This window comes from Ligilactobacillus cholophilus (genome assembly GCF_030389495.1).
GTDB classification, from domain to species: domain Bacteria; phylum Bacillota; class Bacilli; order Lactobacillales; family Lactobacillaceae; genus Ligilactobacillus; species Ligilactobacillus cholophilus.
The window spans coordinates 576,714-634,384 of the sequence record NZ_CP127832.1 but is presented as its reverse complement, the minus strand read 5'-3'; the positions used below and the strand labels follow the sequence as shown (position 1 = coordinate 634,384).

The 57,671-nt window shown below is 29.4% G+C and carries 61 protein-coding genes, 1 pseudogene and 1 riboswitch (2 of these 63 cut by a window edge); of the genes and pseudogenes, 27 read left to right on the top strand and 35 right to left on the bottom strand.

Going from position 1 to position 57,671, the window contains the following annotated elements; genetic code table 11:
* The 6 genes from dsdA to QPK35_RS03335 all read left to right on the top strand — a co-directional run.
* Positions 1-19: the 3' portion of a D-serine ammonia-lyase gene (dsdA, locus tag QPK35_RS03360; RefSeq protein ID WP_290034059.1), read on the top strand. The gene continues 1,310 nt to the left of window position 1, outside the view; only the last 19 of its 1,329 coding nucleotides appear in the window; its start codon lies off the left edge, out of view; the stop codon is at positions 17-19.
* A gap of 219 nt (positions 20-238) precedes the next feature.
* The gene (gene arcA / locus QPK35_RS03355) at positions 239-1,477 is read left to right on the top strand and encodes an arginine deiminase (RefSeq protein WP_290034058.1); all 1,239 of its coding nucleotides are present in this window, start codon (positions 239-241) and stop codon (positions 1,475-1,477) included.
* A gap of 27 nt (positions 1,478-1,504) precedes the next feature.
* On the top strand, positions 1,505-2,542 hold the full coding sequence (gene argF, locus QPK35_RS03350; protein ID WP_290034057.1) for an ornithine carbamoyltransferase: 1,038 nt from the start codon (positions 1,505-1,507) through the stop codon (positions 2,540-2,542).
* Between the two features lie 27 nt (positions 2,543-2,569).
* Complete coding sequence (arcC, locus tag QPK35_RS03345; RefSeq protein WP_290034056.1) at positions 2,570-3,514, top strand: carbamate kinase; 945 nt, start codon at positions 2,570-2,572, stop codon at positions 3,512-3,514.
* A 52-nt stretch (positions 3,515-3,566) separates the two neighbouring features.
* Positions 3,567-4,991 carry a basic amino acid/polyamine antiporter gene (locus QPK35_RS03340; RefSeq protein WP_290034054.1) on the top strand — a complete coding sequence of 475 codons (1,425 nt, stop codon included), beginning with the start codon at positions 3,567-3,569 and terminating at the stop codon, positions 4,989-4,991.
* A gap of 20 nt (positions 4,992-5,011) precedes the next feature.
* Positions 5,012-6,478 carry an amino acid permease gene (locus QPK35_RS03335; RefSeq protein ID WP_290034053.1) on the top strand — a complete coding sequence of 489 codons (1,467 nt, stop codon included), beginning with the start codon at positions 5,012-5,014 and terminating at the stop codon, positions 6,476-6,478.
* A 28-nt stretch (positions 6,479-6,506) separates the two neighbouring features.
* Here the strand turns inward: QPK35_RS03335 and QPK35_RS03330 are convergent, their stop codons facing one another.
* A complete protein-coding gene (locus QPK35_RS03330; protein ID WP_290034052.1) occupies positions 6,507-7,841 on the bottom strand; it encodes an MATE family efflux transporter in 1,335 nt (444 codons plus the stop codon).
* A gap of 88 nt (positions 7,842-7,929) precedes the next feature.
* Here QPK35_RS03330 and QPK35_RS03325 point away from each other — a divergent pair, with 88 nt between their 5' ends.
* Positions 7,930-8,352: an OsmC family protein gene (locus QPK35_RS03325; RefSeq protein ID WP_290034051.1), complete on the top strand. Its 423-nt coding sequence runs from the start codon at positions 7,930-7,932 to the stop codon at positions 8,350-8,352.
* Between the two features lie 27 nt (positions 8,353-8,379).
* Here QPK35_RS03325 and QPK35_RS03320 read toward each other — a convergent pair whose 3' ends face one another.
* A complete protein-coding gene (locus tag QPK35_RS03320) occupies positions 8,380-9,681 on the bottom strand; it encodes a threonine/serine exporter family protein (RefSeq protein WP_290034050.1) in 1,302 nt (433 codons plus the stop codon).
* A gap of 147 nt (positions 9,682-9,828) precedes the next feature.
* Here QPK35_RS03320 and QPK35_RS03315 point away from each other — a divergent pair, with 147 nt between their 5' ends.
* The 8 genes from QPK35_RS03315 to era all read left to right on the top strand — a co-directional run bounded on the left by QPK35_RS03315 (position 9,829) and on the right by era (position 16,263).
* A complete protein-coding gene (locus QPK35_RS03315; RefSeq protein WP_290034049.1) occupies positions 9,829-11,160 on the top strand; it encodes an APC family permease in 1,332 nt (443 codons plus the stop codon).
* Entirely contained in the window at positions 11,144-11,698 is a 555-nt protein-coding gene (locus tag QPK35_RS03310) for a 5-formyltetrahydrofolate cyclo-ligase (protein ID WP_290034048.1), read from the top strand. Before QPK35_RS03315 ends, QPK35_RS03310 begins: the two co-directional genes overlap by 17 nt.
* A gap of 19 nt (positions 11,699-11,717) precedes the next feature.
* Entirely contained in the window at positions 11,718-12,320 is a 603-nt protein-coding gene (locus tag QPK35_RS03305) for a hypothetical protein (RefSeq protein ID WP_290034047.1), read from the top strand.
* Between the two features lie 15 nt (positions 12,321-12,335).
* A complete protein-coding gene (locus QPK35_RS03300) occupies positions 12,336-13,382 on the top strand; it encodes a hypothetical protein (protein WP_290034046.1) in 1,047 nt (348 codons plus the stop codon).
* A gap of 84 nt (positions 13,383-13,466) precedes the next feature.
* A complete protein-coding gene (locus tag QPK35_RS03295) occupies positions 13,467-14,480 on the top strand; it encodes a PhoH family protein (RefSeq protein ID WP_290034045.1) in 1,014 nt (337 codons plus the stop codon).
* A 3-nt stretch (positions 14,481-14,483) separates the two neighbouring features.
* A complete protein-coding gene (ybeY, locus tag QPK35_RS03290; RefSeq protein ID WP_290034044.1) occupies positions 14,484-14,960 on the top strand; it encodes an rRNA maturation RNase YbeY in 477 nt (158 codons plus the stop codon).
* A complete protein-coding gene (locus QPK35_RS03285; RefSeq protein WP_290034043.1) occupies positions 14,938-15,351 on the top strand; it encodes a diacylglycerol kinase family protein in 414 nt (137 codons plus the stop codon). Before ybeY ends, QPK35_RS03285 begins: the two co-directional genes overlap by 23 nt.
* Before the next feature lie 3 nt (positions 15,352-15,354).
* A complete protein-coding gene (era, locus tag QPK35_RS03280; protein WP_290034042.1) occupies positions 15,355-16,263 on the top strand; it encodes a GTPase Era in 909 nt (302 codons plus the stop codon).
* Between the two features lie 27 nt (positions 16,264-16,290).
* Here the strand turns inward: era and QPK35_RS03275 are convergent, their stop codons facing one another.
* Positions 16,291-16,848: a YfbR-like 5'-deoxynucleotidase gene (locus tag QPK35_RS03275; RefSeq protein WP_290034041.1), complete on the bottom strand. Its 558-nt coding sequence runs from the start codon at positions 16,846-16,848 to the stop codon at positions 16,291-16,293.
* Between the two features lie 71 nt (positions 16,849-16,919).
* A complete protein-coding gene (locus tag QPK35_RS03270) occupies positions 16,920-17,291 on the bottom strand; it encodes a hypothetical protein (protein WP_290034040.1) in 372 nt (123 codons plus the stop codon).
* 109 nt (positions 17,292-17,400) lie between these two features.
* On the opposite strand from QPK35_RS03270, the gene QPK35_RS03265 reads away from it, so the two are divergent.
* The 3 genes from QPK35_RS03265 to QPK35_RS03255 all read left to right on the top strand — a co-directional run bounded on the left by QPK35_RS03265 (position 17,401) and on the right by QPK35_RS03255 (position 19,981).
* Complete coding sequence (locus QPK35_RS03265) at positions 17,401-18,261, top strand: metallophosphoesterase family protein (RefSeq protein ID WP_290034039.1); 861 nt, start codon at positions 17,401-17,403, stop codon at positions 18,259-18,261.
* 117 nt (positions 18,262-18,378) lie between these two features.
* On the top strand, positions 18,379-19,323 hold the full coding sequence (locus QPK35_RS03260) for a DMT family transporter (protein ID WP_290034038.1): 945 nt from the start codon (positions 18,379-18,381) through the stop codon (positions 19,321-19,323).
* A gap of 100 nt (positions 19,324-19,423) precedes the next feature.
* Positions 19,424-19,981: a hypothetical protein gene (locus tag QPK35_RS03255; protein WP_290034037.1), complete on the top strand. Its 558-nt coding sequence runs from the start codon at positions 19,424-19,426 to the stop codon at positions 19,979-19,981.
* Between the two features lie 42 nt (positions 19,982-20,023).
* Here the strand turns inward: QPK35_RS03255 and QPK35_RS03250 are convergent, their stop codons facing one another.
* The gene (locus QPK35_RS03250) at positions 20,024-21,730 is read right to left on the bottom strand and encodes an NFACT RNA binding domain-containing protein (RefSeq protein ID WP_290034036.1); all 1,707 of its coding nucleotides are present in this window, start codon (positions 21,728-21,730) and stop codon (positions 20,024-20,026) included.
* Positions 21,731-21,883: 153 nt separating this feature from the next.
* Here QPK35_RS03250 and QPK35_RS03245 point away from each other — a divergent pair, with 153 nt between their 5' ends.
* The 5 genes from QPK35_RS03245 (at position 21,884) to lepB (ending at position 25,183) form a co-directional block, all read left to right on the top strand.
* Positions 21,884-22,318 (top strand): MarR family winged helix-turn-helix transcriptional regulator, encoded by a 435-nt coding sequence (locus QPK35_RS03245; RefSeq protein ID WP_290034035.1) that lies wholly within the window; start codon positions 21,884-21,886, stop codon positions 22,316-22,318.
* A gap of 19 nt (positions 22,319-22,337) precedes the next feature.
* Positions 22,338-23,204 carry a DegV family protein gene (locus QPK35_RS03240; RefSeq protein WP_290034034.1) on the top strand — a complete coding sequence of 289 codons (867 nt, stop codon included), beginning with the start codon at positions 22,338-22,340 and terminating at the stop codon, positions 23,202-23,204.
* A 90-nt stretch (positions 23,205-23,294) separates the two neighbouring features.
* Positions 23,295-24,128 carry a TIM barrel protein gene (locus tag QPK35_RS03235; RefSeq protein ID WP_290034033.1) on the top strand — a complete coding sequence of 278 codons (834 nt, stop codon included), beginning with the start codon at positions 23,295-23,297 and terminating at the stop codon, positions 24,126-24,128.
* A 53-nt stretch (positions 24,129-24,181) separates the two neighbouring features.
* Positions 24,182-24,580 carry a hypothetical protein gene (locus tag QPK35_RS03230; RefSeq protein ID WP_290034032.1) on the top strand — a complete coding sequence of 133 codons (399 nt, stop codon included), beginning with the start codon at positions 24,182-24,184 and terminating at the stop codon, positions 24,578-24,580.
* 9 nt (positions 24,581-24,589) lie between these two features.
* On the top strand, positions 24,590-25,183 hold the full coding sequence (gene lepB, locus QPK35_RS03225; protein WP_435302720.1) for a signal peptidase I: 594 nt from the start codon (positions 24,590-24,592) through the stop codon (positions 25,181-25,183).
* A gap of 77 nt (positions 25,184-25,260) precedes the next feature.
* Here the strand turns inward: lepB and xerS are convergent, their stop codons facing one another.
* The 5 genes from xerS to metK all read right to left on the bottom strand — a co-directional run bounded on the left by xerS (position 25,261) and on the right by metK (position 32,407).
* Positions 25,261-26,313 carry a tyrosine recombinase XerS gene (gene xerS / locus QPK35_RS03220; protein WP_290034030.1) on the bottom strand — a complete coding sequence of 351 codons (1,053 nt, stop codon included), beginning with the start codon at positions 26,311-26,313 and terminating at the stop codon, positions 25,261-25,263.
* 436 nt (positions 26,314-26,749) lie between these two features.
* Positions 26,750-28,129, bottom strand: a complete 1,380-nt coding sequence (locus tag QPK35_RS03215; RefSeq protein ID WP_290034029.1) for a DHA2 family efflux MFS transporter permease subunit — start codon at positions 28,127-28,129, stop codon at positions 26,750-26,752.
* Positions 28,130-28,259: 130 nt separating this feature from the next.
* Positions 28,260-29,486 (bottom strand): NupC/NupG family nucleoside CNT transporter, encoded by a 1,227-nt coding sequence (locus QPK35_RS03210; RefSeq protein ID WP_290034233.1) that lies wholly within the window; start codon positions 29,484-29,486, stop codon positions 28,260-28,262.
* Positions 29,487-29,733: 247 nt separating this feature from the next.
* Positions 29,734-31,029: a uracil-xanthine permease family protein gene (locus tag QPK35_RS03205; protein WP_290034028.1), complete on the bottom strand. Its 1,296-nt coding sequence runs from the start codon at positions 31,027-31,029 to the stop codon at positions 29,734-29,736.
* Positions 31,030-31,216: 187 nt separating this feature from the next.
* Entirely contained in the window at positions 31,217-32,407 is a 1,191-nt protein-coding gene (gene metK, locus QPK35_RS03200) for a methionine adenosyltransferase (RefSeq protein ID WP_290034027.1), read from the bottom strand.
* Positions 32,405-32,493: riboswitch (SMK box riboswitch) on the bottom strand. Its footprint overlaps the gene before it by 3 nt.
* A 132-nt stretch (positions 32,494-32,625) precedes the next feature.
* On the opposite strand from metK, the gene QPK35_RS03195 reads away from it, so the two are divergent.
* Positions 32,626-33,798, top strand: a complete 1,173-nt coding sequence (locus QPK35_RS03195) for an SAM-dependent methyltransferase (RefSeq protein ID WP_290034026.1) — start codon at positions 32,626-32,628, stop codon at positions 33,796-33,798.
* 35 nt (positions 33,799-33,833) lie between these two features.
* Here the strand turns inward: QPK35_RS03195 and QPK35_RS03190 are convergent, their stop codons facing one another.
* Genes QPK35_RS03190 through QPK35_RS03180 form a run of 3 tightly spaced genes read right to left on the bottom strand, consistent with a single transcriptional unit; the run spans position 33,834 to position 36,992 of the window.
* Positions 33,834-35,216, bottom strand: coding sequence for a class II fumarate hydratase (locus tag QPK35_RS03190; RefSeq protein WP_290034025.1), 1,383 nt, complete (start codon positions 35,214-35,216; stop codon positions 33,834-33,836).
* A gap of 31 nt (positions 35,217-35,247) precedes the next feature.
* Positions 35,248-35,514, bottom strand: coding sequence for a hypothetical protein (locus tag QPK35_RS03185; protein ID WP_290034024.1), 267 nt, complete (start codon positions 35,512-35,514; stop codon positions 35,248-35,250).
* A gap of 2 nt (positions 35,515-35,516) precedes the next feature.
* The gene (locus QPK35_RS03180; RefSeq protein ID WP_290034023.1) at positions 35,517-36,992 is read right to left on the bottom strand and encodes a DUF5677 domain-containing protein; all 1,476 of its coding nucleotides are present in this window, start codon (positions 36,990-36,992) and stop codon (positions 35,517-35,519) included.
* 148 nt (positions 36,993-37,140) lie between these two features.
* Here QPK35_RS03180 and QPK35_RS03175 point away from each other — a divergent pair, with 148 nt between their 5' ends.
* Together QPK35_RS03175 and QPK35_RS03170 are read left to right on the top strand one after the other, a co-directional pair.
* Positions 37,141-37,467 (top strand): hypothetical protein, encoded by a 327-nt coding sequence (locus tag QPK35_RS03175; protein WP_290034022.1) that lies wholly within the window; start codon positions 37,141-37,143, stop codon positions 37,465-37,467.
* Between the two features lie 81 nt (positions 37,468-37,548).
* Positions 37,549-37,824 (top strand): hypothetical protein, encoded by a 276-nt coding sequence (locus tag QPK35_RS03170; protein ID WP_290034021.1) that lies wholly within the window; start codon positions 37,549-37,551, stop codon positions 37,822-37,824.
* A 198-nt stretch (positions 37,825-38,022) separates the two neighbouring features.
* On the opposite strand, the gene QPK35_RS03165 is transcribed toward QPK35_RS03170, so the two are convergent.
* From QPK35_RS03165 to QPK35_RS03100, 14 genes are all read right to left on the bottom strand, one after another.
* Positions 38,023-38,247 carry a hypothetical protein gene (locus QPK35_RS03165; RefSeq protein ID WP_290034020.1) on the bottom strand — a complete coding sequence of 75 codons (225 nt, stop codon included), beginning with the start codon at positions 38,245-38,247 and terminating at the stop codon, positions 38,023-38,025.
* A 70-nt stretch (positions 38,248-38,317) separates the two neighbouring features.
* Positions 38,318-38,524: a crAss001_48 related protein gene (locus tag QPK35_RS03160; protein WP_290034019.1), complete on the bottom strand. Its 207-nt coding sequence runs from the start codon at positions 38,522-38,524 to the stop codon at positions 38,318-38,320.
* 279 nt (positions 38,525-38,803) lie between these two features.
* The gene (locus tag QPK35_RS03155) at positions 38,804-39,067 is read right to left on the bottom strand and encodes a hypothetical protein (protein WP_290034018.1); all 264 of its coding nucleotides are present in this window, start codon (positions 39,065-39,067) and stop codon (positions 38,804-38,806) included.
* A gap of 231 nt (positions 39,068-39,298) precedes the next feature.
* Positions 39,299-40,060 (bottom strand): DUF1003 domain-containing protein, encoded by a 762-nt coding sequence (locus QPK35_RS03150; RefSeq protein WP_290034016.1) that lies wholly within the window; start codon positions 40,058-40,060, stop codon positions 39,299-39,301.
* Positions 40,061-40,134: 74 nt separating this feature from the next.
* Positions 40,135-40,911, bottom strand: a complete 777-nt coding sequence (gene yaaA, locus QPK35_RS03145; protein ID WP_290034015.1) for a peroxide stress protein YaaA — start codon at positions 40,909-40,911, stop codon at positions 40,135-40,137.
* Positions 40,912-40,916: 5 nt separating this feature from the next.
* The gene (locus tag QPK35_RS03140; protein WP_290034014.1) at positions 40,917-42,521 is read right to left on the bottom strand and encodes an APC family permease; all 1,605 of its coding nucleotides are present in this window, start codon (positions 42,519-42,521) and stop codon (positions 40,917-40,919) included.
* A gap of 53 nt (positions 42,522-42,574) precedes the next feature.
* Positions 42,575-43,339: a glutamate racemase gene (gene murI, locus QPK35_RS03135; RefSeq protein WP_290034013.1), complete on the bottom strand. Its 765-nt coding sequence runs from the start codon at positions 43,337-43,339 to the stop codon at positions 42,575-42,577.
* Positions 43,336-44,124 (bottom strand): DeoR/GlpR family DNA-binding transcription regulator, encoded by a 789-nt coding sequence (locus QPK35_RS03130; protein ID WP_290034012.1) that lies wholly within the window; start codon positions 44,122-44,124, stop codon positions 43,336-43,338. Before QPK35_RS03130 ends, murI begins: the two co-directional genes overlap by 4 nt.
* Positions 44,125-44,286: 162 nt before the next feature.
* Positions 44,287-45,534 (bottom strand): peptidase T, encoded by a 1,248-nt coding sequence (gene pepT / locus QPK35_RS03125; protein ID WP_290034011.1) that lies wholly within the window; start codon positions 45,532-45,534, stop codon positions 44,287-44,289.
* 137 nt (positions 45,535-45,671) lie between these two features.
* Positions 45,672-46,637, bottom strand: coding sequence for a Nif3-like dinuclear metal center hexameric protein (locus QPK35_RS03120; protein WP_290034010.1), 966 nt, complete (start codon positions 46,635-46,637; stop codon positions 45,672-45,674).
* Positions 46,630-47,331 (bottom strand): tRNA (adenine(22)-N(1))-methyltransferase, encoded by a 702-nt coding sequence (locus QPK35_RS03115; RefSeq protein WP_290034009.1) that lies wholly within the window; start codon positions 47,329-47,331, stop codon positions 46,630-46,632. Before QPK35_RS03115 ends, QPK35_RS03120 begins: the two co-directional genes overlap by 8 nt.
* A gap of 18 nt (positions 47,332-47,349) precedes the next feature.
* On the bottom strand, positions 47,350-48,453 hold the full coding sequence (rpoD, locus tag QPK35_RS03110) for an RNA polymerase sigma factor RpoD (protein ID WP_290034232.1): 1,104 nt from the start codon (positions 48,451-48,453) through the stop codon (positions 47,350-47,352).
* A 27-nt stretch (positions 48,454-48,480) separates the two neighbouring features.
* A complete protein-coding gene (gene dnaG, locus QPK35_RS03105; protein WP_290034008.1) occupies positions 48,481-50,376 on the bottom strand; it encodes a DNA primase in 1,896 nt (631 codons plus the stop codon).
* A 372-nt stretch (positions 50,377-50,748) separates the two neighbouring features.
* Complete coding sequence (locus QPK35_RS03100; RefSeq protein ID WP_290034007.1) at positions 50,749-51,102, bottom strand: hypothetical protein; 354 nt, start codon at positions 51,100-51,102, stop codon at positions 50,749-50,751.
* A 165-nt stretch (positions 51,103-51,267) separates the two neighbouring features.
* On the opposite strand from QPK35_RS03100, the gene QPK35_RS03095 reads away from it, so the two are divergent.
* The gene (locus QPK35_RS03095; protein WP_290034006.1) at positions 51,268-51,783 is read left to right on the top strand and encodes a hypothetical protein; all 516 of its coding nucleotides are present in this window, start codon (positions 51,268-51,270) and stop codon (positions 51,781-51,783) included.
* A 115-nt stretch (positions 51,784-51,898) separates the two neighbouring features.
* Here the strand turns inward: QPK35_RS03095 and QPK35_RS03090 are convergent.
* The 8 genes and pseudogenes from QPK35_RS03090 to QPK35_RS03055 all read right to left on the bottom strand — a co-directional run.
* Positions 51,899-52,087 (bottom strand): annotated as a pseudogene (locus QPK35_RS03090) (DUF961 family protein); the annotation flags it as partial.
* Positions 52,088-52,244: 157 nt separating this feature from the next.
* Positions 52,245-52,730 carry a cysteine hydrolase family protein gene (locus QPK35_RS03085; RefSeq protein ID WP_290034005.1) on the bottom strand — a complete coding sequence of 162 codons (486 nt, stop codon included), beginning with the start codon at positions 52,728-52,730 and terminating at the stop codon, positions 52,245-52,247.
* The gene (locus tag QPK35_RS03080; RefSeq protein ID WP_290034004.1) at positions 52,727-53,035 is read right to left on the bottom strand and encodes a hypothetical protein; all 309 of its coding nucleotides are present in this window, start codon (positions 53,033-53,035) and stop codon (positions 52,727-52,729) included. Before QPK35_RS03080 ends, QPK35_RS03085 begins: the two co-directional genes overlap by 4 nt.
* Before the next feature lie 87 nt (positions 53,036-53,122).
* A complete protein-coding gene (locus QPK35_RS03075; RefSeq protein WP_290034003.1) occupies positions 53,123-53,674 on the bottom strand; it encodes an NAD(P)H-dependent oxidoreductase in 552 nt (183 codons plus the stop codon).
* Positions 53,675-53,702: 28 nt separating this feature from the next.
* On the bottom strand, positions 53,703-54,260 hold the full coding sequence (locus QPK35_RS03070) for a TetR/AcrR family transcriptional regulator (RefSeq protein ID WP_290034002.1): 558 nt from the start codon (positions 54,258-54,260) through the stop codon (positions 53,703-53,705).
* A gap of 464 nt (positions 54,261-54,724) precedes the next feature.
* Positions 54,725-56,467: an AlwI family type II restriction endonuclease gene (locus tag QPK35_RS03065; protein WP_290034001.1), complete on the bottom strand. Its 1,743-nt coding sequence runs from the start codon at positions 56,465-56,467 to the stop codon at positions 54,725-54,727.
* Positions 56,460-57,392 (bottom strand): Dam family site-specific DNA-(adenine-N6)-methyltransferase, encoded by a 933-nt coding sequence (locus QPK35_RS03060; protein WP_290034000.1) that lies wholly within the window; start codon positions 57,390-57,392, stop codon positions 56,460-56,462. The genes QPK35_RS03065 and QPK35_RS03060 overlap by 8 nt, the downstream gene beginning before the upstream one ends.
* A 4-nt stretch (positions 57,393-57,396) precedes the next feature.
* Positions 57,397-57,671: the end of a DNA adenine methylase gene (locus QPK35_RS03055; protein ID WP_290033999.1), read on the bottom strand. Its footprint extends 751 nt past the window's final position; only the last 275 of its 1,026 coding nucleotides appear in the window; its start codon lies beyond the right edge, outside the window; it ends in the stop codon at positions 57,397-57,399.

Genomic DNA, 57,671 nt, shown 5'->3' with positions numbered 1-57,671 from the left:
TTTAAAAACATTCCTTTAATTTATAATAAAAAAGAGACCAATTGGTCTCTTTTTTTTATTTAAAAACAAGCAAAAAATCTTTGCATTTCTTAAAAATATTGGTGTATCAATATTTTTAAGAATAAAAAAGTACATTAATGCTATTTTATATTGAATTATTGATGTAATTTGTTGCAACCGATTACAACGAGTGTTATAAATATGGGTGTAAGGGATAATAAAAATAGGAGATGATTTTATGACAAGTCCAATTCATATTACATCTGAAATTGGGAAGCTTAAATCAGTGATTTTAAAACGACCTGGACATGAAGTTGAAAATATCACTCCAGATACAATGAAGAGATTGCTTTTCGATGATATTCCATATTTGCCAATCGCTCAAGAAGAGCATGATTATTTTGCAGATACTTTACGTGAAAATAATATTGAAGTTCTTTATCTTGAGAAACTGGCAGCTGAAGCAATTGAAAATCCTGAAGTTAAAGAAAAATTTCTTGAACAAATGATTTCTGAATCAGGATATCTCAGTGGGCCAATACATGATGCATTAAAAGAATATCTACTTTCATTTAATACATTAGAAATGGTTGAAAAGATTATGGCAGGGGTTCGTAAAAATGAAATTAACCTTACATATCGAAGTCTTCAAGAAATGGCAGAAGATTCGAATTATCCATTTTATATGGATCCAATGCCTAATTTGTATTTTACACGAGATCCAGCAGCTTCTATTGGGGATGGATTATCAATAAATAAGATGACATTTAAAGCACGTCAACGTGAATCAATGTTTATGCAATATATTATTAACTATCATCCTCGTTTTGCTAATAAAGGATTACATGTATGGCGTAGTCGTAACCATCAATCACATATTGAAGGTGGAGATGAATTAGTTCTTAGCAATCATGTATTTGCTATTGGAATTTCACAACGAACAACAGCAAACGCCATTGAAGATATTGCAAAACATTTATTTGAAGGAAATAAGTCTGATTTCGATACCGTGATTGCAATAAAAATTCCTCATAATCATGCAATGATGCATTTGGATACTGTTTTAACAATGATAGATTATGATAAGTTTACAGTTCATCCAGCAATTTTGACAAAAGGTGAAAAAGTTGATACATATACTATTCACCCTGGAAAAGAAAATGGTGAATTAGAAATTACTTATGATAATGACTTAAAGAAAGTATTAAAGAATGCATTAGGATTAAATGATTTAGATCTTATTCCAACTGGGAATGGAGATCCTGTCATTGCAGCAAGAGAACAATGGAATGATGGTTCTAATACACTAGCAATTGCTCCAGGTGAAGTAGTCACATACGATCGTAATTATGTATCAAATGAATTATTACGTAAGCATGGAATTTTAGTTCACGAGGTGCGTTCAAGTGAATTAGCACGCGGTCGTGGTGGTCCACGTTGTATGTCAATGCCAATTGTTCGTGAAGATTTAAAATAATAAGGATTTGAAAGGGAGAAATTTAAAATGAGTAAATTTACAAATGTATTTCAAGGACGTAGTTTTTTAGCATGTAAAGATTTTACACCAGATGAAATTAATTATTTGATTGATTTTTCATTACATTTGAAGGATTTAAAGGAAAGAAATATTCCTCATCACTATTTGGAAGGTAAAAATATTGCACTATTATTTGAAAAGACTTCAACAAGAACTCGTTCATCATTCGTTGTTGCAGCACACGATTTAGGAGCAAATGCTGAATTTATGGGCAAAAATGATTTACAACTTGGTAAAAAGGAATCTATTGAAGATACAGGAAAAGTTTTAGGTAGTATGTTTGATGGAATTGAATACCGTGGATTTGCTCAAAAGAATGTTGAAGAATTAGCAAAATATTCTGGTGTTCCTGTATGGAATGGTTTAACAGATGAATGGCATCCAACACAAATGATTGCTGATTTTATGACAATTAAAGAAAAATTTGGTCATATTAAAGGCTTAACATTAACATTTGTTGGTGATGGCCGTAATAATATGGCAAATAGTTTATTAGTTACTGGCTTAATGTTAGGTGTTAATGTAAGAATTTTAGCACCAAAAGAATTACATCCTGCACAAGAAATTCTTGATATTGCTGATAAGTTTGCTAAGGAATCAGGTGCTAAATATATTATTACAGATGACATTGATGAAGCTGTAAAAGGAACAAATGTAATTTATACAGATGTATGGGTATCAATGGGTGAAAACGATTGGGAAGAACGTGTTAAATTATTGAAACCATATCAAGTTAATATGGACATGTTTAAGAAGAGTGGTACACCTGATGACCAAATTATATTTATGCATTGTTTACCAGCATTTCATAATACAAATACAAAATATGGTAAAGAAATTCATGAAAAATATGGCTTGTCATGTATGGAAGTAACTGATGAAGTCTTTAATTCTAAATATGCTTGGCAATTTACAGAAGCAGAAAATCGGATGCACTCAATTAAGGCTATTATGGCCGCAACATTAGGAAACTTATATATTCCAACCGTAAAAATTAACAAATAAGGATTATAGTTTAAGGGGACGATTACAATGAGTAAAAGAATTGTAGTTGCTCTAGGAGGAAACGCTATTGTCACTAAAGATGGTACTGCAGAATCACAAATTCGTTCAATAAAGAAAACAATGGAAACCCTTATAAAATTTATTGAAAATAAGGATCAAATTGTAATTACACATGGTAATGGGCCTCAAGTAGGTGACTTACTATTACAAGAAACGAATGGTAGTACAGTTGATAATCCTGCAATGCCATTAGACACAACTGTTGCAATGACACAAGGAAGCATTGGATATTGGATGCAAAAGAGTATGGATGAAGTTATTAAAGAAAAGCATTTAAACTCAAAGATTGCAACATTAGTGACACAAGTCGAAGTTAATGCAAATGATACGGCTTTTGAAAATCCTAGCAAACCAATTGGACCTTTTTATTCAGAGAATGAAATTATTCAAAAGAAGAAAGAGCATCCAGAATATACTTTCAAAGAAGATGCTGGTCGAGGATATCGGAGAGTTGTTCCATCACCAAAACCAATGAATATTATTGAAGCACCAATTATAGATGATTTACTTTCAGAAAATGTAATTCCTATTGCAGTTGGTGGCGGCGGTGTGCCAGTTATTCGCGAAGATAATAATAACAATTTGAAAGGTGTAGAAGCTGTAATTGATAAGGACTTTAGTGCAGCAAAATTAGCTGAAAGCATTAATGCTGATGAACTAATTATTTTAACTGCTGTAGATAATGTATTTGTAAATTACAATACTCCAAAACAAAAAGCATTAACAAACGTTTCTGTTAAAGAATTAAAAGAGTATATTAAAGAAAATCAATTTGCAGCGGGTAGTATGCTACCAAAAGTTCAAGCCGTAATTAATTTTGTAGAGAAAACTGGTAAAAAAGCAGTAATTACATCACTTAATAATGTAGAAAAATTGATTACTGGCGGAGTAGGTACAGTTATTACTAAATAATTAAGAAAATCGTCAGTTTAAAAACTGGCGATTTTTTAATGAGGTGAAAGAAATGGAAAACGAAAATAAGAATGGAATTAATACATTTGGATTAGCAGCATTAATTGTTAGTTCTGCCATTGGAACTGGAATATTTGGATTACCATCACAATTAGCTCAGGTTACTGGTCCAGGACCTGCTTTGATTGCATGGTTAGTATGTGGAATTGGGGTATTAGCATTAGTTTTGTCGTTAAATAACTTAGCAAAAAAAAGGCCAGATATTGAATCTGGATTATTTGGATATGCAAATGCAGCATGTGGTCCTTTAGGTGAGTTTATGAGTGGATGGACATACTGGATTTCTGCATGGATTGGAAATTTAGCATTCGCAACTTTTTTGATGTCAGCAATTGGAAACTTTATTGGTGTTTTTAAAGGTGGACAGAATTTGCCATCTATAATTGCTGCAATTGTATTCTTATGGGTATTAACTTTCTTTGTAAATAATGGCGTTGAAAGTGCTAATTTTGTCAATACAATTGTTACGATCTGCAAAGTTATTCCATTATTCATGTTTATTATTTTGATTGCAATGTGTTTTAAATTTGGTGTATTTACACTTCATTTTTGGGAAAATTTTGCAAATAATATCCAAGCAACTGGCGTAGATGGAACTATTTTTGGTCAAGTTAAAAACAGTCTAATGTCAATTATGTGGGTATTTATTGGAATTGAGGGTGCATCAGTTTTATCTAGTCGTGCAAAATCTCAAACAGCAGCTAGTCAAGCTACTATTATTGGATTTATTTCATTAGTTGTAATTTATGTATTTTCAACAATTCTACCATATGGGGTTATGTCGCAACATGAATTAGCAACCGCTGCACAACCAGCAATGGGAAGTATTTTAAAGCTTGCCGTAGGTAAATGGGCAGCAACAGTAATCAATATTGGAGTTATTATTTCAACAGTTGGATCATGGTTATCTTGGACAATGCTTCCAGCAGAAACTACACGATTAATGGCAAAAGATAAAACATTACCTGCATCATGGGGAAAATTGAATCATAAAAATGCTCCTCAAATTTCATTGATTATTACTGCAATTTTACAAACTATTTTCTTATTTTCAATGCTCTTTACTCAATCGGCATATAATTTTGCCTCAACCTTAGCTGCAGCAGCAATTTTAGTTTCATATATGCTTGTTGGTATTTATCAAATGAAATATTCATACCAACATCAGGAATGGGGTCAATTTATTATTGGCATAATTTGTGCTGGTTTTGAATTATGTGCTGCTATTCTTTCAGGTTGGCAAGATTTACTTTTGCTAACAGTTTCATTTTTACCAGGATTTATTTTATATTATAAAGCTGCTAAAGAAGATAATAGGGAAGTTACAAAACGTGAAAAATTTGTTATTTTGATTACAAGTATTTTAGCAGTAATAGCAATTATATTTGTATTTACAGGTCAAATAAAGATTGGTTAATTAAGAAAGAAGTTAATTTTATGGGAGAAAAAGAAAAGATAAAACATAAAGTTAATTTAGGCGGTTTAGTTGGACTAATTGTTGGTGGAACAATTGGATCAGGTATATTTGCTTTACCATCTACAATGACTGAAGGAGCTAATCCTGCAGGAATTCTAATTGGATGGGCGATAGTTGCATTAGGAATGTTTTCTTTAGCAACAGTATATCGAAATTTGACTTTGCAACAACCAGAAATAGATGATGGGATATACGGTTGGAGTAAACATATTTTTGGTAATGTTGGTGGCTTTATTGCAGCATATGGTCATGGTGCTGGTGATGCAATTGGCAATGCTAGTTACTTAACGGTTTTATTTTCAGCATTTGGTAGTTTTACAATTTTTAGTTTTTTTGGGAATGGAACAAGTTGGCCTGCGATAATTGTAGCATCCATTTTGTTATGGACAATTGTTTTTTTAGTATTAAAGGGAGTTCATACGGAAACATGGTTAAATAATATTACTACAATTGCAAAAGTCATCCCAATTGCAATGTTTTTAATTTTAGCAGTATTAAATTTTAGACCTCATATTTTCATGTCACATTTTGCAAGTGAAGCAGTATTTAATATTAAAATTGGGCATTATCAAAATATTTCGATTTTTGATCAAAGTAAAAATGTTTTATTGGCTGCAATGTGGACGCTTATTGGAATTGAATCAGGAACAATCTTTGCAACACGAGCAAAAAAGTTATCTGATGTGGCAAAAGCAACTTCAATTGGTTCACTAATAGTTATAATCCTCTTAGTTGGAACAAGTATTTTATCTTTAGGATTAATGTCTCCGAAAGAGATTACAACTTTGCATGCCCCATCTATGGCGGGATTAATGGAGCATATGGTTGGCAATTGGGGAAGTTGGTTAATAAATATCTGTTTAATAATTTCAGTTTTAGGTGCTCTAATTGCATGGGTAAATTTAAGTGCTGAAGAGGTTCGTTTAGCGGGAAGAGGAGGTTCAAGTACAAAATGGCTGAATGGATTAAATAAAAATGAAGCTCCTGTTCATGCTATTTATATAACTGCAGGAATTACACAGGTTCTAATGATTGTCGCTGGTGTTTATTCTGCAGGATATGATGTTTTGTTGAAATTTTCTACATCTCTTTCTATTGTTCCATATTTAATGGTTTCGCTTTATGCATTAAAAAGCGTCATTTGTGGGATAGGTTTTAATAATAGTTCATTTAAAGAGCGTTTTAGCTCAGGAATTTGGGCACTTATCTCTACGTTATTTACTGCTTTTATGATTTATGGTGCAGGTTTAAAATACTTATTATTAGCCGCAGTGGTTTGGATCTCAGGTTTTCCTCTTTATTGGAAAGGAAAAATAGAAAAACACGAGAAGTGGAATAAGATAGAATTAATCGTTTGGATTTTAATTTTTATTATGGCTATAAGTGGTTTAATAGGATTATTTACAGGTTCTATTATTTTTGATTAAAAAGATGACCAAATATTGGTCATCTTTTTTAATTAAATTTAAAATTATCATATTTAAGTTTGATTTGAATTTTTTTCCACATTAATATTTCAATTATAAATGAAATTATTTCAATAATTAGTAAACTAGACCAAACACCTATAATTCCGCCAATATGTGCCATTGGTAATATTACTAATAATGGTAAAATATAACCTCGAATAATTACCATAAAAATAGAGATTCGTGAATTATTAATCGCTGAGAAAAAAATATTAAATACTACATTTAAGCTAGAAAATAATAAACTAATTAATAGAATTTTAATTCCTTGTGTAGCCATAGTAACTACCGTATTATTTGAAGCGGCATTAAAAAAATCAATAATTATATTTGTATTAAATATTACAAATAGTAAACAGATAATTCCTAAAAATTCTGCAATTATCAATCCAAAGCGTAATCCAAATCTTATATTTATAAAATTACGTTTGGCATATTGATGACTTACAATAGGTTGAATTCCTTGAGCAACTCCTGTAAATAAAGCTAGTGCTACTAAAAGTACATTTGCTGCAATTCCATATGCAGCTACAGCATCATTTCCACTCACTGTTAAAAATACCCAATTATAAATAAATATACCAACACCAGTACTTAATTCAGTTAAAAAAGAAGGTAATCCTATATTAAATACTTTAAATAACCTTTTTATGTTCAAATTTGTTTTAATGAATTTTAAATTATTATTTTTGGATTTAAAATGAGGTAATGTTATGAGTATACTAATTATAGGCGAAAAACTTGTAGCAAAACCTGCACCATACATACCGTAATTTAATTTGATAATTAAAAGCCAATCTAAAAAAATATTTGAAAGACTAGAAATAATCATTGCAAACATAGCTATTTTAGTTCCAAAGTCATTTCTTATGAAACTTAATATTAAATTGTTAAAAACAAAAAATGGACCAAATAATAAAATAATTTTAATATATTCTAATGTATATCTAAACGTTGATTGATCTGCGCCAAGTAAATAAGCAATTTTTTCAGGAAACAAAACACCACAAAGCATAAAAAATAAGCCTAAAATAATTCCAATAATAAAAATTTGTGTATAGATTTCCTGTGCCTTTTTTTTATTTTTTAAATAATAAAACGTAAAAAGTGTGCCACCGCCCATTCCGAGTAAAAGTCCTAAACCTTCCATTATATTAAAAAGTGGCATGCTAAGATTCATAACAGCAACACCTAATACGCCAATACTTTTAGCAACAAAATAACTATCAGCAAGTACATAAATTGATGCACCAACTGTACTTAAAATTCCTCTAAATACGTATTTAGATAGTTCATTAGATAAAGATTTTTCTATCCCCATTTTATTTTTACTCCTCCTATCAAAGAAATTGTTCTTTACTATTATTGTAACAAAAAGGACAATAGAAATATGAAAGAAGGTAATTTTTATGAGGCACATGAAAATGATTTCATCAAAAACGAATCAAAAGTTTGAAGTTAAAAATGATTCTGGAAAAATGATTTTTGATAGTAGTGAGCCAAAATCTGCTGGAGGGAATGGTAAATATCCTAGGCCAACTGAATTACTTTTAGGAGCATTAGGTTCATGTTTGAATGTAACTATTTGTTCAATAGCGGAAAGAGAAGGATATAAAATAGATTCTTTAAAGGTAATAATTTCAACTGATGTTGAGACAAAAGGAGTTATAAATGAACAAATAAAAGATGGATTTTATAATATGAAAATTAAATTTGATATGCAAAGTAATATTCCCGTTTCTAAACAAGAACAATTTTTACAAAAATGCTTAACTGCATGTCCTGTACATTCAGTTGTTGAAAATCCTACAAATATTGAATGGGATTACTAAAAAGGAGACCAAATGGTCTCCTTTAATTTATGATATAGTGTGACGCCATTTGTAATCAGAAATTGCACGTGCAACAACTAATCCTAATTGTAAAAAAATTATTATCATAATAGATTTAACTAACCAGCTGATTCCGGAAATAAGTGATAAATTTCCAATATCATAGATTGCTCGATACATATATAAACCTGGTACCATAATTACAATTGATGGTACTGTAATAGAAATTCTTGGATCACCATTCTTTAATTGAATAATTGATGCAAGAATTCCAGCACACAAAGCACCAACAAATGAAGCCGCAGCAGGAGGCATAGAAGTAAAGTCAATTAATTCTAACCGGAATGTATTTGCAAATGCTCCAACAATACTTGCTAAAAATGCCATTTTAGGAGTGCTATTAAACATTAATGAGAAGCCAAAAACGCCAATGAAACTTGCTGGAATACGTAGAATAAAAGTGATAAATGGTGTTAAATTTAATGGAGTAAAATTTGATGGTTTTAAATTAATATAAAAAGCAATAATCCATGCAACTAATGATGCTATTGATATAACCATTAATGCATATGCGGCTCTTTCTAGTCCAGAATGCATATCTAATTTGGCAATATCTAATCCACTAGTAATGAAAGGAAATCCTGGTACAACAAATAGCATTGCACCAATATATCCGGCTTCGTGTTGGATAGATAAGTGAAAAGAAATTTCTAACAAATAGAAAACGATTGCGTATGAAATGCATGCAGTAGCAACACTATAAATAATACCTAACAAACTAATCAAATTATGTTTACCAATTATTTGTCTAATGTAGTTTCCTAAAGTTGCAGCAATTAAACTGCAAAACATCTCAATAATTCCACCTCCAAGCAAAAAAACGAAGGCACTACAAGCTAGTCCTGCAGCTAAAGATAAAGTAAATTTTGAATAATTATTAGAAGAACGATTTATTTTTTTTAATAATGAACATACTTCTGCTACAGTTAAGTCAGTTCCATGTAATTGAAAAAAGTTAACAAAATCTTCCAAATCATGTAATTTAACCATGTTAATGCCTGTTTCAGATAGTGTAAGTGTTTGTGAGCAAGAATTACATTTTTCATAACAAGTGTAATTAATAGAAACTAATCCAATATCTGCAAAACAGCGAATATTTAATACTTTTGCAATAGAATTCATTGATTCTCGAACTCTCCATGCACCTGTTCCACAAGAGAGCATCATAATTCCAATTTTTCCGATAAAATTTGTTTTATATTTTAAACCAGCATTTGTAATCAATGTTTTATTTGATACATTTGGTTGTATTAAATAATCTTTAACCAATTAAAAAACTTCCTTAATTATTTTAATTAATTTATAAATTATAACATAAGATTACAAAATATATGGGAGAACTAATTTATTTAAAATTATGACCATGATGCTAAACTAAAAATGAGAGATATTTGATTTTTTAGGGGATGACAATATATGACAAAAGATCATAAGATTAGCCCATTCTCAGCATTTTTATTAGGTGTTGATGGAATGGTAGGTTCGGCAATTTTTTTGCTACCAGGAAGTTTATATTCTAAGGCTGGAAATGGTTTAATTTGGTTATTGGTTTTATCAGGTATTTCAGCACTATTTTTAGCATTATGTTATGCAGCGTTATCAAGTGAAACAAAACAAAATGGAGCTGCTTGGTTATATGCTTATAAAGAGTTTGGACGTTTTGCTGGCTTTGAAGTTGGATTTTTTACATGGTTACAAGGTGTAGCAACTATTTCTACTGAAACTGCAGCATTCTTAACCTCTATGCGATTATTGGTTCCTGCACTTTCAAATAAATTAGTATACAATTTAAGTGGATTATCGATAATTTTAATTATTGCAATTATTGGGCTATTAGGAGATAAAGCTTCAAGTATCGCAGATAACATAGCAACGTTTTTGAAAATTGGCGTATTATTAATTTTTATTTTTGTCGGAATTTGGTTTATCCATAAAGTAAACTTTGTTTCAGATACACACTACTCATTGAGCTCAATGAATAATGCTTTTAGTAATGCATTTTACATGTATATGGGATTTGCTTTTTTACCAGTTGCAGCTGCTCAAATGAAAAATCCTAAAAAAAATTTACCAAGAGAATTAGTAGCGGTTATTGTTTCAGTGAGTTTAATTTATATTGCTACAGTTTTTGTTGCAATTGGAATATTAGGGCCATCAATAGCACATAGTAGTGTTCCTTTAGCAATTGCTTTTGGTAAACATTTTGGTACATGGGGGAAAATTTTAATAACAATTGGGACTGTTGGCTCTGTTCTTGGTGTTGCAATATCATTATCATTTAGTACGCCATATGTTGCATCTTCATTAGCAAATGAGCATCATTTACTACCAAGATTTTTTGGTAAAAAATCAAAAGACGGGTCGCCATATGTTGCAATCATTATTACTACAACTTTGTGTATGTTGCTAGTCTTAAGTGGAAGTTATCTATTTTTAGTACCTGTTACAATTATTATTTCTCTTGTTCAATATTTTTCTACTTCAATTGTAATGTTTAAAAAGCAATGGGAAAAACACAAACATCCAGAAAAAGAGAATGCAGGATCATTTAATTTGCGTGGTGGTATTTTAGTTCCATCAATTTCAATTTTAATTTGCTTGTATATTCTGTTAAATTTAAAATTAAAAGCAATTCTTTTAGGAGGAATTGCATTACTTTGTGGAATTGTATTATACTTTGTTGATAAGAGTATTGAAAAACATATTTCAAAAAGGGATGCAGTTCAAAAAAATGGAACAAGTAAATAAATCTAAAAATGAGATTAGAAAAGAAATTCTATCTAAATTAAATAATTTAGATAGAAAAAAACGTAAACTAGAAACAGATTTACTAATTTCAAAAACGCTAAATTCAGAAGAAATAATAGACTCTGTTACAATTGGAATCACATTAAGCAAGTATCCTGAAGTCGATACGCATAATTTGATTAGTATGCTATGGAATTTAGGAAAAGAGCTTTATGCACCTGTAATGAGATTAGGTCATCGAATGGACTTTGTTAGATTAGATGAGCATACTCAGTTTAAAACAAATAAATTTGGTATTTGTGAACCAGTATGGCAAGAATCAAAAATTAATAATCAACCTGATGTGATTATTGTTCCTGGCGTAGGCTTTTCATTAGACAATAATCAGCGCATTGGTTTTGGAGGCGGTTATTATGACCGCTTTTTGCACTCATTTTACGGTAAAAAAATTTCATTAGCATTACATGAGCAAATTATTTATAATGATAAATGGCTAATTGAAAAGACTGATATTCCTTTAGATAAAATAATTTACTAATGTGAGGAGAGAAATTTAGGTGGCAGTTTGGATTGCAATTGTAGCAATGGCAATAATTATCTTTGTATTGGCAATTTTCTATTTAGTTAATTCTGTTCACAGATACGGAAAATGGATTACACCAGTTTTGATGATTATTATATGTTTACTTATTGGAATTATAGGTGGAATTAAAATTTATAAATTATCAATGCAAAATACTAATGATCAACTTAAGGAAAATACTGTTGTAAGAACAAGTTCTTCTAATGTGAAAATAAAAAATGGCTTACAAAGAATTGATGAGGGAAGTAAAGTTGAAAACAATCAACAATTAGCATTAAAAAATTTGCAAAAAAGTTTTGAAAATGTTGGTACTATTAGTTTTAATAAGGAAAATAAAACTTATTTCATAACACCTACTTCATCACAAAATATAGAAGCAATCAATTATGTATTAGAAAATCATAATAAAGCTGAAGAATGTGGATATACGGAGTTAACAAATAGTATTTTAGAAACATCAACTCAAATTCAAAACGAAATTGGCAAAGGATATACTTTATCGTTACTTAAACCTAATAGTGATGAAATAATTTATTCTGCACAAGATGGAAAGGTTTTAATTAACGTAGTCAAATAGGAGAGAAAATTAATTTTGTATTTTTATGCTAGAAATGATACGGATAAAATACCGGGAGTTAAATTAAATGAAAGTGTTTCTAAAAATACTTTCGATATTACAAGTTGGAGTTTTGAAGAATACACAGCTTCAAATGGACATAAAGCTTGGATTTTTATAAATCGTGCATCACTTTTACCTTTTATAATTTTTAATGTTGAAACATATACTAAAGATGAATTTATTGATGAATTTGCAACAATTATCAATCAAATTAATAATACTTTGTGTGTTGAAAAGTTTAAATCAAGTGAATATGTTAAATTTATTCGTAATTCAACTATTGAAGTATTTAGAGATGATACGGATTTTTCAGATGTATTTGCAATGTTAGAAGCTAATATTGAGCATATGCCTGATATTGATGAAATATTTAAAAATGATGAATTCACGGCTTTGAATGCATTATTTGCATGTTCGTCAATTCGTAGAAATGATACGAGATTTAAAGATTTTTTATGTAAAGATAATGCTGTAAGTTCATATTGTTACAAATTATCAAACTCGTTTGTAGTACATGCACATGAAGACTTTTCAAATGCTGAAATAAAAGCTCAATGGGAACCTTTTTCAAAATGGCATGAGTTAGATGGAAAAAAATCTATGAATAAATCAGAAGAAAAAGAATTTATGAGTGGTGTTTTAGAAAATAACTCAAAAATGTTTTTACAATTTTCTGATTATTTAACTAATGAATGTAAGAACAGCCCTAGTGAAATAAAGCAAAAGATGACATATGTAATTGATTATGTTTTTTATTACTTATTAGAATCATTACATCAAACAGTTGTATATGATTTAACTGCTATCCAATCATTTTTTATTAGTTTAGCAATAATTCGATATCAAAAAAATAAAGAAGAAGAATTTGTAGTAGATGCAATTAAGGAATTATATGAATTCTTAAATAAAACAGGTGAATTGTCAAAAGAAGATTTAACTATTATTATAAGTGAAACAAATGAATTAATTGAATTAATTAAATTATATAAGACGAATCAACATATGGATTTTAATGAATAAACCTGATTAGATGATTTTTAAATGTAATATTTATATAATATTAGGTATAAATGATTTATTATTAATAATTAGGAGGTTAGTTGGTTGACAGAATTAAAAAATGTTGAATTAGAGTATCGAATTACAGAATCTAATTTGGAGCCAGCTTTATTTGGCATTAATGATGGATATTTACACTTATTAGAAGAGAGTAAAAATGTTGAAATACGTCCATTCGGGGATAATTTGAAAATAATTGGACAAGAAGAATCTGTTAAGGCAACTATCAAAATTATTGAAGAGTTAATTGGTTTATTAAAATCTGGGGTTTCAATTAGCGAGGCAGATATTGTTTCTGCTGTAAAAATGGAAGAAAAGGGTACATTAAAATATTTACCTGATTTATATACAACAACACTTTTACGTGATCGTATGGGAAAACCAATTCGCCCTAAAAATTTTAGTCAGCGTCAATATGTTCAAAATATAAAATGTAATGATTTAACATTTGGCATAGGGCCTGCTGGAACAGGTAAAACATACTTAGCGGTTGTAATGGCAGTAGCAGCTCTTAAGAAAAAGGAAGTTGAGAAGTTAATTCTAACACGTCCAGCAGTTGAAGCAGGAGAATCTTTAGGCTTCCTTCCTGGAGATCTAAAAGAAAAAGTTGATCCATATTTACGACCAATATATGATGCATTGTATGCAATTCTAGGTACTGAACATACTGAGCGTTTAATCGAACGAGGTGTGATTGAAATTGCTCCATTGGCATATATGCGTGGTAGAACTTTGGAAAAAGCATTTGTAATTCTTGATGAAGCTCAAAATACCACACGTGCTCAAATGAAAATGTTCTTGACCCGATTAGGTTTCGGCTCTAAGATGATTGTCAATGGCGATAAATCTCAAATTGATTTACCTAAAGGACATCAGCAAAGTGGATTAGTTGATGCAGAACGTCTGTTACAGAATTTGCCACACATTGGCTTTGTTCATTTTGATGCAAAAGATGTTGTTCGTCATCCAGTAGTTTCAGAGATTATCAAAGCATATGAACGTGGTGCATCGAAAGCTGATGAAATATTAGATAATACTGCAGAAAATAAGGATGATTAATAAATGGATTTACAAATTATTGATGAGACAAATCAAGTTTCACAACATCAATTAGATCTTGTGAAAGGAATTTTACATTGTGCAAGTGAATATTTAAATCTTCCTGAAAATACAGAAATGTCAGTTACGCTTATGAATAATGAACATATTCACCAAATAAATAAAAAATATCGAGGTATTGATAAGCCAACTGATGTTATTAGTTTTGCAATGGAAGAAAATGGCGATGAATCCGATATTATTTTACCTGATGATTTTAATTTTGATGTCCCAAAAAATATTGGAGATTTAATGATTTCAATGGATAAAGTTAAAGAACAAGCTGAATATTTAGGCCATTCAGAAGATCGCGAATTGGGATTTTTAACTGTGCATGGTTTTCTTCATTTGAATGGATACGACCACATGAGAGCTGAAGATGAAAAAGAAATGTTTGGTTTGCAAGAAGAAATTTTAGATGATTATGGACTTCAAAGGTAATTTTTCTAATGAATGGAAAAATCGAAAGTTTTATCATTCTTTAAAACATGCTTGTGAAGGGATAATAACTGTATTTAAAGAAGAAAGAAATTTTCGATTTGAGTTAATCTGCTTATCATTGGTCGTTATTGTTGGATTAATTTTCCATTTATCAAGTTCAGAATGGTTATGGATTTTGGTTACATCTACAATTGTTTTGGCTGCAGAAGCAACAAATACATCAATTGAAAATTTAACAGATTTAGCAAGTGATTTAAAACCAAATCCATATGCTAAAAAAGCTAAGGATATTGCCGCTGGAGTTGTTTTGATTTCTGCTATATTTGCAATTTTAGTTGCAGTAATTATTTTTATTCCTAAAATTTTAAATTTTATAACAAATGTGAGGTAGAAAATGGAAAATAAAGATTTTCATTCTGGTTTTGTAGCAATTATTGGGCGTCCAAATGTAGGAAAATCAACTTTTTTAAATAGAGTTGTTGGTGAAAAAGTTGCAATTATGAGCGATAAGGCTCAAACTACAAGAAATAAAATTCAAGGTATTTATACGCGAAAAGATGCTCAAATTGTATTTATAGATACTCCAGGTATTCATAAGCCCCATAGTCAATTAGGTGATTTTATGGTGCAATCTTCTCTTTCAACGTTGAATGAAGTTGATGCAATTTTATTTATGGTAAATGCAACTCAAAAACGAGGAAGAGGCGACGATTTCATCATTGAACGTCTTAAAAAAACAAAGAAACCTATTTATTTGGTGATCAATAAGATAGACAAGATACATCCAGATAAATTATTTGAAATCATTGAAGATTATAAAGACTTATTAGATTTCAAAGAAATTTATCCAATATCTGCATTACAGGGAAATAATGTTCCAGAACTAATCGATAATTTAATTAAAGATTTACCTGAAGGCCCACAATATTATCCTGAAGATCAAGTAACTGATCACCCTGAACGCTTTATTGCCGGCGAGTTAATTCGTGAAAAGGTTTTGCAACTTACTCGTGAGGAAATTCCCCATTCTGTTGCAGTTGTTGTAGATAGAATCAAACGTGAGAATGATGAAAAGATTTTAGTTCAGGCAACAATTATAGTTGAACGTAATAGCCAAAAGGGTATCATAATCGGTAAAGGCGGTAAAATGTTAAAAGAAATTGGGACACGTGCTCGAAAAGATATCGAACTTATGCTTGGTGATAAAGTTTATTTAGAATTATGGGTTAAGGTTCAACCAAATTGGAAAGATAAAAAAGCCGATTTAGCTGCATTTGGATATAAGCAAAGTGATTATGAATAAAAAAAAGAGGTTATTAACCTCTTTTTTTTATTTGTTTTCAGCAACTAATTCTTTTAAACGTGATAAATGCTTATCTAAATTATCATATGTTTGGTCTATTACTTTAATTAAAGTTGAATCTTGATTACCTAGAGAACGTTCAGTACGTAAAAATTGGATTAATGCAATAATATCTGCAAGTTTAATAATAACTCCAATCAAATCACCTTGTTCTTCATGTTCACGTAAGCGAGTAAATTCTTCTTTTATTTCAGGAAAATATTTATTAATCGCAAAATCTTCAGCTTTATCAAGCATTTGTTTGAGTCCTGGAACTTGATATTTTACATTACTTGGAACATCAGATGATGAGGATTCTGCTATATCATGAATTAATGCTTCAATAGTAATTTCGCCACATAATTCACTGTTTAAATTTAAATTTTTAGCAATTTTAAAAGCATAAAAAGCAACAAAGAAACTATGTTGGGCAATATTTTCAGCTTTAATTGTAGTAATTGTTGATTGTCGGTGTACGCTATTCATTGATGCTAATTTTTCATTAATGATAGTATTTATAAATTCATCCATATTCTTTTTTTCCATTTTAAAGCCATCCCTTCATGATTATTCTTTTAGTTTTTGATAATACACTTTGTAACATTACATTGCAAATATTAATGACGAACAGAACGATGATTTGTATGATTTTTGATTTTGTGTGTTTGCAATTTATATCGTTGATTATTAGTTTTAAAATTAATTTTAAAGTGCTTCATTTTCCCACAAAAGATATGGTTAGTTGTGCGAATATTTAACCATGATTCCATTGAATCAATCATGGTGTTTAATTGAGCTAGAAGGTGATCATTTTTTTCATTTAATACTGCTAAATAAATATTGTTCCTTAATTGATTTAATAGCTTTTGATGATAATTTATTAATTCAATTGTTAAAGGTGCATTTCGATATTTATTAAATAATTTTTCTATAATAAGCATTGCATCCTTTGCATTTTTAGGTTGTACGTATCTATTGTTATTATTCATAATTACTTATTACCTCTCTATAATCAGTTTACTCCAAAAGTTTAATTTTAGTTATATAGTATTCAAAATGTGTTAATATAAAGGCAGTCAGAAAGAAAAGAGGACTACTATGTTTCATAAAATCGCAATTTTTTCAGATGTGCATGGAAATTATACTGCACTTAAAGCAGTATATGAAGATATGAAGGATCAAGATGTGACTGAATCATGGTTTATGGGTGATCTGTTTGCACCAGGTTCAGGAGCACAAGATCTATGGGATTTAATGCAAAAAATAAATCCGTCAATTTATTTGCGAGGAAATTGGGATGATTTACTTATTAAGGGAATTGAAGGACGATTAATTCCTGAAAAACCAAGTAAGGTATATATGGCAAAGTTGGCTCAAGATTTAGGAAGTAAATTAGAGTCAAATGTAATTCAAATAATGAAAAGTTGGCCAATTCGTTTAGTTACAAAAGTAAATAATATGTCAATTGCTTTAACTCATAATTTGCCTGACATTAATTTTGGACAGCAGTTATATCCAACTTTACCAACAGAAAGTTTTAATAAGTTATTTATCGAAGATGATCTAGATATTGCAATATACGCACATGTTCATCATCCAATAATGCGTTACAGTAGTGAAGAACAATTAGTTTTGAATCCGGGGTCAGTAGGTCAGCCATTTTTTAAACATCAAAAATTACAACAAGATCTTCGTGCAGAATATTTAATATTATCAATTGATGATGGTGTAAGAGATATAGATTTTCGAAAAGTAGCATATAGTCATCCAGATGAACTATTACGTGCTGCAAATGCCAAAGTACCTTATATTGAATTGTATCAAAAACAACTCCAAACAGGTGAAGTTCATACACATGACTATCCATTATTGTCTCGTTTAAATGAAAAATATGGATATTTACGTGAAGTGAAAGAATACAATAAAGAGCATCAAATTATAGAAAAAAAAGATTATTAAAAATAGATCTCATGTTATCTTTTATTACATAAATAACATGAGACCTATTTTTTATAAATGTGTTTTATGCTATAATATTTTGCGTTATGAAATTTTTTTATGGAGGATTAAAAACTTATGGCAAAAAATTCTAGTAAAATTGCTAAGGGAATTATCATCGCAGCAATTGCTTCAATGATGTGGGGAATTTCAGGAACTGTTTTGCAATTTATTTCACAAAATCAAAATATTCCTGAATCATGGTTCCTCTCAGCTAGAACATTAGGTGCAGGAATATTTTTAATGATAATTAGTTCAATTATGTACCGTGGTAAAATTTTCCATGTGTTTAAATCATGGAAAAATGTTTGTTGGCTATTTGCTTACGCTGTATTAGGTTTAATGGCAAATTTATTTACCTTTTATAAATCTATCCAATTTGGTGGAAATGCATCTGCAGCAACAATTTTACAATATTTAAGCCCTCTATTTATTGTATTAGGTACAATAATTTTTAAACGACAAATGCCTTATAAAACAGATGTTTTTGCATTTATAATTGCTTTAGTTGGTGTCTTTTTAGCACTCACAAAGGGTGATTTTTCAGAATTATCAATTACCACAAGTTCTTTAATGTGGGGATTAGGATCAGGTTTAACTGCTGCTTTCTATGTTGTTTTACCACGAAACATTGTTAAAGATCCTGAAAATCCTCCGTTGGTTGTTTTAGGATGGGGAACATTAATTGCTGGATTCTTCTTCAATTTACACCAACCAGTATGGGTAGGTACACCAACTATAACACCTACATTAATTGCTTCAATGTTAACAGTAATTTTTTTAGGAACAATTATCCCATTTGGATTACTTCTCTATGCGACACATTATGCGCCTTCTGATGTAATTAGTATTATGGATGCAGTCCAACCAATTACTACATCTATTTTGAGCGTCATTTGCTTTAAAATGATGGTATCAGGAATAGAAGTAATTGGTATAATCTTGGTAATAATTAGTGTTTATATATTACAAAAGGGACGGAAAAATATCGAATCTGCTGAAAATACGCATATAGATATTTAATTATTAAAATTTATAAAACATAATGCTATTGCTAATGTTTATCGCTTTTCTGTGATACAATTTAAAGTGAAATAACATTAGTAAGGGGTGAGCGATCAATATGAAATTATATGATATATTAACGTCATCATTTTCACATATCGCTCTTTCGGGACATGGAGCAAAAACATATTTGATTCCCGAAATTCCGCGAAAGACTTTAGTTAGAGCATGGCGTGCTTTTTGTCCGCGTGAAAAACAAGAAAATGTTTTAGCACTAATTGATACATCATTTTTTAAAAACGGTAAAGAGGGATTTCTTTTTACAAAAGATGCTCTATATATCAAGGAGCCAATGCGAAGAGTTCATAAGTTTAGATATGACGAAATTTGTGCAATCATTTATTTTCAAGCATTGTCAACATATACTGGGAAAAGCAGTGTGTCTATGGAAATAGATACACGTAAAGTTGATTTTAAGGTTAATGAGCAATTAATTAAAAATATCAATTCCAATGCTTTAAATGAAATGTTACAAGAGATCGTTGCAATATATCGCCCAGATGAACGTAAAGAAATTCAAAAAGAATTAAAAGATAGTGAAAATCAAATTGCACATCCAGAACATTTTAAACCACATAAATTTAAAAATGGTGATCCACAAATTTATAATAAATAATAAAGTCGGATATTGCATTTTTATGCAATATCCGACTTTTTATTATTTATTTAATTTGTCTACTATTTCTTTTTTAGGAGTAACATATAATGTTTTTTGTCCTTCATAAATCACATAACCAGGCTTAGTTCCATTTGGTTTCCTTATCTTTCGGACTTGAACATAATCGACCGGAACATTTGATGAATTTCTTGCTTTTGAATAGAAAGCTGCTAAATTAGCTGCTTCTAATAATGTTTCTTCGCTAGGATTATCAGTATGAATTATTACATGAGATCCAGGTACATTTTTTGCGTGCAACCAATAATCATTTCTATTTGCAGTGTGTAAGGTTAACTTTTCATTTTGTAAGTTATTTTTTCCAACAGAAATCTTTGTTCCATCAGTTGCCCAAAATGTTTCTGGTGAATTAATTTTAGGTCTTCGTTTATTCTTTTTAATGTGATTATTTTTGTTGATATAGCCTCCATTCATTAATTCAAGTTGTATATCTGCTAAATCTTCTACCTGAGCTAATTCAATTTGAGACTGAATTTCTTCAAAGTATGATATTTCATTTTTAGTGATTAGAATTTGTTTATTCAAATATGAAATTGAATTTTTAAGTTTTTGATATTTTTTAAAATACTTTTGAGCATTTTGTGAAGGACCTAATTGATTAGAAAGTGATATTTTAATTGGAATATCATTATTATAATAATTAGGTAAAGTAATCTCTTTCATTCCACGTTTAACTTGATATAAATATGTTATCAATAATTCACCCTTTATTTTATATTCATCAGCATATTTAGTATTATCTAATTCTTGAGTTAATTTTTTTAATTTGTTGCGATTCTTTTTTAATTCACGATTAACGATATGAATTAATTTAGCACCTTGTTGATGTACACGATCGATAGTTGCTTTTTCATAATAATAATGATCTAATAACATACTTAAAGTAGGATATATACTACTTACATCTTTAATATCGTTACCTAAATTAGAAAATGAAAAATCATTTTTTCCTTCAGTTTTAAAACTTGGAATAGGATTATCTGCATTTTCTAATAATTTATTAAAATGTTCAATTGGAGAAAAAGTATCATCTATATGTAAAGTATCAGCCAGTTGCAAGGCAGTTGTTTTACTAAATCCTTGAAATTTAGATTGAATAGCCTTACTTAAAACTTCTCGGTTAGGGTAATTTTTCACTAACTCATTAATAATTTCTATTTCTCCATTAAATGGGTTAATTTTATCTTGTTTAGGTGGTTTGCGGTATGTTGCACCAGGTAAAAGTGTACGATATCGATTTTGATCTAAACCAACATGCTTTATTGTATCAATAATTTTTTTACTTTGTTGATTGATTAAAATAACGTTACTGTATCGATTCATAATTTCTATTGAAAGCAATAACGGTAGTTTATCACCAATTTCATTACGTGTTTCAAAACTTAAATATACAACACGATCATTTTCAAGTTGTTTAATATCAACTAATTTTGCATTATCTAAATATTTGCGTAATGTCATTGTAAAATTTGTTGGAGTAGGAGGATTTTTATATGGTTGCTCTGTTATTTGAATTCGTGCATAATTTGGATGTGCAGAAAGTAATAACGGATAATTCTTACGGTTCATACGAATAGTTAAAATAACTTCATTTTGATATGGTTGTGAAATCTTAGTAATGCGACCACCCAATAAAGTATTTTTAAGTTCTTGAATCATTGCATGTGTGAACATTCCATCAAATGCCATTTTATTCTTCCTTTCCTCAGTCAATTATTCATACATATATTTTAATATCTGATTAAAAAAATGCAAAGAAATTAATAGAAAACATAATAGAATAATTGTTGATGTTTTGATATAATTGTAATATGCAAATAATAAAAGGGAGGGAGATTTTATTTGAAAGAACCTTTAGATAATTTACTTGATTTACAACGTGAATATCAACGCTTTATCAAAAAACTTGCCAAAAAAAATAAATTAACGTTTGCTGAGTGGCAGCTTTTGCAACAAATTTCAAATGGCAATAATTCACAAGAAAGTTTAGCCCAAAAAATGCAACTTGATATTTCTACGTTGAGTCGGCAATTAAGTCGATTAACACAAAAAAAATTTGTTTCAGTTACAAAGAATCAGCAAGTTAAAGTCAAAGCACGTAAAAGCTATTGTTATAAATTAAGTCAGTTAGGTAAAACGGTCCTTTCTCAAATGAATGCAGATTTTGATGAATTTGGACAAAAAGTTTTTGCTCAATGGAGTTTAGAAGAAAAAAATTTCTTAAAAATTCTAATTAATCGACTGATGCAGAGTATGAAGAGAGTCAAATTAAATTAATTAAAGTAGGTGTGATTTTATGAAAACTGCTGTTGTTACCGACAGTACAGCAAAATTGGATCAAAAGATCATTGAAAAATATGGAATTAAGGTAGTATCAATTCCTTTTATTATAGATGGACATGAGTATCATGATGGTGTTGATATTACTCCGTCAGAATTTTATCAAAAATTAAAAGAAGCAAAAGAATTTCCAACAACTTCTCAACCTCCTGTAGGTGAAATGTTAAATTTGTATAATCAACTTGCAGATGAAGGCTATGATGCAGTAATTAGTATTCATCTTGCTGGTACAATTTCTGGGTTAATGCAAACTTTAGATAATTTAAAAAACGAATTGGATAATATTAAGTTATATCCAGTAGATTCCTTTATTACAGAAGTCCCAATGAGTTGGATGGTAATTAAAGCAGCAAGAATGGCACAAGAAGGCAAAGATCCAGAAGAAATTATTGCTGCAATTGAAGAATTAAAACACCAATTTGATGCAGTTTTTGTAGTAGATGATTTAAAGAATCTTGCCCATGGTGGTCGGTTATCAAATGCTTCTGCTTTTATTGGAACTGTTTTGAAAATAAAGCCATTATTACATTTTGATAAAAAAACAGATAAAATCACTGCATTTGAAAAAGTACGTTCAATTAAAAAAGCAATGAAACGTGCTGAAGAAATAATTATGGATGAAGCATTAAATGCTGATTATCCAGTAAGATTATTAGTAATTCATGCAAATTCACCAAAACGTGGTGAAGAATGGGCAAATTCTATTAAGGAAAAATATCCTGAATTACCAATCTCTGTATCTGAATTTGATCCAGTTATTGCAGTTCATTTAGGCGAAGGTGCATTAGCACTAGGATTTATTAGAGATATTGATAAGGATTAAAAAATTAGTTAATGCAAAATAATCACTTTCTTATAACTTTTATGAGAAAATAATACTAGTATAGAAGTTGGCGAAAGTGGGTGAAATGATATGCAAGTTATGTTAGGTCTAAAGGGAAGTGCTGATAAAAGCCAATATATGGATCGTTTACAGTATCATCCGGATGTATTTGAATTTTTTACACAAGAGAGTGATTTTACAAAAGATGGTTTAAAAAATTTACGTAATGCGATTGGGTTTATTCAAGATAATGCTATTAAAAAAATTATTTTACATCATCCAATGCGCTTTCATCACGATATATTTACTGAATTAATTGCTCCAGAAAAAAATTGTCCAGAATTATATTCATTTATAGAGCAAAGTACAATTGATTTATTACAAATTGCATTTGACTTGAATGTTCAGGTATTAGTTCATGGTGCATATTTACGTCAAACACCAAAATATATTGCGATGTATCCATCTTTTGAAGATGCTAGAGAAGCAGCATTTACAAGAATGGATCATTTTAGTGAACTAGGTAAAAATCATATTATGTTTGAAAATACAATTTCTCCTATTTTTAGTTTTGGTAATCCTAAAGATGAAAATGAGATTTTGTCACATAATTATCGTTTAGCTTTTGATACATCTCATTGTTTTATTGCTGAACATGGTAGCAATGAGATGTTGATAGCATCAATGAAACATTTAATGGATGCAACTGTTCATTATCATTTAGTTGATTCAATGGGAATTAAGCACGATAGTCTAATTCTTGGGGAAGGTAAAATAGATTGGAAACGTGTACTTCCGTTGTTAGATCAAAATTCGAAAGCAACTTGTATTTATGAAATTAATTTAGCAGATCCAACAAACGCAAATGAACAAATAAAAAGTCATAATTATTTGGTTAATCTTGCAAATGAAATTAGTAATTAAAATCTGATATTTTGTCAAGCTAGAAATTTTATTAGCATAAAAGAGGTAAAATTGTGGCGAAAGTTTTAAATTATTTAATCGGCATTATTGGAATATTATACATATGCGGTCAAATGACTTATTACGGGTTAGTTCAGGTTTTAAAAGTAAAAGGGTATGCAAAAGCAGAAATGGTTGCAGATAGTCATAAATTCATTTTTGATTGGGTCATTTTGATGGCTCTATTATTAGTGATATTAGGATGTATTGCGCTTATTGCTAATTTAGTTGAATTTCGCATACCAAGATTTAAATTACGGGTGTTTTTTAGTACTGTAAGTATATTTATGCCTTTTATGCATATTAAAAATCATATCACTATTATTATTGAGATGGTTTTTTTAATATTGTTTGGAACATATATATATTACATAAATAAATCAGAAAAATCAGAACTTAAAAATAAGATTTGATAGGGGTTAATTAACGTGTCATCATTTTTTAAAAATATTATTGTGCCAATAGCAACAGGATTGGCAATTGCAGCTTTTCTTCTCGCCTTTGTATTTCAATTTGTAAAAGTAGATGGGACTTCAATGTATCCTAACTTACAAAATAATGAACGCGTACTAGTTTGGAAATTAGGTAAGGTAAGAGAAGATTCTGTTATAGTTTTTAATGCATACGGTGTTGATGATAATAATCCAAACGTTCAAAAAAACACTAAATATGTAAAACGTGTAATTGGAATGCCTGGAGATACTATTGAATATAAAAATAATGGGGATTTATATGTTAATGGTAAATATCAACCCCAAAATTATATTTCAAAAGAACAAAGAACAAGTGGGACATTAACACTTCTATTGCCTCCTGCAAAAGGAATTACATTAGGAACTGGAAAATCTTTTAAAGTTCCTAAAGATTCATATTTTGTATTAGGTGATAATAGAAGTAATTCAAACGATAGCCGTTATTATGGCTTTGTGCCAAAAGATAAAGTGATTGGAGTTGCCAAAGCTCCTTTCTGGAGTAAAAATTACAAATTGATAAATAGTTATGAACCCGCAAACTAGTTATTTCAAGCCAGCCGATAGCTTTTAAAATGTAAAAAGTCGTAATCATATATTGATTACGACTTTTTGTTATGCGATTATTTAAGCTTACGGAGAGCATCTTTTTGCGCTTCCTGATTTACGTGTGTATATAAATCAGTAGCAGATGTTCCTTTTTGACCTAGCTGTTGCGAAACTAATACTTGATCTTTTGTGATTTCATATAATTCTGAAGCCAACGTATGTCTTAATTTGTGAGGAGTAAGAGGGTGGCCAAATGCTTTTGAATATTTTTTAATTAATTTTTCAATTGAATTATATGTAATTCTTCGGATTGATCCATGATATTCAGTTACAAAAAATGCTTTTTGTTCTTTGGGTGGATTATATCTTTCTTTTCGTATTTCACTGTATTTAATAATATATGGCATTGTCCAAGGCGCAATTGGTACAGAATCTCGCTCTCCACCTTTACGAGTAACATCTAAAATGGCATCATCTAGATGAACATCTGATACATTTATATTAGCAGTTTCAGAAACACGTATTCCTGTGCCTAAAATGATTGCTGCTATGCATATATCTCGTTCTTTATTTCGTTTAAAAGCAGATAGTGCACGTGGATCGCAATTTTTTTCATATTCATGTTCTATAAATCCAATAAAGTCATATTTACGATCACCAGTATACATATGAGCCTCTAAATTATGAGCACGATAGTTTAATGTTTCAGTTGTGTTTAAAGAGTCAATCTTCAGCATTACATTGTTGGTAAAATAAGGTTTCCCGTCAATTGTATCTGCTGTAACAGTTAAAAATTTAAATAACGATCTTAAAGCATTGATTGATCGGTTAATAGATGTTGGCGAATTTACACGATTTTGCTTATTTTTTGTATGTTTTAAATAATCTATATATAGAATTATGTCTCTTCTACGTAATTCAGCAAGTACTTCAATTGGAATTTCAGAATTCTTTTCAACTTTAGCAATTCCAGAATCTCTTAGCCAACTAAAAAATCTTCGAAATTCAGTTAGATATTGATAAATCGTTGTAATTGAATGATTGGTTTGCAAGTAAAAATCTTGAATGTATGATGGCAGATTTTTTAATTCATTTTGAATTAGTGGTAAATAACGATCACTGTCCATAAAAATTCCTTTCTAGATATATAAATATATAAGAGGAGTGTTAAAATTATAAAATTTAACCTGTTATTAAAATTATAGTTTTAATGACCGACGTATAACGATAAAAAATATCATTACTATTTATTATATAATTTATTACATAATCATTTTTCTAATTTATTCATTATACATGCTTTATTATATTTTATCATGCAATAAAATTTTAATTAATAAAAAAGCAACTTTACATATTAATAAAGTTGCATAAATTATATAATAAAATTAATTAATCATCAGTTTTTACAGAAATTTTATCACCAGTTGTTGCATTTAATTTAACAACAATTTTTTTATCGTCTTTATCTTTTTTAGATGAAGATTTCTTATTTGAATTAGTTCTTTTTATTTAAAAAATAGGATTAAATAAAAAGTCATAACAAACGTTATGACTAAAAAATTATGCTTTATTATTTTTATTTCTAAAAATAATGATGTTTAGAATAATTGCAATAATCTGTAAAATAAATAAAAGCCCAAAAGCGGATCTAGCTCCATTTAATGTTCCCATTTGCATACTTACGTTTTTTGCGTTTTGTGCATTAGCAACAATTGTAGCAACGATAGATGTTCCTAATGCACCTGCTAATTGTTGTACTGTATTTAATACAGCATTACCATCAGTATTTAAATCATTAGGTAATTGTTGCAAACCATTAGTCAATGTATTTCCAGAACTGAAAGCTTGACCGATAACAGCAATTGCAAAGAAAATGATAATTAGTCCAGTATTAATATTTGGTAAAAATACTGTAAGTAAAAGCATTGCAATTGCGTATGCTCCAAATCCAAATAAAATAGGTTTTTTAGCACCATAATAATCTAATGCTTTACCACCAAGTAAAGACATAACGATTCCAAGTGTTGTTCCCGGTAACAATAAGAAACCAGCTACAAATGCATTTTTATGCAAAACTAATTGAGCAAAGTTAGGAATTAAAAGACTAACTCCTAAAATACTAAATTGAGAAATCATTAAAGCAATTGTACTTAAATCAAAACGTAAATTTGAAAAAACATTTACACGAATTAATGGCTGTAAATCTTTTTTTGAATGAAAATAAAAGAATACAATGCTAATTATACTAATACAAATTAATGCTAAAACGTGTATACTTAGCCAGCCGTAATCAGATGCATCATTAGTAGCAAAAATAATACAACTAAATGTGATAGCTAATGCTATCCAATTAATCCAATTAAATTTCAAATGTTCAATTTTAGAAATTTGTTCAATTGATTTAATCCCGATAAGAAATGAAATAACTAATAATGGTAATAGTACAAGAAAGATATCTCGCCAACCAAATGTTTTTACAATGTATCCTCCCATTGTTGGTCCAATTGCAGGTGCAAATGCAATAATTAAATTAGCAAATCCCATAACTGTTCCAATTTTCGATGGATGTACCCGTTCTACAATGATATTAAACATCAATGGTAAGGCAATTCCAGTTCCTACACCTTGAATTAAACGACCAATTAAAATCATCCAAAAATTACATGCTAACATTGCTAATAGAGTTCCTGAAATAAAAAATACATTTGAAATAATAAATAGATTTTTAGTAGGAAAGCTTCGTTTTAAAAATGACGATGTTGGTATGATAAGAGAAAGTACAAGTAAGTATCCTGTTGTAAGCCATTGAACTAAGGCAACAGATACATGAAATTCACTCATCAAAGTTGGAAATGCAACGTTCATTGCTGTTTCAACCACAATTCCAGCAAATGATAAAATTCCAGTTGCAATAATTGATCCCATAGTTTTTTTATTCAATGAAAATTCTCCTCTCTTTAAATTCTCACACGAACTAATATTATATCAAAAATAAGGATCAAAATTAAGTTATAAAATAAAAAAGACTGAACATAATTTGTTCAGTCTTTTTATATAAGTAATTATTGATTTACCAAACGAATAAACCAACCATTGCAGCTGAAAGCAATGAAACTAAGATACCAGATAATAACATGTATCCAACATTCTTAGAAATTACATCGTTCTTTTCTTTGCTTACGATACCCTTGAAACATCCAATGATCATACCAACTGTTGAAAGGTTAGCAAATGATGTTAAGAATACAGTTAATACAGCCTTAAAGTGAGGTGCAAATGAATGGATGATAGGTGAAACATTACCCATAACAACAAATTCATTTGTAATTAATTTTGTACCCATGTATTGACCTAACTTAAGTGCACTGCTTGGATCCATACCCATTAACCATGCAAATGGATACATGATGTAACCTAGAATCTTTTCCATTGACCATAAGTGAACTGATGCTAAGAGTTTATCAATTAAAGCAGCTAGAGCAACGAATGTAATAACGTTAGCAGCAATAATTAAGATCAAACGACCAGCACCTAAAATTGAATCACCTAAGAATGAGAAGAAAGGTTCTTTCTTTCCATCTGATTCAATATCGCCAGATTCTTTGGCAGCAGTACCATTCATTGTAGCAATTGTATCTTCTTCTTTTGTTACATCAACAGGGTTAAGCATTGAACTTACAATCAAAGCATTGATAACGTTAATAGGAACAGCAGTTAAAATGTATTGTGCAGGCATCATTTGCATGTATGAGCCTAAAATTGATGCAGTAACACAACTCATTGACATCATAGCTAATGTAACGTTACGAGCTGCTTTCATTTGTTTCAATTGTAATGTTGAAACAGCTAATGCTTCAGTGTTACCTAAGAACATCATTTCAACAGCGAAGAATGATTCAAACTTAGGTTGACGTGTAATAAATGATAAGATTTTACCAGTCCATTTGATAACCCATGGAAGGAATCCAATATAAGTTAAAATATCAAATAATGGAACGATAAGTAAAATTGGAAGCAATGCACTTACGAAAAAGTCCATGCTCTTAACATTTACCATACTTGGAATACAGAATGCAATTCCTTTGTATGCAACTTCAACAAGGCCATTAAATCCATCTGCAAGGATTTTAATGATTTCCCGACCAACAGGAACCTTTGTTAAAAATACAGCCATTAATAAGTTGAATACAACCATAATAATAATGGCTTTCCAGTCGATGTGCTTGCGGTCTTTTGAGAATAACCAACCGATTAGTAAGAATACTAAAAGACCAATAATATTAATTGCGAGATACAGAATGTCTCCTCCTCTACTTTTTGCTGCAAATAATCTTTGCAACTTAATTATCTACATTTTACTCAATAAACAATCACTTTGCAACACAAAAATTAACATTGATTAAAAAAAAATATACATTGTTTGTTTATCCTGATTAATAAATTAAAATAACCTATAATTTTTAATAATTGGATACTACCAATTATTAAAAAACGATAATTCGTTTATATAATAGCAAATTTAATTTTTGTTGCATAAAATGTATTTATTTATTAACTTTTTCGTGAACTTCTTTTTCACTGTTGGCATCTTGAGGTAATACTAAATTTAAAATAATACCAATTACAGCAGCAACAGCAAGTCCAGAGAATTCATATTGACCTAATTTTAAGTATGCGTCTCCAATACCAATAACTAATATTGTAGAAGCAATCATTAAATTACGTTTTTTCTCTAAGTTTACTTTATTGTCAATGAGTACTTTTAATCCATTTGATGCAATTACACCAAATAATAAGAATGAAATTCCACCAATAACTGGATTAGGAATTGATTCAATTAATGCACTAAGTTTACCTACAAAACTAAATAAAATAGCAAAAAGTGCTGCACCACCTAATACATAAACACTATGTACTTTTGTAATAGCTAAAACACCAATATTTTCTCCATAACTCGTTACAGGTGGTCCACCAACTAAACCGGCAATAATTGATGCTGTTCCATCACCAGCTAATGTATGATTTAATCCAGGATCTTTAAAAAAGTTACGATCTGTTAATTCATTTAATACCATAATATGACCCATATGTTCTGTCATTGTTACAAAAGCAATTGGTGCCATACTCAATATTGCGCCCCAGTATAAGTGTGGTTTGTAATTAAGGAACGGAATTTGAAAATCTGGCAAACTAAACCATGGTGCTTTGATGATTGGAGCAAAATCTATTAATCCAAACATGCATGCAATTCCATATCCGAAAACAATACCTAACAAAATTGGAATAAGACCCATGAAGCCTTTAAGGTACATGTTAAAGAAAATTGTAACCATTAAAGTTAATAATGCTACAAGGAAAAAACGTAAATCATAATTTCCATTAGCATTAATAGTTGCATCTTTTGCTGCAGTACCTGCAAGTGATAATCCAATAACCATGATAATTGGTCCAACAACAATTGGTGGTAATACCTTATCGATCCAATCAGATCCTATTTTACTTACGATTAATGAAACAATTAAGTAAACGCACCCAACAGCAATAGTTCCTTGTGCAATTCCAGGATACCCTACTGTTTTCATTAATGCTAACATTGGAACAATAAATGAAAAACTTGATCCCATATATGCTGGAATTTTACCTTTTGTAATTAAGATGTACATTAAAGTACCTACACCTGAACTGAATAAAGCAATTCCAGGATTTAATCCTACTAAAATAGGAACTAAAACAGTTGACCCAAACATCGAAAACATATGTTGGATTGACAATCCAATCCATTGTCCAGGTTTAGGACATTCATCAACGTCAAGAACAACGTCGTGTTTCTTTTTCGACATATATTTACCTCCTTCTAAAAAAATAGCCTTTTAGGCGCTCGGAGACACCCAAAAGGCTATTACTTAGTTATACTAAAACTATTATAGTATTTCCGTACATGTCTTTTGTGGTCTCACGGGACCAAATTAAAGGACTTTTAAATTCTACGGACTATTCTACTATTGCAAAAATTCTTTGTCAATTGAATTAGTCATTTAATGATTTTTTTAATTCATCAACTTTGTCTGTTTTTTCCCATGGTAAATCTAAATCATCGCGTCCAAAAGCACCATATGCGGCAGTTTGCTTATAAATTGGCCGACGTAAATCAAGCATTTTAATTATGCCTGCTGGACGTAAATCAAATACTTTACGAATAGCTTCAGCAAGTTTGTTTTCACTTACTTTTCCTGTGCCAAATGTATTTACAGAAATTGAAACTGGTTCAGCAACACCAATAGCATAAGCAATTTGAACTTCAACTTCGTCAGCTAATTTAGCTGCAACAATATTTTTAGCAATATATCGTGCTGCATAACTTGCTGAACGATCTACTTTAGTAGCATCTTTTCCAGAAAATGCACCACCACCATGATGGGCTGCACCACCATATGTATCTACGATGATTTTACGACCTGTCAATCCAGAATCCCCATGTGGTCCTCCAATTACAAAACGACCAGTTGGGTTAACAAAGATTTTAGTTTTATCATCTAGTAATTCATTAGGAATTACCTTCTTTATTACCTTTTCAATCACATCTTTGCGAATTTGGTCTAGTGAAACTTCAGGTAAATGTTGAGTTGATAGTACTACAGTATCAACACGATCTACTTTATGATTTTCGTCGTATTCGACAGTTACTTGAGCTTTTGCATCTGGGCCTAAGTAGTCTAATGTCTTATCTTTACGTAATTGTGCCAATTTTCGCATTAATTTATGACTAAGCATAATAGGCATAGGCATTAACTCTGGAGTTTCATTAATTGCATATCCAAACATCATACCTTGATCTCCTGCTCCAATTTGATCAAGTGAATCTGAATTACCTTCGCGCATTTCAATTGATTCATCAACCCCTTGAGCAATATCTGGAGATTGTTCATCAATTGCAGTTAGAACAGCGCATGAATCTCCGTCAAATCCAAATTTACCGTTAACATAACCAATTTCGTTGATTGTGTTTCGAACGATTTTTTGGATATCAACATATGCTGATGTTGACATTTCACCTACAACAATTACTAGACCTGTTGTAACGGTTGTTTCACAGGCAACACGTGCTTGTGGATCTTGTTTTAAAACTGCATCTAAAATTGCGTCACTAATTTGATCAGCAATTTTATCTGGATGACCTTCAGAAACAGATTCTGAAGTAAATAAATATTTTTCTGACATATAAACGTCCCCCATTTTGTTGATTTAAATGGTTACAAGGCATCTTCACGAGGCGTGAATCCTATCGGGAATGAATTGTAACTATTTAGTTTACTTTGATATTTTAACTTGAATGATATTAAAATGCAAAGTAAATTTATTTGTATCTATATGTCAGGCGTGTTAGAATCTATCATCAATAAGGCAAAGATAGCTTTTATTTATGGGGAGGCATTTTCATGTTAGATAGCATGGTTTTTAAAAGCATTTTAAGTCATTCATTTGATTTTCCGGTAAAAGTTAATTATGCAGATGGAACCACAAAACAATATGGGGGAAATGGTATTCCAGAAGCAATAATTACCTTTCATGATAATATTCCAATAAAAAAATTAATTAAAAGCCCTTCTATTTGTTTAGGCGAAGCATATATGAATGGAATTATTGATATAAAGGGTTCAATTCAAAAAATTATTGCATCAGCGTATCGTTCTGAGGGTAGTTTTTTAAGAAATGCACATATTAAAAAGTACCATCCACATCAAAACCATTCTGAAAAGAAAAATCAAGCTGATATACATAGTCACTATGATATTGGAGATGATTTTTATAAATTATGGTTGGATAAAACAATGACATATTCATGTGCATATTTTGAAAACGCAAATGATTCACTATATCAAGCTCAAATGAATAAAATTCATCATATTTTGAAAAAATTAAATCCTAAACCTAATAAAACTTTATTAGATATTGGATGTGGCTGGGGAACTCTAATGTTGACTGCCGCACAGGAATATAATCTAAATGTTACAGGAATTACATTAAGCGAAAAACAATTTAATTACGTAAATAATCAAATTCAAAAATTGGGATTACAAGATAAAGCTAAAGTCATATTGGAGGATTATCGTGAATTAAAACATGCCCCATTTGACTATATTACAAGTGTTGGTATGTTTGAACATGTTGGACATAAAGAATTACCAAATTATTTTAAAATTATTGATAAATATCTAAAAAATAATGGTGTCGCTGTTATACATGGAATTACACGCCAACAAGGTGGCGCTTCAAATGCATGGTTAGATAAGTATATTTTCCCTGGCGGATATATTCCAGGTTTAGTTGAAAATGTGACTGATATCGTGAAATCACGATTACAACTTTCTGATTTAGAAAGTCTAAGACGCCATTATCAACATACATTAGAAATTTGGGATAAGAATTTTAATGAACATCGTACGGAAATCATTAAATTGATGGGTGAACGTTTTACTCGAATGTGGGATTTATATTTACAAGCATGTGCAGCTTCATTTGAAGCAGGTAATATCGATGTAATGCAATTTCAATTAACTAAAGGACCAAGTGGAATTAATCTTCCGATGACTCGAGAATATATGAATTAATAAAAAAAGAGATACTAATTAGTATCTCTTTTTTACTACTTCATATAATTTGTCATTTTTAATGGATCAATCCATTTATCGAATTGTTCTTCTGAAACTTTTCCAGATTTTAATGCAGCCTCTTTTAACGTTAGATTTTCTTTTTCAGCAAGTTGTGCAATTTCTGCACTTGCATGATATCCAATATGAGGCGTTAATGCAGTAACTGTCATTAATGAATGATCTACTAATTCTTTCATTCTTTTTTGATTAATTGTTAATCCTTTAATCATTTTATCTGAAAATCCACGAATTGTTCCAGATAGTAATTCAATAGATTCCAAAAATGTGGCAATTATAACTGGTTTATAGACATTCATTTCAAAGTTTCCTTGTGAACTAGCAATTGTAATTGTTGTGTCATTCCCCATTACTTTTACAGCAGCCATTGTTAAAGCTTCTGCTTGTGTAGGATTAACTTTTCCAGGCATAATAGATGATCCTGGTTCATTTGCTGGAATATTCAACTCATTATATCCTGCCCGTGGCCCGCTCGCTAAAAATCTAACATCATTAGCAATTTTTAACAGATCACTTGCTAAAGTTTTGATTGCACCATGAACAACATCTAACCCAGAGTGAGCAGCAAGACTGTAGAATTTATTGACATGCGAGGTAAAGTGTCCATTATAAATTTGATTTAAATGATTAGTGAACTTTTCAGCAAATCCAGTGGGAGCATTTAATCCAGTTCCAACTGCTGTGCCTCCAATTGCTAATTCATTAAGTGTACCAGAAAGTTCTTCTAAATATTGTAAATCATGTTCAAGCATACTGATCCACCCGCTTATTTCTTGACCAAATGTAAGTGGAGTTGCATCTTGTAAATGAGTTCGGCCAATTTTAACTATTTTCCAATACTTATCTTGTTTTTCAGTTAATAAATCAATTAAATGTTGTACTGACTCAAATAATTCTTTTAGTTCAACACTAGCAACAACATTCATTGCGGTAGGAAAAGTATCATTTGAACTTTGTGATCGATTGACATCATCATTTGGCAAAATAGTAATATTGGAATTCAATTTTGCTGTTTGATGAGCAACTACTTCATTAACATTCATATTTGTTTGCGTTCCTGATCCTGTTTGATATATGTGTAATGGAAAATGTTGTTGTAATTTTGAATCAGGTAATGCTAAAAGTAAATCAACAGCTTCTACAATTAGATTTGCTTTCTCTTTTTCTAAATTATCTTGTTCAGAGTTTGCTAATGCAGCAGCTTTTTTTATATTAAGCATTGCTTTAATAATAGCTAATGGCATCAATGGTCCTGTTGGGAAATTTTGACGACTTCTTTCTGTTTGTGGACCCCATAATGCATTCGCTGGAATTTTAACTTCCCCAATGGTATCTGATTCAATACGATAGTTTTCCATAAAATTACCTTCTTCTTTGTTTTATTACTTTTTACTTCACTAAATAGTATATCTTTTTACTATTCGGAAATTCTACATCTATTTGTTTTTGAACTAAATTCATTACTTTTGCTTTGTTTAAATTCTTTTTTCGAATATTTTCAAAGCCTCTTTCATGATAAGAATATGAATCTTGATTTTTGATTATATCAATTTTACGATCTTGTTTAAAATTTGTAATTGTTGAATGACAATTAGAATATGCTTTAAAACTTTTTTCTAACTGATTTTTTAATGATGTTCTACTAACAACTTTCATTATTATTCCTCTGATTTAAAAAGATTCCAAAGTTTTTCTGTTACATGGTGGCATGCATTTTTATCAGTTACACCTGCTAATAAGAATACTGTTTTATTTTCAATTGAGTATGGTAATTCAAGATTAATTCCATGAACGTGTACAGATAAAAAGCCATTTGCATATAAATAGCTGAATTCCCCATCTTCAGGTAATAATACATGTTCTAATTGATGCATTGAATGTACTGTTTGCGCGTTACTTTCTAAAACAAACCACCGACGTTTTTGTTTATCTTTTTTAATTGTACGTTCACGCATTAAATCATTTGCTAATTCATCATAAATATCTTTTTTATCTCTTCTTAAATGAGATAATTTTTGTTGTTCTTTTGAATTAGGAACACATAAACGATATATATCTGAAATTGTTTGAATTTGACTTGTTAATGCAAATAGTTTAATACGCTTATCTGAATTATTTGATAACATCCACTTCCAGCTCATCACTTGCTCGTTAATTGTTCGTAATAAAATGTGGAGTGCATAATTGTAATGTTTATTTTCTAACCATTGATATGCTTTAAAGTTCTGTTCTATTTGTACTTTAAATTTATCTTTTAATTTTTTATCATCTAATTTTTCTTCAAATTCTGTTAAACGTAATGGTTGTTTATTTAAGTGTAGTTGTTTCACTTTTCGAGTAAGTAAATTTAATTGTTTTTCCTGATTTACAGAAAGATCCATAAACTTACACATTGCTTTTAGATTACCAAGACATAAATTTAGTAATGCAATCTTAAATTCATTAGCTTCCTCAGGGAAAATATCAGATATTAGATATCCATGAGTAAAAAGTGAATCAATTCCATAAAATAAATTATAATAATAATTTTGTGGATCATTAAGTACATATTTAGATACATCTGATAAAGTTGAAATTTTCAGATTGCCTCCAAACACTTCAGGATCTAACCGATACCAAGTCTTTCGCCGTTCATCTTTGTCAAAATGAGAAACTTCACAATAATTCACCATATTTTCAATACGATTAAAGGCTTGCTTTTCATTTTCTATTTGTTGAGAAACCCAATTTTTTAAAGTGCCCTTTTTATTCTTTTTTAAAAATTGACTTTGCTTTTTAAACCATTTTTGTTCCATTTCGAAATTCTTGAAGCATGTTGGATCTTTCAAAATATAATTAAGCCATAAATATTGGCGAAGTCGACTTGAATGATAAAAGAGTAATGCTCTAGAACTTATTTCACGGCGATCATGTAAAATGAATTGCAAAAATACACTACGTTCATATACGGGTCGAGCAATAATTCTAGCAGCGATTGGCATTTTATTTTTAACTAATTCTAAAAAATTATCTGTTAATTCTAAGTTAAGTTTTGCCATTTGAGTTACAGTTTTACTTACAATACTGTCAGTTTTATTCCATTCTTTACTAATTTCTTCTGTTAATTGTTTTACTTGTTCAAATAAATTATTCATAAATTTCACCCTATTCCTCTCTCTATTTTAAATGAAACTTATTTAAATTGTTATCGAAAAGCTTTATGACTTCACAAATTAAATCAATAGTGAAATTGTTGGATACATGATAAAATTATAATATTAAATGTTTTAAGGAAGGATGCACATGGCAAATTATATAATTAGCTATGATAATAAAGGATGTCGAAAAGTATTTAAAACATATCGACACCAAGAAAAAGTTATTAAAAAGACAATAGAAAAACAAATTACACGTCAAATGGAAACTGATTTTTCAAAAGTTAAGTTAGCAACACGAATTGAAGTAAATGGGCTTAAGTGTTATGAATGCCGCGTAAACCCTCCACAATTACCTCCAGTTCGAGTTGCATTTACACGTGATGGTAACAAAATCACAATTTGTTACATTACTACTAATATTGTAAAGGCAGATTTTACACATGAATTAGAACATTTTTTAGGTGGTAAATAATTTCATATTTTATTAATAGACAATTTAAGTGTAACATTATATTTGAGTTATATATAAATAATTGAGGAGAAATACCGAGATATGAAATTAGTAGAATTAAAACAAGCCCAAAAAACTGCAATTTCTAATTTAAAAAAACGCAGATTTGATGAATTACAATTCTATACTTTTAAAAAAGATCGCTCAGTTATTGTAAAATTGACAGAAAATGCTGCCAAATTAATTGAGAGTGGATATCAAAATGAGACTGTTGATTTAGACGATAGTAATGCAAAGAGACTGTTAAAAACTGCTTTTGGTCGTGAATTTCCAAGAAGTCATAAAGTTTATTTTTCAAGTGTAAAAGCTAAAAAATAGGCTTAACAAAGTATTCTTGCATCTAGTTGTAATTAATTGAATTTTGTTTACTTGTATCATAATATTTTAATGTAAAGTTGACTTGCTGCAAACTTTACATCTATCATCTTTATACTATTAATAGCAATTATTAAGAAACTTTCATATATTTGATCATCCCAAATACATGAAAGTACTTAATTTTTGCTATTTTTATTTTTAATTCTTTTTATGATGTTCTTCGAATTTATCTTCTTCTACTTTAGTAGTAAAGACTGTTAATTTAAAAAATACATATAGTAAATAAATGCCAACAATAATTGTAGGTAGCATAATCCACCACCAACTAAGAGCAATAGCTCCCCCTGCCTTTAATCCCATTATAAAGCATTGAACACATGCGATAACAATCATTACCCAAGTTTTACCATCGATTTTTGTCATAATAATCAACTCCTTTGTTTATAAAAAAAGACTGGACAAGAGTCACAGCCTTTATATCAAATAGAAATTATTAGTTGCGTGCTTCGTAATATTCGATACGTTCCATCATTACGTCAGCATAGTCTTTCATAACTTTTTCTTGACGATCGATTAATTCCATTTCATCTTCTGGTAAATCTACTTTGTCTGTAACTGTATCCAATTCTTTAATTTTTGCATTAATAACTTCAACATCTTTTGTTAAGTCGTTAATCATTTCTTTGTAATCTTTATTCATAATAGAATCCCTCCTTGATTATATTTTAAGTATATACCAGTTATGTTTGAACATACTAATATAAAGCCTCATTAATATGAAAACTTTATTTATTCTTATAAATTAAGTTTTGTGCTACATATAATAATGTTATCTAAATTCATGATCTTTCATTATGTTATTGGATAATAAAAAAATGTATCATATAATGATACATTTTTTAAGTTATTTAGCTTATTTATAATTTAATAGTAATATCTATTATTAATACAACGCATAAAAGTAATAGTTGACGATAAATTAATTGTCCATATTAAAAATCTTTAAATTAAGTACATTAAAACATATTGGTAAAAATGTATATTCAATAATTTTTACAAGTTGTTTTTTCAAAATAGCGTATTTTAAGCATGGTATAACAGCAATTCCTATAATAAATCCCGCTACAATTAATAATGATGCTAGATTATTATTATGATTTTTTTTAAAAGCAATAATACTAGCAATAAACACAATAATGTTTATAGTAAAATAAAGCAAAAATATAATATTGTTCCACAACATAAACTAATCAATCCATTCTTTCATATAAATATCTAAGCTTCTTTATGATACCTTATAAAGAAAGAAATTTCTTTAATTGTTTATTAATTTTGATAATTTTTTAGATTTTATTAGTATAAATATTTATTTATAACTTTTTTATTATTAAAAAAAGCTCCCCTTAGTAAAGGAAGAGCTTAAAAATACCCAGATTATCTAAAAATATACTCTGTTGCAATATTTCATAAAATTTTATTGTCGACTTCGATGTCGTGTTTGATGTTGCTTTGCTTTAATCAATTCATTTTGTTTGATTTGCATTTGTTGTAACTCATATTCAATTTCAGTCAAAACTTCAATCTCAGTTTTCTGAATATCTAATAAGTGTGGCCACTGAACCTCATTTAATTGATCCACTTTTTTATGCAAATTGCGTAATTCCATTTCTGTTTTTTGATTTGTTTTATAATCATTTTCTGCATCAAATCGATCACGTTCTGCTTGACGATTTTGACTCATCATAATAACAGGCGCTTGTAATGCAGCTAAACAACTTAAAAATAAATTTAATAAGATAAATGGATATGGATCAAAATCTAGGCCAAAAATATGTAATGTATTAATTGACATCCAAATAAAAAGAAATATACAAAAAGCGATGATAAATCCCCAACTACCAGCATATTTAGCTAATGCATCAGCAATTTTTTGTCCTTTTGTTAATCTCATATTATTTGTATTTTTAACAACATAATGATTACTATTTAAATTTTTTTCTAAACTTGCATTTATTTTACGATTAGATTCTAAATCTTCATTAATTGTTTTTTCTAGGTTATTTAATCTAATATGTTGCAAGTCACTCAAACAAATAAAAGATGATGGTTTTATATCTTTATAATGTTCTTTTATCTGTTCAACTAAATCTCCACCTAAATTTCTTAAATAGAATCCTTCCATTACTGAATAATGTTTCCCACAAATGACGCAAGTTGCTGTCTTTTTAGCGGCCATTTTATCACTCTTTTCAATTTATTAATTGATATGATTTAAATCCAAATCAATATCTCCTCTTTGTTTTAATTATATTAACGATGAATTTCTTGATTACGATCACGTAAAAATATTAAATTATTTTCATCAGAAAAATCAGGACTATATTCATATCCTAAATCATTGAAGTTAATTAATTTATGAAAATCTTGAATTTGATTTTCAGCCATATATCTAACCATTTCACCGCGAGCCATTTTAGCATATGTATTATCTTGAATAACTTTATGCTTAGTTGGATGATAATAACCAAAAACACATGATACCATTTTAATCTTTGTATTTTTTATATAACGTGATACTTGGGATGCATACATTTTTGATGCTAAATTTATAATTAGATTATCGTCTTGAGTCAAAACGTTAAACCAAGAATCATTCCAAAAAGCATGTAAATTTTTAGTGCCATTTACATGAGCTTTAGCTTTCATTTCAAGTCTATACGGAACAACCCCATCAAACGGTCTTAATACTCCATAAAAGCTAGATAAAATACGTAAATGCTCTTGAATATATTCTAATGCATTATCCGTAAATAAATCTGGGGCCATATATTGATACTGTAATCCGCAAAAAGCTAAAATTGCTGGTGTTTGAATCTCATTTTTTAAATCCATTTTTCTTAAGCGATCCATGTTTAATTCAAATAATTTATCATTTGTATGCCAAAGTTTACGTAATTCATCGACAGTTAATGATTTTAAATATTTTTCAATTTGGATTGCTTTATCTAATAGAGCAGGCGTTGATAAAACGTCAAATGTATCTGCATCCACTTGCATTTGTTTTGCAGGTGAAATAATTATTTTCATTTAAATCAGTCCTCATCATAGTCTTTTAGATTAACTTGTTGGTTACTCTTTTTCGCTTGTTCAAAGTATTCAGACGTGATGTATGAATGAATTCCATAATAATAAAAGATTAATGACACTATAATTAAAATAATAAAATCAAATGGGTATTTAATTAAACCAATTCCACCAAACTCTGTACTTCCAATATATGATAATAAGGCTAAAACTCCAAGGAAAAGGAGTAGCCATAAACTGGATTTAATATGTTTCTTAGTTTCTGGCCAACCTAATCGTCTTTCATAGTAGAAATAGATTGGTAATCCAATTAAGATAATTAAAATAACTTCAATTGTAGTTGGCCACATTGCCCAATATGCAGCTAAACTTGCTAACACGAATGAAATAGGTGCTAGGATATTTAGATGATTTAATTTAACAGGTCGAATGAAATTTGGTGCCATTTCACGTAATGAAACTACAGAAACAGGTCCTGTTAAAAAGGCAATTAATGTAGCGGTTGAGATTACACTTGCTAAAATTCCCCAATTTCTGAAAAGTGTAACCATAATAATACTTATGAATGCATCGATAACTAATGCAACACGAGGTGTCCCATACTTTTTATGAATTTTTCCGACTGACTCAGGAAAATGTTTGTTTTCCTTAAATGCAGCTAATGTACGAGCACCAGATGCAACAAATGAGACGCCTGTTCCAAAAGGAGAAATAAATGCTTCCATGTAAAGTAATACTGATAACCAATACATTCCAAGCATAATTGCTAAATCTGCAAATGGTGATTGGAAATTAAGTCCATGCCAGCCAACTTGTGCAATTGTACTTGGCTTTACTACTCCGATAAATGTGATCTGTAAGGAAACATAAATGACGAAGGCAATAAAAAGTGATAAAACAACCCCTCTTTTTATATTCTTCTTAGGATTTTGAATTTCACTCCCCATATTAATTACTGTTTGGAAAGCATCATATGAGAAAATGATTCCAGAAACAGTTGTTGCAGAAAAAATTGCAGCAGTTCCATAAGGCATAAATTCATGAATTGAGCTACCAAAGTTTTGTGGATGAAAACCAGAAATAACAAGCATTACAATTGTTAAAATCGGAATTCCCAATTTAAAAAATGAAACAAAATTTGTAAAACGAGTTAGCAATTTAACAGACCAATAATTTAATAATGTAAAAATGATGATAAAAATGTAAACAACAAATAAACCATTATTAGAAATTTGATCTCCACTCATTAAAATATGGGTCCAGTTGGCCCACTTCCAAGGCCATGAACTCATATATTGAACACAAGCAACCGCCTCAATTGGGATGATTGTAACTAAAGAAATCCAATTGGCCCAAGCAGCAATGAAACCTAAAAGTGAGCCGTGAGTATATTGCGCATAATGACTCATTCCCCCACGTTCAGGGAACATTGCTCCAAGTTCTATATAATTAAAAGCAATTAACCCAATTACAACAGCACCAATAATCCATGAAAAGATTGCAGCAGGTCCTGCGACTTTAGCAGCCTCCCATGATCCAAATAACCATCCTGAACCAATAAGTGAGCTTAACGTTAACATAACTAATGAAAATAAGCTTATTTTTTTCTTCATAAAAATTCTTCTTTCCCTCTAAATTTAAAATAAGTAATCCGTTTATCTTTAATTTACATGTCAAACAATTTTTGACTTAATTCTATTTCCTTCGGGTCTGGGTTACTATTTTTAAATTCAATTTTGCCTTTCGAGGTATCAGAAGTTAATTTACCAATATCCTTTAGTTTACGTTGAAGTTGCATTGCAGCACCCATACTACCATCATAAATTTCAACATCATTTCCGACAACTTCTTGAATTGCTTTTTGAGCAAATGGAAAGTGAGTGCATCCAAGTACAATTGCGTTTACAGGTAATTTATCATCTAAAATTTTATGCAAGTATTCTTTAATTCCAGAAGAAAGTAATTCTCCTCGTTCAACGTACTCTACTAAATCTGGAGCTGGAGCTTTTATAATTGTTGCTTCATTTTTAAAACGCTCTGCAGATTGATCAAATTTTTTACCGACTAATGTTAAAGGTGTTGCCATTACAATAACTTTTCCATGTGAATTATTTTGAACAGCCGGTTTAATGGCAGGCTCTAGACCAATTATTGGGATTGAATATTCCTCACGCAATCTATTAATAGCAGCACTTGTAGCAGTATTACATGCTATCACAATTGCTTTAACATGGTACTTATTAATAAGCATCTCAGTAATTTTTTTGCTCAATTCATAAACTTCCTGAGTGCTTTTAATTCCATAAGGTGCATTTGCAGAATCGCCAAAGAAAATATAGTCTTCATTTGGCATTAATTTATAAATTTGCTTTAATACACTTAACCCACCCAAACCGGAATCAAATACTCCAATTGGTTGTTTAAATGTCATACAGTACCTCCATATTCTTTAATTTTATTTTTACTTGATGCAACGATAATTTTTGTATGTTTACTAAACATATTTCGTTGCTCTTTAGTTAATTCTTTATCTGTAATAAAGGTTGAAATTATATCTAATGGACAAATTCTATAATATGATTTATTTACAAATTTTTGATGTTCTGCCACCAAGACAACTTTACGTGCTTGTTGAGCTGCAACACCAACAATTTCTGCATCTCCTTGATCTAACAAGTATACTCCATTTTCATCAATTCCGGATGCAGCAATAAATGCAGTATCAAAAACAACATTTTGTAATTCTTTAACTGCTAAATTTGAATAAAAATACCTATTTTCATGATTTAATGTACCACTTGAAATTTTGACAGTTACCTTATTATGATCAGATAATGCAATGCAATTATCTAATGAATGGGTATGTACTGTTAAATCCATATTTAAATTTTGGCATGTTTTTAATAGGATTGTAGAAGATCCAATAAAATAAACATGATGAGGTTTAAAAAACTTTAACGCCTCCATTGCGATATGAGTTTTTTCTTTTGTGAATTGTCCTAAACGGCTTTGGTAATTCGGGACACTACGACCAAAATCTAACGGAAGAATCCCTCCATGCGTACGACGAACTTCACCACGTTCTGTTAATAAAACAATGTCACGTCGTGCGGTGTCTTGAGAAACTCCAAATTCATCCATGATATTTTTAGTTGTTAGTTCTTGACGATCTTCAAGAAGCTGTTTAATTAATTCAATTCTTTTCTCTTGAATCAAAACTACATCCCCATTCTACTTAGTAACATAATCTATTATAACTTAAATTTATAATGAATCAAAAAATTTAAGGATTTACTTAAATATGCTTTGAGGAATTTTTTTAGGTATAAAAAATAAGCAGTTTAATGACATACTTAGGTCTGAGTATTAATTAAAGAATTATGCTTCTTTTTCTCCAATAAGTTCAACCATTTTAATGATAACATCAACAGCTTTTTCCATTGTATCTACATCTGCAAATTCAAAGCGTGAGTGCATGTTATCTGCTCCAGTGAAAATGTTTGGTGTTGGAATTCCCATGAATGAGATCTTAGAACCATCAGTACCACCACGTACTGGATAAATATCTGGTTTAATTTGTAAATCTTCCATTGCTTCTTTAGCAATGTCAACTACAGTCATATCTTTTTCAATTACTTCACGCATATTGTAATATTGATCATTCATATCAATAATTACACGTTCTTCGCCAAATTCGTCATTCATACGTTTAGCAATATCTAACATCAATTGCTTACGAGCTTCAAATTTTTGACGATCGTGATCACGAATAATGTAAGCTGAATGAGCTTCGTCAATTTCACCATTTAATGAAAGGAGTAAGAAGAAACCTTCGCGACCTTCAGTCTTTTCAGGAACTTCATCTTGTGGTAATTGGCTATCAAATTGCATTGCTAGTTTCAAGGCATTAATCATTACACCCTTTGCTGTTGCGGGATGAACATCTTTACCTTTGAAAGTGATTTTAGCTTGTGCAGCATTGAATGTTTCATATTCTAATTCACCTAATGGACCACCATCAACTGTATAAGCAATATCAGCACCAAAATCATTTGTGTCAAAGTGATCGGCACCTGTTCCAATTTCTTCATCAGGTCCAAAACCGACTTCGATTTCACCATGTTTAATTTCAGGATGTTTTACTAAATATTCCATTGCAGTCATAATATCAGTGATTCCACACTTATCGTCTGCGCCAAGCAATGTATCTCCGCTTGTAGTAATAAGTGTATGATTTTTTGATTTATGTAAATTAGGGAATTCACTTGGAGAAAGTGTATATTCGCTATCACCTAATTTAATATCTGATTCACCATCATAATTTTCGATAACTTGTGGTTTAACATTTTCAGCATTAAAATCAGCTGTATCCATATGAGAAATAAAACCAATTTTTTTAGCTGTTTTACCTGCAGGAAGATTGCTTGGCAATGTTGCAAATACATAGCCACTTTGCTTGTTTAGGCGCACGTCTTGCATTCCGATTTCTTTTAATTCTGCCATTAAATCCTTCGCAAATTCAACTTGTGATTGTGTAGAAGGAATTGTAGTAGATTCTGCATTTGAACGTGTGTTTTTCTTTACATATGAAATAAAACGAGGAATTAAAGATTCATATTTTGTCATACTCGTCAAGCCTTTCTGCTTATAAATTCAATGATTTTCATCATGATTTTATGATAAACTTTTAAAATTTTGTTGTCAAATTCTCTTGTTAAATTTTCTAACATGAAAAAATGCACCCTAAATTGGATGCATTTAACTTAAATAAACTGATATGGATTTGTGTTAATTTCTGATTGATAAATATCAATATTCCATTTTTCATTTTGATTCCATTTACTAAAGAGCTTCGTTAAATGAGGCTTACATATATATTCAATATAATGACCTGCATCTACTGCATTTAATCCAGAAGCTAAAATATCATGCCCCACATGATAAGAAATATCTCCTGTTAGATATAAGTCAGCACGTTTTTGAAGTGCATTTGTATAAAACCGGGCACCAGAACCACCTAAAATTGCAATTCGTTTAACTGTTTTATTAATATCTTTACTAATAACACGAGTTCCTGGAATATCAAAAACTTCATTACATTTTTCTGCAAATTCCTTTACTGTCATTGATTTAGGTAATTCACCGACGCGGCCCATGCCAAATTTTTGACCTAAGCCCTCTACCTGATAAAGATCATAAATAAAATCTTCTTGTGGGTGATTTTCATGCATCGCAAAAAGTACTTGTTTTTTTATTCTTTCTGGAAAGAATACTTCAATTTTCTTTTGTACCATTTCAACCATTTCGTTTTTAGATCCAGTATAGGAGTGCTCTTCTTCTCTAGTTGGAAGAAGAGGCTCTGTATTTTGCAAATCAAAAACTTCTGCCAGCCAATCATTCATTCCACCGTTAGCATTATCTAAATTAGTATGTGCACCATATACAGTAATTCCATGTTTTATGATTTCAGCATACATTTTATTTTGTGGAATGCTCAAATCTAATGGTTGTACTGGTCTAAACATTGCAGGATGGTGTGCAAAAATAAAATCAACATTATGATCAATTGCTTCTTGTACAGTTTCTGGACGAACATCTAATGTTACCATCATTTTATGAACTTCTTGGTTTAAATCTCCTAATTGTAATCCGACTGGATCACCATCTTCAGCAATCCACTTAGGAGCAAGTTCTTCAAATTTTGACACAATATCCTTAACTTTAGTCATTATTCAAGACCTCTTTAATATATTGATTTTTATTTTCTAATTCTTTAATTCGATTTAATGGTACTTTTTTTGCTTTTTTCATTTGTTCAATAGCATCGTTATTTTTTTGAATTTCTTTTTGCCATTTTTTAATGTAGGCAGCATTTTTTTCATGTCGCAAATATACCCCAAATTGTAAGTCTTCTGGTGATAAAGATTTTACTTGTGGGTTATATTGAGCTACTAATATTTCATAAATGTGTTGATCTTCATCTAGGATAATTTCATTAGTGATTTCATATTGATGCTCGAATAACCACTGACGTAAAACATCACTACCAACATTTGGTTGTAAAATTAATAAAGGATGATTAACTAATTTTTCTTTTCCTTCATTTAGTATTTTGCGAATGAGAGTACCACCCATGCCACAAATTGTAATGGTATCAATTTTATCAGAAGGTAAAATTGCAGCTAAACCATCAGCTAATCGTGGAATAATGACATGTTCTAAATTTTGAGCTTTAATTTCATTATATGCATTTTCGTAAGGGCCTTTTACGACTTCTCCAGCAATTCCAAAATCAATTATATGATTTAAAGCTAAGTTGACTGGTAAGTATGCATGATCAGATCCGATATCAGCTATACGTGCGTTTTTTGGAACAAATTCAGCAACTTTTTGTAATCTTTTCGATAAATGTTTGGCATCCATCTAATTTTTCCCTTTCAACTACTCTAAGAAATCTTTCAATTGTTTTGAACGTGAAGGATGACGTAATTTTCGCAAAGCTTTAGCTTCAATTTGACGAATACGTTCTCTTGTAACGCCAAATACTTTACCAACTTCTTCTAGAGTTCTTGTACGACCATCGTCTAATCCAAATCTTAGACGTAAAACATTTTCTTCACGATCAGTTAATGTATCTAGTACACTATCAAGTTGTTCTTTTAATAATTCATATGCAGCATGATCTGCAGGACTTGTTGCATCCTGGTCTTCAATGAAATCACCTAAATGTGAATCATCCTCTTCACCGATTGGTGTTTCTAATGAAACTGGTTCTTGTGCAATTTTAAGAATTTCGCGAACTTTTTCGGTTGGCATATCCATTTCAGCACCGATTTCTTCTGGAATAGGTTCACGTCCTAAATCTTGTAACATTTGACGTTGAATACGAATTAATTTATTAATTGTTTCAACCATGTGTACTGGAATACGGATTGTACGTGCTTGATCAGCAATGGCACGAGTAATTGCTTGACGAATCCACCATGTAGCATATGTTGAAAATTTGAATCCTTTACGGTAATCAAATTTTTCTACAGCTTTCATAAGTCCCATATTACCTTCTTGAATTAAGTCAAGGAATGACATTCCACGACCTACATATCGTTTAGCAATAGAAACAACTAAACGTAAGTTAGCTTCTGCAAGACGTTGTTTGGCTTCTTCATCACCTTGTTCAATTCTTAAAGCAAGTTCAATTTCTTCATCAGCAGTTAGTAAATCAACTCGACCAATTTCTTTTAAATACATTCTAACAGGATCGTTGATTTTTATTCCTGTTGTAGGAGCAGAAACATCTTTTTTAGCTTCTTCTGCAGCATGATTTGCAGCCTTAAGACTTGCTTTACTTGGTTCACCATTCTCATCTACAACTGAAATTCCAGCATCTTCGACACGTTCAATTAATATATCCATTTGATCTGCATCCAAATGCATTGATTCAGCAATTTTTTTACTTAATTCATCATATTGAATTTGTCCTTTGCTTTTATAATCCTTAATTAGTGAATTTACTTCTTTTTTAAAAGTCTTTTCATCAAATTTCATTTCTTTGTTTGCCAAATCAAATTCCTCCTATATTAATGTCGATTTCATAACATCTTTTTGACGTAATAAATTAGTTTTTTCCATTATTAACGACATCAGTTGTTGACTATCGTTCATACGTTTAGCTTTATTGATTTTTTGCTCAATTATTTTGAGCTTTTCATCAATTGGATACTCATCCATGATTAAATTTATACAATCATCGATTTCCTTATTTGTTGCCTCACCAAGATATTCTTCCATCTCTAAATCAGTAATCATTTTTTGTAACTGTTCATCTTGAACATAATCTAGAAAAACAGCACTCTTAAATTCATTATATTGGTTAAAGTACCCTTCAGCAACCACATATATTGTTTGATAATTCTCATGAATGAAGGTAAAGTTTTCAATTTCATGAACTTTAACCCATACACTATGATCATGAAGTAGACGATAAAGCAATAATCGTTCTGCTTTTTCTATTCTTGAATATTTTGTTTCTGAATCTGTTAAGTTAATGCTGTTTGTGATTTCTTTTTGGTAATCATTAAATGATCGGTGATCTTTTGGAAAATTAGCGTACTCAGATTCTTGCCTATTTTGTTGTTGCTGAGTTATAAGGGACTGTAATTGTGATTCTAAATTTTGATATTCAATTCCAAAACGAGAAGCTAGTCGGTTCAAATATAAATCTCGTTCTATTGGATCTTTTATTGTAGCTAGCTCTTTTAAAATTGCAGTAATATACGTTAATTGATCATTTTCATTTTCTAAATTAATACCTTTAGCATAATAGCGCATAAAGAAATTAATAGGAGTTTCACGGCGATCAATTGTAAATTCCTTAAACTTATCAGCACCATATTTTTTTATTACTTCATCTGGATCAAGTTTATCTGGAAGATTAATAACTCCAAGATCAAAATGTTCCAGTGGCATTAACATTTCTAATGCACGCTTAGTTGCTTTTTGACCTGGATCATCACCATCATAACAAATCGATAAGTTTGACACTAAATGACTTAATATGCGAACTTGTTCATCAGTTAAACTTGTTCCCATTGATGCAACGCCATTTGTAACTCCTGCTTTATATGCAGAGATTACATCCATAAATCCTTCAAATAAAATGACGGATTTGTTTTGTCTCATTGTTACTTTAGCTTTGTCTAAATTAAAAAGCACTCTGCGTTTATTAAAAATCGGTGTTTCCGGAGAATTTAAATATTTAGGAATGGAAACATCAACTTGATTTAGTATTCTTCCAGAAAAAGCAATTGGATGTGCATTCTCATTCCTTATAGGAAACATCACACGCCCTTTAAATCGATCAGTAAGATTATCAATTGGATTATCACTATTGGTTGAGTGTTCAATAAACAATCCTGACTTACGTAACAACTGATAATCGATTTTCTTTTCTTTTACGAAATTTTTTAAAATATCAGTCTCTGGAGCATAACCAAGTTGGAATTTTTCAATTAAATCATCATTTATTTCACGCTTATGCAAATAATCCAATGCATCCTGCCCAAGTTCTGTATTTACAAGAATATGGTGATATAACTGATTTGCCTTTTGATATAAGTCAATTAACTTGCCATTTTCAGAAGATTGCGTAGAATCAAGAGCATTCGTTTGTAAATATTTAGGATCTAAATGGACATTTCCAAGTTCGGCTACACGAATAAATGCCTCTGGAAATGTTAAACCTTCAGACTCCATAATAAATTTATATACATTACCTCCACGATGACAAGAAAAACAATTAAAAATTTGTTTTTGCTCATTTACGGAGAATGAAGGAGTATTTTCGGGATGAAAAGGACAAAAACCAAACCAATTTTTTCCAGATTTATGCAACTGGACTTTTTGACTGACTATGTCTAAAATGTTAACTTCAGAACGGACTTCGTCAATTAATTCAGATGGTATTTTCATCATTATTCCTCCTTCTATATATAAAAAGGGTAAAAAATCCCCACTGTTTTCAGTCAAATTTAATTTTAGGATAATTTATAAGTGAAGTCAAGATTTATAAATTACATTGAATTATTGTTAAATACGTTTTTGATATAAAATAAAAAGAATTGTAATGATATACAATTCTTTTACATTATTATGTCTTTATTAGGATTTATTTTTCTTATAAAAAAGCGATATTATGATTTTTATAACCTGTTTATCTTTAATAGTAATACTCTGATTTTTTTAAAACACTTTCTTTACAAAAGAGTGAGAAAAACAAAAATTTTTTCTTCTATATTAATAGTCTTAAAATTTTACGGTCAAGAATGATTAAAACCATTATTTTTAATCAGAACAATATCCAAGATAATTTAATAATTTATCATCTAAAATTGAATCCATTTCATAACCAAAGTCAGCCACAGTGTAATCATCTTCTTTTAACAATACATCACATTTTAAAGTCCTATCCCCATTAATATAACATGGAACATCAATACAGGACATTGAATCATAAATCCCTGGCAAAACATTTTTATACTGAATCGTAATTTTTTTAATTTTATTTTCTTTATCATCATTTTTAATACAATTGATGATATTATCCTCATTCTGTTCTGCAATTCGTTGAGCTTTTTGGCAAGCTTCTTGATGAAATTCAATACTATTCTCAACAATTTCTTTTTTCAGATCAACCAATCTTATAGTAAGCACACCTATAAAAGAAAAAATACATATTCTAAATAAAATTTTTAGTAATTGTTTCTGTTTATCCTTTTTTTTCATTTGATAATCCCTTTCATATATTCTACTAATGTTATATATTAATGTAAAATAACCATTTTTTCTAGAAGGTATTAAAAGATGAAAAAATTTTTCAAGGGATTAATATTTATTGGATTATTAGCAATTTTAATTGAACTATTCATTGGCCAATACCGCTTATATAATTATAATTACCGTTATTCTGATAGCCAAAGAATAAGTTACTTATGTGATTTAAACCACCTTATTGATGGTGTTCCTAAACCTAATGTTGAAATTTTAGTTCAAAATAACGTAAAGGTTGAAAATGTTAGAGGCTTCAACGAAGGAAATTGTTGTGCTTTAGTTTTATCGACTAAACATTTCGATTTTAAATTATATAATGATGGCACACAGGTCATTCATCCTAAAAGAAATAATGAAGAAATTATATATAACGGTAATGATTATTATGAAGAAACAACTTATTGTGATAATCAAGTTCATAATAAAGCTATCAATGCTAAAACTAAAAATTTAATCAAAAAAGAACTTCATGCAAAGCTTTCAAAAATTGGAATGGATATGGATTTTCAAATTTATAACTATATAAGTTCTAAATACATTAAAGACTAAGAAGTTAGTAAAACTACAATATATAATTGATGTTAGGTAACTAAAATTTCATACTAGTGGATTTTCCCAGTTAATTCCCTGTTTTCATCAGTTCCGATATTCTTACCTTTAAACGTCAATAACTAATTACTCGATTATCATTGGTAGCTTGTCCTGCCGGTTCAAGTTTAGGTTCAATTAATTCAACTTCCGTATCGGGAGCAAAAGTTTTAGATCCCGCAATTACTGGAATTTGCACTTCTAATAAATCCTTTTGCCGTTCTGAAATCACATTATATTTAATTGCCGTTACACGTCGATTTGTTTTAACTTCTTCACCTTTACCTTAAAATAACAACTTACCAAAAGTAGAAGCTTTTGGAATTAAATATTCACTCATGTTTTTCATTCCTTTCATAAACATCAGAATTATAAAAATAAAAACGAGTTCCAAACTCGTTTCGTAAACTAATTATTTAATTTTATTCTATAAAATCAAGAAATCTATTATTCCAAATATTTTCGTAAAAATTAATCATTCTATCAGCTTTTAAATATTCATTATCAAAAGTAGTTGTAGAATTATGAACCATAGTTAATTGATAGCCAAGATCATGTGCTACTTTAATTGTTGTATCAACGCAATATTCAACTTGAGCTCCACAAATTTGCAATCTATTTATATCGAGATGTCTTAATAATTCATGAAGATTAGTTTTATAAAATGAATCAGCATGAAATTTTTCAATATAATAATCATTATTATGCAAATCAGAAATTAAATTCCATTCAAATGATCCATGTATTAAATCTTCATCTTTATGTTGAATAAAAATTACAGGATTAGTACTTAAATGAAACTGATCAATTTGATCATTAATATTTTCAATTACATTTCTGTAATTATAAATTTTCCCATCTTTACAAACGCCATTTTGCAAATCTATTACTAACAATGCTTTTTTCATTGTTTCTTTCCTTTACTACTTTTTTGATATGCTTCTTTATAACCTTCAAGGTAATCAATAATTTCATGCAATTTCCCATTGAAAAGTTTATTAATTCGTGTCAAAAGCTTTAATGAAACAAATTTAAATCGATTGAATTTATCTGATAATCCCTTTGCATACCCTAATTCAAAATCACTTAACTTATTTCTCGTAACATTCTTATACTTATAAGTATAAGAATGAGAATTATATGATGAATAGGCATTATTATAATCTCCATTTTCATAATGTTTTTTTACATAATCATGAATATTGAATTTCATTATAATTACTCCTTAAAAATTAAACACTTAATTTAAGTGTATCACTTCCTAGCTTGTAAAGTTTCTTTTACATATTAAAAAATATCTTTATTCTCGTAATTTTGACTTTATTTTATCCAAAAATACTTCTCTAGTTTTTAAATTAGATTTCTTTATTGAACCCAATTGAGTAAATTTTATTTTTGATACACCAATTTGTTTTAAGGTCATTTTAATCACATGATTAATTCCATTTATTTTTAAATATGGAATAGGTGAATTTGAAGTCGTAATTATTTGAACTTCCTTAATATTTTTTAATTTTCCAATCACTCCCATAGGAGAATCTTCATAAGCAAAATGTTTACTGAAAACTTTATCAAAAAATCCTTTTAAAATTGCAGGAATACTATTCCACCAAATAGGAGTAATAATGATCAACTTAGTCGTTTCTTTTAAAATTTTTTGATATTTAATTACTTGTTGGTCAATAATAGTACCAGAATTATATTGAGATAATTCTTCTTTAGTAATAGTTGGATTGAAACCATCTCGATATAAATCAATAATTTCAAAATCATAATCTTGTGATTTTATTACATTAAAAATTTCATAACAAAAGCTTTTATCATAAGGATGTGCTAATATTAGTGTTTTCATTTTATTCTCCTCTTTTTAAAAATTTAATTTAATCAAAATAACGAATCATCATTTGTTTAATATTATTTTTTATCCACGCCTCATCAGCTTCTAAATCATTATTTGAAATAATAACTGATAAACCAACAATATAGCTCCATAAATGGATTCCAACTTCTAAATAATCCCTTTCAGAAGATAATTCACAAACAAGTGTCATAAATGTAGACAACGCTGGATATTGATTAATATCAAAATTATTAATTTTAACAGGTGTCATCGTACAATTTAAAAATAATGAATTAAATTCATTAGTATGTTCTTTAGCATAATTTACAAAATTAACTCCCATTTTTACTAAATTTTCCTGTGCTGTGCCGGTATTGGCCCCTTTCGTTAGAAATTCATTAAAATTAATTTCTAACTTATTCATTACTGCATTTAAATAATCTTTCTTATGTGGAAAGTATTTATATAAACTTGAATGAGAAACATTACATTTATTTGTAATTTCTCTTAAAGATAGTTCATTAATCCCTCTTTTTTTTATTTGTATTATGCCTGCATCTATTAAAGATGACTTTAAGTTAGATTTTTTCCGTGGCATTTAAATTTTCCTTCCGTTTTATGATAAGTGTACAGTGTACACTTATTATAAAACAAATTATAAATATTTGTAAATCGTTCTTCACCTTGTTATACAAATAAATTGTTAAATTAAAATTTTTAAAGCACATTTAAAAAGCATTCATGTTTTCATAACTTTTTGCTTTAACTTTATTAAATTTAACTATTCTTAGCAATCACTCCTTCTAAATCGTAATTTGTAATAACCTGCAACAATCAGTTTTTAACTATTTAACTTTCATATTTAACCGCTCCGGTAACTTAAATACCATCATGCGCCTCTATATCTTCAACTTGTTTTAAAGCTTGCCCATTTTAAATTGATTATATTTTTATTTCCTTGATAAGCCTTCTTTTCTATTAAATTTTATTATAAAAAAATTGCATCAAATTTTGTTGATGCAATTAATTTAATAAAAATGATCAAAATAAAAAATAATTAAACTAGGGATTTTTTATGTCATTATAACTCTTAGCATTTGCATATGATCTTATCAGTTTATAATCCTTTATACTTTTTACATTACGTGAAAATTCTGCAAAATCATCAGCTTCCCAAAGATATATTTCAAATCCAAATTTCTCTTTAAGAAAATCCGCTATATATACAGTATCATTTATAATGGGGAGGGCAATAAAAAGCGCAAATACTTCTTTACTTTTTTTATCAGTTTCTATTGTTGTTTGTATATGATTACGAATCGAGGGAATTTCATGTTCAGATTGGAAACTTCGACTTTTACTTATTGTAGGTTCAACAAGCGCATGCGTATCATCCTCATAAACATCAATATCTGCTACTCCACCTGGCGCTGTATTATATGGTATTCCTTCATCATCTGCCTTATAATGCGGAATAACTTTTACTTCAGGTAAAGCCTTTTTTACAGTAATTGCTATTAGAAACTCTAATCTAGTAGGCTCATTTATATATTTAAGAAAGTTATTATTTGTTTGTCTTTTGTCAATGCATTTTACTAATTCTTCTTTTAAAACATTCCATTTTAATTCTTTTGACCATTTCTTAATAGCTGTAATCTTTTCATTAAATTCTTTTTCTGAATTATCATTTTCATTTTTAAATTGTAAAATTTCTTCAATTGAACCCATATATTCAAAGTACTGATTTTCATCACTAAAATTTTGATTAGCATTCATATTCTCTATGATATATGTAATCTTATCATTTTCATTATGGTTGATATCAATAAAATTACCTATCCCTTTCAGAGAAACCAACATTGTTAATCGTAGCTTCCGAATAACTTCATCAGGTGTTTCAATCATTATTTGCCGCATTTTATAATTTTTCTTTTCTTTTTCTATGAATTCTTTATTAGCTGGAATCATTTTGTTTTCTGTACTATCATCTAATAGATTCATAGCATATTCGTAAACCATTTGATCAGAAGTTTTATATCCATATTTCTTTCTAAAGTTATAAATATATTCCCCTAACTTTATATAATCATTATTATTCCATGCAATAATAAATGAAATATCTTGTTTACTGATACCATGTTTTTGATGCATTTCATCTAAATATTTAATAGTATTTAATACTAACGGAAAAAAATTAACACTAATTGTATTTTTTCGATAAGGATTATTAATCTGGTACTTTGAAAAAGCAATTAAAAAAGCTGATTGTTCGTATGAAATATCGATCGTATCTTTTTTAGGAATACCATTACTATATTCGTGAATCATTAAATGGCCATTTTCAGAAATTTTAATTGGCTCTCCTTTAATAAAATAGATAAACCCTAATTCATTAAGAAATCTATACTGAGTCCATAAGCGAGACTCCCAGCCACCCTTCCAATTTTTTTCTTTATGTTTAGTAATAGTATTTTCTAGTAAATAAATAATATCTTTTACACTAACTGTTCCAGCATCATTTTCATCCCATCTTTTAAAAATTTCAGTTACCCTTTGAGACGCTTTTTCCGATTGATCTTTTGCTATAAAGTGAAATTTTCCAATATATTCTTTAGTATATTCGCCCATAGTTGCTTTTGTTGGTTGAAATAGCTTATTTCTAATAACTTCTGCTTCTATATAAAGTGCAGTCTTATCATTAAGAATTTTACCTTCAAAAGGCTCTAATATAGAAACAAATTGTGGAATTCTTTCTGGATTTCTCAATGTAGTATCAAAAGCTATTGGTTTTCTTCTATTAGTCATTATTTTGCTCCTTTATAACATTTGTTACGTATACTTCATGACTATCTTTCTTTAAAGTATTATCAATATAAGAAATATAATTACTTTTTATGCTATAAACATTGTATTTCTCACTCCATTTACGTAAAATGTTGTTTTCTTTTCCTTTATGACTATACATATTAGATAATCCCCATTTAATACCCAAATTATCTAAAGAATCCAAAAGATTATACAACCTAATATCATCTTCTTCATTCCATAACTTATTATAATCGCTCGTTGTTATCAAATAAGGTGGATCAAAATACATAAAATCATTTTGTGTAGGAACAACAGCATGGACAAATTCTTCAAAATCCATTCCTTTAGACATTTTAACTTCATTTTCAACATACCAGTTAGCATAGTTTTTTAATGCAGTAGTAACATTTTTATTCCAATCAACATTTCCAACAGGTAAGTTAAACTCTCCTCTTTTGTTAAAACGAATCATATGATTAAATCCATATATTAATAATAAATATAACAATGAGCTATTTTCTTGATTGGAATTATAATCTGAACGCATTTTTAAATAAGCTGACTTGTTATATTTAGCAAAATAAGTTTTTTTAAACGTTAATTTAAGCTTTTGAATTTCATCATTAGTACCTTCTTCAGATAAGCTTAAACCATAACTGTGAATAATATTATGCATAGCTAATATAAACTCATCAATATGGATAGCGTTTTCCTGTAAAAAAGAGTGCAATTCAATAATTTTCGGATCACAATCATTTAATATAAATTGCTTTGCTTTGGTATTAAGTGATGAACTTCCGCCACCACAAAAAACATCAAAAAATGTATCGATATTATTTGGAAATAAATTCTTTAATTGTGGCATTAATTTATATTTATCTCCAACATAGAATAAAGGCGATCTTATACCTTTAACAACCATAAATTTATCCTACCTTCGTTATAAATAAATACTCTCTATGATTATTAAGATTTGTTTTTCCTGCATTGAAATATCTAAATGACTTATTAAAAACCTTTGTTTCTCCAACGCTATTCAGCGTATTAAGTATTTCTTCATGTGAAATTTTATTTTTAGAACTATTACTTTTTGATTTATATGTATTGTTATAGGTAACTACTATATACTTTACATTTAAATTATGAATTAAATCTTCAAAAACTTGTGGTGCTGAAGATTTACTATAATCACTCATATTTT

Excerpts from the sequence above, each read along its gene's own strand:
- QPK35_RS03310 (WP_290034048.1), top strand. The coding sequence starts at position 11,144 with ATGGAACAAGTAAATAAATCTAAAAATGAGATTAGAAAAGAAATTCTA.
- QPK35_RS03170 (WP_290034021.1), top strand. The coding sequence starts at position 37,549 with ATGAAATTAGTAGAATTAAAACAAGCCCAAAAAACTGCAATTTCTAAT.
- QPK35_RS03315 (WP_290034049.1), top strand. The coding sequence starts at position 9,829 with ATGACAAAAGATCATAAGATTAGCCCATTCTCAGCATTTTTATTAGGT.
- QPK35_RS03080 (WP_290034004.1), bottom strand. The coding sequence starts at position 53,035 with ATGAAATTCAATATTCATGATTATGTAAAAAAACATTATGAAAATGGA.
- QPK35_RS03260 (WP_290034038.1), top strand. The coding sequence starts at position 18,379 with ATGGCAAAAAATTCTAGTAAAATTGCTAAGGGAATTATCATCGCAGCA.
- QPK35_RS03265 (WP_290034039.1), top strand. The coding sequence starts at position 17,401 with ATGTTTCATAAAATCGCAATTTTTTCAGATGTGCATGGAAATTATACT.
- QPK35_RS03180 (WP_290034023.1), bottom strand. The coding sequence starts at position 36,992 with ATGAATAATTTATTTGAACAAGTAAAACAATTAACAGAAGAAATTAGT.
- QPK35_RS03240 (WP_290034034.1), top strand. The coding sequence starts at position 22,338 with ATGAAAACTGCTGTTGTTACCGACAGTACAGCAAAATTGGATCAAAAG.
- yaaA (WP_290034015.1), bottom strand. The coding sequence starts at position 40,911 with ATGAAAATAATTATTTCACCTGCAAAACAAATGCAAGTGGATGCAGAT.
- QPK35_RS03325 (WP_290034051.1), top strand. The coding sequence starts at position 7,930 with ATGAGGCACATGAAAATGATTTCATCAAAAACGAATCAAAAGTTTGAA.
- QPK35_RS03095 (WP_290034006.1), top strand. The coding sequence starts at position 51,268 with ATGAAAAAATTTTTCAAGGGATTAATATTTATTGGATTATTAGCAATT.
- QPK35_RS03150 (WP_290034016.1), bottom strand. The coding sequence starts at position 40,060 with ATGGCCGCTAAAAAGACAGCAACTTGCGTCATTTGTGGGAAACATTAT.
- arcA (WP_290034058.1), top strand. The coding sequence starts at position 239 with ATGACAAGTCCAATTCATATTACATCTGAAATTGGGAAGCTTAAATCA.
- QPK35_RS03285 (WP_290034043.1), top strand. The coding sequence starts at position 14,938 with ATGATTATGGACTTCAAAGGTAATTTTTCTAATGAATGGAAAAATCGA.
- QPK35_RS03250 (WP_290034036.1), bottom strand. The coding sequence starts at position 21,730 with ATGGCATTTGATGGAATGTTCACACATGCAATGATTCAAGAACTTAAA.
- QPK35_RS03060 (WP_290034000.1), bottom strand. The coding sequence starts at position 57,392 with ATGGTTGTTAAAGGTATAAGATCGCCTTTATTCTATGTTGGAGATAAA.
- QPK35_RS03165 (WP_290034020.1), bottom strand. The coding sequence starts at position 38,247 with ATGACAAAAATCGATGGTAAAACTTGGGTAATGATTGTTATCGCATGT.
- murI (WP_290034013.1), bottom strand. The coding sequence starts at position 43,339 with ATGACATTTAAACAACCAATTGGAGTATTTGATTCCGGTTTGGGTGGG.
- rpoD (WP_290034232.1), bottom strand. The coding sequence starts at position 48,453 with ATGAAATTTGATGAAAAGACTTTTAAAAAAGAAGTAAATTCACTAATT.
- QPK35_RS03140 (WP_290034014.1), bottom strand. The coding sequence starts at position 42,521 with ATGAAGAAAAAAATAAGCTTATTTTCATTAGTTATGTTAACGTTAAGC.
- ybeY (WP_290034044.1), top strand. The coding sequence starts at position 14,484 with ATGGATTTACAAATTATTGATGAGACAAATCAAGTTTCACAACATCAA.
- QPK35_RS03235 (WP_290034033.1), top strand. The coding sequence starts at position 23,295 with ATGCAAGTTATGTTAGGTCTAAAGGGAAGTGCTGATAAAAGCCAATAT.
- QPK35_RS03255 (WP_290034037.1), top strand. The coding sequence starts at position 19,424 with ATGAAATTATATGATATATTAACGTCATCATTTTCACATATCGCTCTT.
- QPK35_RS03075 (WP_290034003.1), bottom strand. The coding sequence starts at position 53,674 with ATGAAAACACTAATATTAGCACATCCTTATGATAAAAGCTTTTGTTAT.
- QPK35_RS03065 (WP_290034001.1), bottom strand. The coding sequence starts at position 56,467 with ATGACTAATAGAAGAAAACCAATAGCTTTTGATACTACATTGAGAAAT.
- QPK35_RS03275 (WP_290034041.1), bottom strand. The coding sequence starts at position 16,848 with ATGGAAAAAAAGAATATGGATGAATTTATAAATACTATCATTAATGAA.
- QPK35_RS03205 (WP_290034028.1), bottom strand. The coding sequence starts at position 31,029 with ATGTCGAAAAAGAAACACGACGTTGTTCTTGACGTTGATGAATGTCCT.
- QPK35_RS03160 (WP_290034019.1), bottom strand. The coding sequence starts at position 38,524 with ATGAATAAAGATTACAAAGAAATGATTAACGACTTAACAAAAGATGTT.
- era (WP_290034042.1), top strand. The coding sequence starts at position 15,355 with ATGGAAAATAAAGATTTTCATTCTGGTTTTGTAGCAATTATTGGGCGT.
- QPK35_RS03330 (WP_290034052.1), bottom strand. The coding sequence starts at position 7,841 with ATGGGGATAGAAAAATCTTTATCTAATGAACTATCTAAATACGTATTT.
- argF (WP_290034057.1), top strand. The coding sequence starts at position 1,505 with ATGAGTAAATTTACAAATGTATTTCAAGGACGTAGTTTTTTAGCATGT.
- xerS (WP_290034030.1), bottom strand. The coding sequence starts at position 26,313 with ATGGACAGTGATCGTTATTTACCACTAATTCAAAATGAATTAAAAAAT.
- QPK35_RS03070 (WP_290034002.1), bottom strand. The coding sequence starts at position 54,260 with ATGCCACGGAAAAAATCTAACTTAAAGTCATCTTTAATAGATGCAGGC.
- QPK35_RS03155 (WP_290034018.1), bottom strand. The coding sequence starts at position 39,067 with ATGTTGTGGAACAATATTATATTTTTGCTTTATTTTACTATAAACATT.
- QPK35_RS03115 (WP_290034009.1), bottom strand. The coding sequence starts at position 47,331 with ATGGATGCCAAACATTTATCGAAAAGATTACAAAAAGTTGCTGAATTT.
- dnaG (WP_290034008.1), bottom strand. The coding sequence starts at position 50,376 with ATGAAAATACCATCTGAATTAATTGACGAAGTCCGTTCTGAAGTTAAC.
- metK (WP_290034027.1), bottom strand. The coding sequence starts at position 32,407 with ATGTCAGAAAAATATTTATTTACTTCAGAATCTGTTTCTGAAGGTCAT.
- QPK35_RS03120 (WP_290034010.1), bottom strand. The coding sequence starts at position 46,637 with ATGACTAAAGTTAAGGATATTGTGTCAAAATTTGAAGAACTTGCTCCT.
- QPK35_RS03195 (WP_290034026.1), top strand. The coding sequence starts at position 32,626 with ATGTTAGATAGCATGGTTTTTAAAAGCATTTTAAGTCATTCATTTGAT.
- QPK35_RS03340 (WP_290034054.1), top strand. The coding sequence starts at position 3,567 with ATGGAAAACGAAAATAAGAATGGAATTAATACATTTGGATTAGCAGCA.
- QPK35_RS03185 (WP_290034024.1), bottom strand. The coding sequence starts at position 35,514 with ATGAAAGTTGTTAGTAGAACATCATTAAAAAATCAGTTAGAAAAAAGT.
- QPK35_RS03335 (WP_290034053.1), top strand. The coding sequence starts at position 5,012 with ATGGGAGAAAAAGAAAAGATAAAACATAAAGTTAATTTAGGCGGTTTA.
- QPK35_RS03085 (WP_290034005.1), bottom strand. The coding sequence starts at position 52,730 with ATGAAAAAAGCATTGTTAGTAATAGATTTGCAAAATGGCGTTTGTAAA.
- QPK35_RS03190 (WP_290034025.1), bottom strand. The coding sequence starts at position 35,216 with ATGGAAAACTATCGTATTGAATCAGATACCATTGGGGAAGTTAAAATT.
- arcC (WP_290034056.1), top strand. The coding sequence starts at position 2,570 with ATGAGTAAAAGAATTGTAGTTGCTCTAGGAGGAAACGCTATTGTCACT.
- QPK35_RS03270 (WP_290034040.1), bottom strand. The coding sequence starts at position 17,291 with ATGAATAATAACAATAGATACGTACAACCTAAAAATGCAAAGGATGCA.
- QPK35_RS03175 (WP_290034022.1), top strand. The coding sequence starts at position 37,141 with ATGGCAAATTATATAATTAGCTATGATAATAAAGGATGTCGAAAAGTA.
- pepT (WP_290034011.1), bottom strand. The coding sequence starts at position 45,534 with ATGACAAAATATGAATCTTTAATTCCTCGTTTTATTTCATATGTAAAG.